This window comes from Rhodoblastus sp. (genome assembly GCF_019449565.1).
Lineage (GTDB): Bacteria > Pseudomonadota > Alphaproteobacteria > Rhizobiales > Beijerinckiaceae > Rhodoblastus.
Map to the genome: position 1 here is coordinate 1 of NZ_JAGRPM010000013.1, position 54,180 is coordinate 54,180.

Below are 54,180 nucleotides of genomic sequence, written 5' to 3' on the forward strand. Positions count from 1 at the left end.
CCAAGGTGCAGCGGAAAACCGCCGCGTTGGCTTTGTCAATCACGGCATGGACGAACACGTCCTGCCCGAACCAGGGGTGAAGCGCGTACAAGACCTTCCGGCTAACGGTCCCGTGGGTCTTCTCAAATCGGGTTGTACAACCACCGGCGGCCGCATTCGGCCCTCGCCTATCTTACCCCGGCGGCCTATGCCGCCTCCCTTCCCGCAATCTGCGATCGGCTGCGCAACCCGAACCAGCTCCGCCAATCGCAGATTGCTCCACCCGCGCCACACGGCGTAAAACAGCCCGAGACTCTAATCATCGCTGGATGACATTTCAGTGGCACGTCAGAGTGTCGATAAGTCGTCCCCGCGTCAAAATGCGTCTGGCCTTGACCGGAGCTGCTTCGTAACATCCGATTATTTTTAGGGCTGCATTTCTGGATTTTGAGGCGACGAATTTGGATGATGATTTGAGGATGAACGGATTTTGGCGGTGTAACGCCGATTCAGGAAACCGGCGTAACTCAGACGCTTGCCGAAAACGGCGAGGTTGGGACGGTGCGGAATCGGAGATTTCGTATCATGTCACCGTAATTCCGCACCGTAATTCCAACTTCTCACCGTGGAGGCGTCGAGCTATCCACCGCGACCTTGAATGCGCGTGCGAAATCTTCCAGTTGCGGCTGGTCAGCGTCGCTGATCGCCCAGTAATTGAAGCCTTCGCCTCGCCACGCGACGATGTGATAGCCCGCTGGCGCAGCCGCCGGAGTCGCAGCGCTGGCGGCGGGCAGAGCTGTAACGCTGATATAATGTCCGTTGTAGCGGTAAACCAGCGTGGGCGCCGGCGCGCCCTGGATCACATCTATCCGGCCGCCGACCAAAGGAAAGCCTTGCGCAGCAAGATCGGGCGTTGGCGGCGAGACCGCGATGTGCGCGTCGAACCACGGTCGCACATTGTGGCGGTCGTTTGAGGCGATGTCGACGGGGTTTGCAGCAAGCAAAGCACGGCGATGACTGGCGACCAGCGCGTCACCCGGACCTGGCGCGCGCCGTTCGCCAAGTCCCAAAAACATCGCGCCGCCGCCAATGCCGACGCCTAAAACAAGTGAGGCGGCCATCGAGAAAGCATCGCGGCGGCTGAGCGCGCGGGCGGGCCGGGCTCTGGCTTCTATGCGGGCGCGTAACGCGGCAGGCGCGGCCTCGCCAGCGAACTTTTCGCGCAAGGCGCGACGCAAAGCTTGCTGACGTTGAAATTCCTTCGCCAGCGTGGGATCGTCAGCAAGCGCTCGCTCGAAGGCGATTTCACCGGCGGCGTCGAGTTCGCCATCCAGCGCCGCGTGCATCATCAAGCGCTGATCGTTCGACGTCTCGCTCATGACAATTCCTTTCCAATCCGTTCGATCAGCAAAGCGCGGGCGCGCGCCAGGCGAGACATGACCGTGCCAACGGGAGCGCCGGTCGCCTCGGCGATCTCCCGATAGCTCATGTCATTGAATTCGCGCATTACCAGAGCCTCGCGGAATGTCGCTGGCAACTCGGCGATAGCCTTCTGCAGCAATGCCGCATCCGCCTTGGCGATAAGCTCCGCCTCAGGACTCTCGGCTCGTGGCGCATCGGCGCAAGAGCGCTCGGCGGATTCAAGATCGTCGGTCAGAACCAAGGCCTTTGGCCGGTTGCGCGCCATCCAGGTGAAGGCCGTGTTGCGGACGATCGCAACCAGCCACGCCTTGGCGCTATGGCCGTTGAAATTAGTCAACCCTTTCATTGCGCGCAGGCAGGATTCCTGCACCACGTCTTCGGCGTCGGCAGCATTGCCCGTCAGCCAGCGAGCGAAACGATAGGCGTCATCGAGATGGGGCGTGACCACAGCGTTGAACATCCGCTCGTCAAATGGCCGGCCGGGTTCATCGTCATTTGCGTGCGGGCGTAGCGAAACGTCTCGGGTCAGCATCTACGACGCCTCCTCGTTTCATCGCGCTCGCGACTTCAGGAACTCGATAACGTCGCAGGCCGGCCTTTGCCGCGCTTGCTTGTCCCAAAAGTCGCTCCGGGGTCCGAAACCGCGTCTCTTTTAAAACTGGTTTGCAATGGACCGCCCTGGGGCGCCGGTATTCATCGCCGGCGCCCTAAAGCAGCCAGGGCGGCAGGAATATCAGCATTTATCATAGCGATGATACAACATGTCCGCCAGAATGTCTGGATATGCGCCATCGCCTTCGCTGGGTCTGACACAGGACCAGGCTGAAACCCCATGATCATTGCCGCCATTGTCTGACGGCGTGTAATGAGCGACCCAGCTGCTCCTGGGCGTCGACACTGCAGAATGTCGGTTGTGGTTCGAGGCGGCTGCGTCGGCAATATTCGCGACGAGGGCCGCCGCTGCGAGCATCGCGATGGCGACGGTACTTTTTGTTTTATGTTCCGAACGACGGAGTTGCAGCATAGGCCCATCCGTGATCGAGAGCAGTGCCGGGGTGGTTGCAGTCGCGATGCGTATCGACATGATTTTCTCCTGTACGCTAGGAGGCTGTTTCGCGCCTCCGTGGCGCGCCACATTGGCGCGATGAACAGGAGACCTTCGACAGCGAAAACTTATTCCCGACGGCAGAAACTATTTTTCGATGGATTAAAGCGAAGCGTGAATCGGCCAATGGTCCCGCTTCATTATGGTGACATGATACCAATTGCAAAATAACTCGCAATTACGGTGACCCAGCTCTGACGAACCGCGAAGAAAGCGCCTCGAACGCAGGATGGCGTTGATGCTTGACTGACGAAATCATTCTCTTTTGGGAATGGGTGGGCTGTGACAATTACGGTGACATGATACAAATAGCATAATAAAGCTACGTACACCTTCGGGATCGCAGGCCAGCCAAGGGCGCGTTCACGCCATACGATCCAGTCCCGCAATTCCCTCGCCTCGGCTTTACTTCCACCCTGCCTTGACCGCGACCGGCTCAAAAACGAGCGGTGACGCCCGTGTAGAGATTGAGATCCGGCGACGATTTGGTCAGGCCAAAATTGGCGCCCGCGTCGAGCTGCACATTCGGCAGAACCAGATAAGCCAGACCGACGTCGAAGGTATAGACAGCGGGCGTGTAGGAGTCGGTTCCGACGGAGGAAAAAAACTCGATCGAGGCGGTCAGGTCCTTGCTGATGAAGGGCACGGTATGGCTGAGATTGGCGATGTTGACGAAATTCGCGTAACGCCGGGTGTCGTTCGCGTCTTTCAGGGCGTCAACTTCGGTCTGCAAGCCGAGGGCGAAATCGCCCGGCAGACTGATCTGCACGGGCAAGGCGACGCCGCCTTCGACAACTCCATTGCCGAGTCCCGGAGCGGCCGATGGCAGCTTGACGCAAGGCACGATAGCCGCCGCGAAAGTTCCACCGTCATTGCCGACCAGATTGATCTTGGCTTTCAGAATGGTGTCGCCGAAGCCACGGGCGCTGGCGAAGATCTCGCCAGTCCGATTATTGCGCGTGGTCAAAGTCTGATAGGCGTTGAGGACAAGTTCGAAATCCATCCAGCTGGTGATGCCGAGCTTGATCGTCGGATCGGCTGTCTGGAAAGACTGCGTTTTCAGGCCCTCATCATTGGTCCGGACATAATTGAGAAGATCGCCCTCAACCTGGAAATGGCCGGCGTCGACGGTGAAGGGATTGAGGATCTTGGTGGGCCGCTCCGGCGCGAAGGCGCGCATCGCGTCGGGAGGGGTGGGATTCAGGAGGTTGTAACTGCTTTTGTCAACCGCGGGCGCCGCATCATCGGCCCGTCCCGGCTGGACCGACAGGCTCAACAGGAAAAAGCCGACCGATCCAAATGATGCAAGTCTCTTCGAATCCATTGTTACCGATCCTGTTCTTTCAACGCTCGACGGCCTCAAAACGCAATGGGACCGCCTCGGGACTTGCGGGCTCCATTGACAGCCTCTAGGAGCGCATTTCCGCAAAAATCGAAACCGCCTCCAACCGAAGCCTCGATGCCAGAGTACGCCTGCGGTTGGATATACTTGATTGCGACGGTTGATCGTCCAGCAAAGGTAGAGATTTTCAAGCAAAAAAACGTAGAAAATTTTTATTTTTTTCAACTATTTGAGAAAATATACGTCTTCATAACATTCGAGCCTGTTGGGGCGTTTTTTTAGCGTATTGCGGTGACATGATACCAATTGCAAAATAACTTGGCATTACGGTGACCCAGCTCTGTTGGACCGCGAAGAAAGCGCCTCGAACGCAGGATGCCGTTGATAACTGACGAAATCATTCCCTTTTGGGAATGGGTGGGCTGTGACGAACGCCTTGCGATCACCATTTTGGGTCGGGGCAGGCACGAATATCGGCAAATATGCTCCGCCAGGTGTCGAAACGGCAGCGATTGAGGCCGCCCGTCGCACAAAGCATGACCAAGGGAGGGAACGATGGCTAAGGGTCAAGTTAGAGGGAATAAAGAGGCCAAAAAGCCGAAGGCGGATCAAGCTCACGCGAAAAAAGGCTTACCGTCTGCCTATCAGAAATCACAGGGAAGAGAAGACCCTGTAGATAGTCTGTTCAAGAAGAAGGGATGAGTGACTAAAAACGACTCCCTGAACTCACGAGGCGTACATAAAAACTATTCATCTTCATTGAATAAAAAAGAGTGTCCGACAACGCTCGTTGCCGGACACGTTACCGCGCGGATTGCGGCGGCGATGCGATTTGCATAATTAGGCCCCGCCCAGACAAGAACAAATCGCGGGTCACCGCCCCGCCGGCCCGCGCAGCGCGCGCGCGCCCAGCCGCGCCAAAGCCCTGCGCAAATCTTCGTCCTCGACGCCTTTGGTCGCCTTTTCCGCCTCGGCCAGAGCTTGCGGATCGGGCGGGGCGACGCGCGCGGGCCTGTTGGTTTTGCTCAGCGGCCCCTGCCGGATCGCCAGCTTGCCCACGGCGCGCCAGCCGAGATGGGAATTGACGCGCTCGATCAGAATCGGCGCCATATGCTGGATTTCGAGCGCCATGGCGCCCGAGACGCGCAACACGAGGGTCGCTGGCTCGATGGCCGCATCGGGCGGGCGCTTGGCGGGGCGCGGCGGCCATTGCAGCTTGATCGGCTCGGAACAGGCGGCGACGCGCTCGCCGACAATGTCATCCCAGTGCAGAATGAGGCTGGATTCGCCGAATCCCTGTTTGGCCAAAGCCGGATCGACCGCCGCGCGAACGAAATCCGCGAGCGGAACGGGTTTGGAATATTTTTGACGCGGCGCCATCCGGTCATAGTGGGAGTCCCATGGGCAAAGGCAAGATCAATTCGGGCGTCGGCGTCGGGGAGAGGCTGCTGGCCTGGTATGACCGCAGCCGCCGCACCCTGCCATGGCGCGCGGCGCCGGGGCAAAAGCCCGACCCCTACGCCGTCTGGCTGTCGGAAGTGATGCTCCAGCAGACCACCGTCGCGGCGGTGGGCGCCTTTTACGCGAAATTCCTGGGGCTCTGGCCGCGCGTGGAAAATCTCGCGGCGGCGCCGGTCGAGGCGGTCATGCAGGCCTGGGCGGGCCTTGGCTATTACTCCCGCGCCCGCAACCTCCACGCCTGCGCGCAGAGCATCGTGCGCGATCATGGCGGGCGCTTTCCCAACAGCGAGGCGGATCTGCTCCGCCTGCCGGGGATCGGCCCTTATACGGCGGCGGCCATCGCGGCCATCGCCTTCGACCGTCCCGCCATTGTGGTGGATGGAAATGTCGAGCGCGTGATCGCCCGGTTGCGGGCGGTCGAGACGCCTATGCCGGCGGCGAAGAAGGAGATTTCGGCCCTTGTCGCGGAAATCGCGCCGCGCGTGCGGCCGGGGGATTTCGCGCAGGCGATGATGGACCTTGGCGCCACCATCTGCACGCCGCGCAACCCCGCCTGCGTGTTATGCCCGCTGCGCGGCGACTGCGCCGCCAGCGCGGCGGGGACGCAGGAGGATTATCCCCGCAAGGCTGCGAAGAAGCCGAGGCCGCTGCGGCGCGGCGCGGTGTTTTACCTGCGCCGATCCGATGGCGCCGTGCTCACCCGGACGCGGCCGCCGCGCGGTCTGCTCGGCGGCATGGAGGAGTTTTTCGGCACGGACTGGCGCAGCGAGCGGCCGGCGGACTGGGCGGCGCTGCCGCCAACTGGCGATGGCGCGGCGGCGCCGCACGCACACGCCGATTGGCGTCACGCGGGAGAAATCGAGCATGTTTTCACCCATTTCGCGCTGAAACTGGCAGTATTTGTCGCCGAAGCCCCGCACAGCGCCCCGGCGCCGGAAGGGGGGCGCTGGCAGGACGAACCACAAATGCGCGCCGCCGCCTTGCCGAGCGTGATGCGAAAGGCTGAGCGTGCGGCGCTTGGATTTCTCGCCGTTTCGGGCTTGTCTGGAGAGAAGATCGGTTCATGATGCGGCGGGAGCGGAGACAGGCATGAGCAGGAGGCGCGGCGACAAGCCGGAGGTGGAGCTGACCGAAGGCGCGATACGCGTGGTCTGGCGGGGGCGCACCCGCACCATCATGCCGGCCGCGGCGCCGCCCGGCGCCGAGGAGGCGGCGGATTTCATCGTCTTGCTCGACGACATCGTCTGCTGGGACCCGCCCAACGAGGAAACCGAAATCGAAATGAACGAATTGCAGACGATCCTCGAAGCCATCGACGAGGCCTTCGACAAGATCGGGCTCGAAGTGGCCTACGAATGAACAATTTTCCCAATCGGGCTTGGGGCTGCTAGAAGAGTCGCGCGCCTTCGCGGAGACGAATTGCGATGAAATGGGAAGATTACGGTCAGTCTGAAAATATCGAGGATCGCCGCGGCGACACCCAATATGCCGGCGGCGGGGGCGGATCGTCGGGCCATCTCGGCCTTGGCGCCATGATCGTGCTGGGACTGGTCGGCTATGCGCTTGGGATCGACCCGCGCCTGCTGATCGGCGGCGCGGAAATGGTCAGCCACATGGGCGGCGGCGGGCAGCAGCAGGTCGCGCGCAAGGGCGAGGTCGGCGTGCCCAAGGATCAGGTCGGGCGGTTCGTCGCCTCGATCCTCTCGCAGAACGAGCAGGTCTGGGGCGAGGTTCTGCCCGCGCAGACCGGCGTGAAATTCAAGCCGGCGCCCATCGTGCTGTTCAACGGCATGACGTCTTCCGGCTGCGGAACGGCGCAATCGGCGATGGGGCCGTTCTATTGCCCGATCGACGGCAAGATCTATCTCGACACCTCCTTCTTCCGCGACATGAAGACCAAATTGGGCGGCGGCGGCGACTTCGCCTATGCCTATGTGATTTCGCACGAGATGGGGCATCACATTCAGGATTTGCTGGGCGTATTGCCCAAGGCGCAGGCCGCGCAGAAGAACGCCTCCTCGGAGGCGCAGGCCAACGCCATTTCGGTGCGCATCGAATTGCAGGCGGATTGCCTTGCCGGCGTCTGGGCGGCCAACGCCAATGAGAAATGGCAGAATATCGACCCGGGGGACGTCGAAAAGGCGATCGCCACGGCGCAGGCCATTGGCGACGACCGCTTGCAGAAATCACAACGCGGCTTCGCCGTGCCCGATTCCTTCACCCACGGATCTTCGGCGCAGCGCGTCCAATGGCTGCAGCGCGGCTTGCAGTCCGGCAAGGTTTCGTCCTGCAACACTTTTGCGCAATCGCAATAAGGTTGCCGGCGCGGCGGCCAGCTTGCAAGCGTTTCTAGCCGCCCGGCGACCAGTCGGGCGGCGCCAGTTCGAATCCTGAAAATTTGAAGGCCGGGGCCACGACGCAGGAGACCAGCGTCCAGGCGCCGAGGCTTTTCGCGGCCTGCCAGGCGCCGGCCGGAACGATCGCCTGAAGCTTCTGCCCGGCGCCGAGATCAGGCCCGAGCGAGATGGTCTCGATCTGCGGCGGGTTCGCGCTCAATTCGAGCGTCAAAGGCGCGCCCGCTTGCCAGAGCCAGAGTTCGGCCGCGTCCACGCGATGCCAATGCGAGATTTCGCCCGCCGCCAGCAGGAAGAAAATGCTGGTCGCCGCGCCGCGTCCGCCACCGTCGGGCGTATCGCGCCAGATTTCCCGAAAAGCGCCGCCTTCAGGATGCGGCGCGAGGCCAAGCGCCTCGCGCACCGCTTGCGCGTTGAGCGAGGGGTCGCGAAGGTCGATCACGTCAGCCTATTCGGCGGCGTGCAAATGCGCATCCTTGCGGATGGTCTCGTCGCGCTTCTTGCGGGCCAGAGCCTTCTCGCCGCCAGAAGTGGCGTGATAGAGCTCCATGTCCTCGAATTCCTGCGCGTTCGGTTTGGCGACGGCTATGTCCGTGTAGGTCTCACGGTCCGGCGCCTCGACAACCTCCTGCTGGATCTTGCGGAACTTGCGGATGGTCAGCCAATAGCCGATGGCGTTGCGAAGGGTCTTGAAGCCATAGCGCGGATAGAAGATCAGCGGATTTTCAAGCTTCATGCCCGGGCGGCGGTCCCGACGGAATTTCATTCGCAGGGCGCCGCCTTCCAGCGGATGCACACCCTCATATTTGATCATGAGGTGGAACATCAGCAGCTTGGACGTCAACGACTTAATCGAGCGCAGCCCATGGACAGCAGACCGGCGCATCACCGTCTTGACATGGTCGTCGGTGTAATAAGCGGCCCAGGCGGCGTGATAGGCCTCCTCCCATTCCTTGTCCGACATTTTCGAATGATGCGTGACGCGATGGTTGAGGTCGTATTTGTTGAGATCGGGGTCCATCCAGACGCCCTGCGCGAGTGCGCGCTTATGGTCTTCCGAGCCCGGCAGCGGGGTGAGGAAGAAGAATTCGAGAATGTCGAGCGGCAGTTCCCGCTTGATGATCTCGATGTCGCGCAGGATGCTTTCCTTGGTATCGGCCGGAAAGCCCAGAATATAGCCAGCGGCGGTATGCGCGCCGTGCTCGCGCCATTTTTGCAGCATGGCGCGATATTCGGTGATCTTGTTCTGGCGCTTGTTGGCGCCGATCAGATTGTCCGGATTAATGTTCTCAAGCCCGATAAACACGCGGTTGGCGCCGGCGCGGGTCGCCTTCTCGATGAAATTCGGAATCTTGTGGCAGAGCGTGTCGACCTGGATGGTGAAGCCGAAGGTCATGCCCTCTTCTTCGCGCAGCTTGATGATGCGGTCGAACAGCTGCTCCCATTGCGAATTGCGGGCGAAATTATCGTCGGTGATGAAGAAGCGGTTCACGCCCTGGGCCTGGTTCTCGCGCAGGATGCGTTCGAGATCGTCGGCGTTGCGGTAGCGGCTCTTGCGGCCCTGCACATTGATGATCGTGCAGAATGAGCATTGATAGGGGCAGCCGCGCCCGAAATCGAGGCTCGACAGCTTGCCCATGGTTCGGCGTACGCGGGCGCGTGGCAGGATCGGGAGCGGCTCGCCTTCGAGCGAGGGCAGGTCGTCGAGATAATTATAGAGCGGCTTGAGCTGGCGGGCGAAGGCGTCCCTCAGGAAGCCGTCGAGCCGTCCGGCTTCCGACTCGCCCGCGAAAAGCGAGACGCCAAGCTCCTGCGCCTCCCGGATCTCCGGCGGAATTTCGGGCAGCATCGAAAAACAGCCCGAGACGTGGAAGCCGCCGATGGCGACCTGAATATTTTTGGCGCGGAAGACCCGGGCGAGATCGACGGCGCGCGGATATTGGTTGGATTGCACGCCGACGAGGCAGATCACGCCTTCGCCGCCCGTCTCGCGCAACATCGTCATGATTTCTTGCGGACGGATGCGGGTGTTGGTCTCGTCAATGGTGTGCAGGCGAATCTCGACGTCGTCGCCGAGGATGCGCCGCTGCGCCGCGTCCTGCGCGAGCCCGTACATGCAGGCCAGCGTATTCGATGGAATCGCGGAGCGGAACCATTGAATCGGATAGCCTTGATCGTCGTAATGGGTTGGTTTGATCAGAACGACATTGAAGATGCGGGCGGCGGTCTGGGAGATCGTCTCAGGCGTCATTCTCAACCCTTGGCTAAAGCTCGGCGCTATTGATTTTACTTCGAAATCTTCGCGCGACTTTAGTCGATCCGCCCGCCCGGGGAAAGCAGCAATGCGTCGAATGGGCGGGTTTTCGCCCTTTTGCGCGCCATTCAGACCACTTTTTGCGCGCGGATGTGAAGCGTCTGGCGAATTTTCGCGCGCCGGATCAATTCCTTGATGTCGCGCGGGGCGGCCGCGCGCAGGGCGGAGCAAAGGACGAAGGCGCCGACCGGCTCCGCCAGACCCGGCGCGATCCGGGTCAGCAGGTTGTTCGGTTCCCGTAATAGCCGCGCGCCGCGAAAATCGGCGGCGCCGAGCAAAAGATCGCTCGCCTCCTCGATGAAGCCGTTCTGCGGGATGAAGCCGCCCTTCAGGACGAAGGCGATCTCGCTGCGCGATTGCGCGACGGCCCGCGCGAGGCCCTCGGCCGCGGAGCGGGTTTCGATCATGGCGCACCCGGCCTCATTGGCGATTTCTCCGAGCTGGTCGTCGGCCTTGCCGATGATGATCGCGTCCCGCACCACGCCTTCCACCGCGGCGCGCACCAGCGCGCAAAGGCTGCGCGCGACAGCCTCCGCCGCCCGAGGCGCGGGAGCGGCGGCGAGGAGCGACGGGGACAGAACGACGGCCATGACCATGGGGCGATGCGTTTAGTTGAAATCACGCCTTTGGCAAGCGGCTTGACAAAGGGTTAATGTTCATTAAATGTTCTTTGTATCGTTTTTGTTCTCAAAAATCAGCTCAATCGCAAGAGGTGACGATGGCGTTATCGGCCCATAATCCGCCTTCAGGCGCTGAGGATGGCGCGCCTGTCGCGCCCGGGCGCAGGCGTGGCCGGGCGGCGGCGAGCAATGTTTCAGGCCGTTTCGAGAAATTCCAGCGCGCCGATTTCGACGACGGCTGGGGCACGCTCGACGATCTGGCGCCGTTCAAGACCGAGGTCACGCATGAGAAGCCAAAAACGGTCATCACGCGCAATGATTCGCCGGATATCGCCTTCGACCGCTCCATCAACCCTTATCGCGGCTGCGAGCATGGCTGCGTCTATTGCTTCGCCCGGCCGACCCACGCCTTTCTCGGCCTCTCGCCGGGGCTGGATTTCGAGAGCCGTCTCTTCGTCAAGGACAATGCCGCCGAGGTGCTGAAGCGGGAGCTGTCGGCCCCCGGCTACCAGCCCAGGACCTTGGCGATCGGGACCAATACCGACCCCTACCAGCCGATCGAACGCGAACACCGGGTCATGCGCTTCATTCTGGAGGTTCTGTCGGAAGCCAACCATCCGGTCGCCATTGTCACCAAATCCGCTTTGGTCCTGCGCGATCTCGACCTGCTCGCGCCGATGGCGGCCAAAGGACTGGTCAAGGTCGCGCTCTCGGTCACGACGCTCGACCGCGATCTCGCCCGTGCGATGGAGCCGCGCGCGACCACGCCGGCGCGGCGGCTCGAAGCGATCGAGAAGCTCTCGGCGGCGGGCGTTCCCACTGCGGTCATGGTCGCGCCAGTCGTCCCCGGGGTCACCGACCATGAAATTGAGACCATTCTGACCCGCGCTTTCGCCCATGGCGCGCGCGAGGCCGGCTATATCCTGCTGCGGCTGCCGCTCGAGACGCAGGATCTCTTCGCCGGCTGGCTGCTCGAGCATTTCCCCGACAAATATCGCAAGGTGCTCTCGCTGCTGCGCTCTGCCCGGGAAGGCAAGATCTATGATTCGGCCTGGGGCAAGCGCATGACCGGAACAGGTCCTTACGCTTGGATGCTCGGGCGGCGTTTCGAACTGGCCGGCGAGAAGATCGGCTTCGGCAAGACGCGAATCCGGCTGCGGACCGATCTCTTCAAAAGGCCGGACGGGGGCGCGCGGCAGTTGAGTCTGTTCTGAAAAGGCGCGGTCAGCCCTTGCGGGTCAGCTCTTGCGGGTCAGCCGATAGGGGAAGGGCGCGAAGCGCGCCGACGCCAGCGCCGGCGCCGATCCGTTGATCGGAGCGCCCCAACGCGTAACTTTCGCCGGCGGCGCGGCGGGGGCCAGAGGCCTGAAAGGGGGCAGCGGGGGATCGGCTGGCTGCGGGCTTGCATCGGGCGCATTGCCCGGCGGGAAAGCCGGCGGGCCGGATTCGGCCCGTGCGATTTGCATGGGCGGCGCGACGAGATCGCTCGGGCGCGGTCGCGGGATTGGAGCGGCGGCGGGAGGCGTCGGGACGACGGCGGATTCCGCGGTGGCTATTGCGGCGGGCTCGGCGGCGGCAGTCTGGGCGGCGGTTGCGTCGGAGCGTGGGGCGCCGGCTGCGGATGGCGCTGCCTCGGCGACCTGAAGCCCGGCGCTCTGGGGCTTCACGCGCTGTACCTGAACTGGCGCGTAATAGCCGCTATAGGCGGGAATCTGGGTTGAGCCGAACCCCGACATCAAGCCGCCGAAGGCGTTGGAGAGCGAGTTTTCCCCGCGAACGGGGCCAGGAGTGGCGCGCGCCATCAGGATTCGCGGCTGGGAGGGGGCGTTGCAGTCGCGCACGCCGAGGCGGATCAGTTCCGACCCGGTCAGGGATTTATATTGCCGCGTCAGGACGCCGAGCCGCTGGCGCACGGCGGGCGGATAGGCGGACAGCATCGCGTTCGAGACGTCTTCGTTGGTCGCCTTGGTGATTGGATTATAGGCCTTGTGAAATCGCAGCACGCTGTCAGGATAGACGCAGACATTCGGCGCCGCGAGGGCGAGCGTGCAGGCGGAGCGGCACTCATGCAGGCGCACCTCGCGGCCGCTCTGGATATAGGCGGTCGTCTGCGCGCTATAGGCGCGGACGTCGCCGCCCACGTCCTTCATCACGATCACCGGCGCGTCGCCGGGCGGCGGGTATAAATATCCCATGGGCTTTTCCGTCCCGAATTTGACGTCAGCTTTGGCCCAACATGGTAAAGGCATCATTAAGGCGTGCGTGCGGCTCGCGAACTGAAAAACAGGAATAGCGACGCCGGGAAGCTTGTTCCTGTCCTTGGAACAGGCTAGAAAAAGTCATATTCAGGATTATTGGCGATCAATTAGGGATCGACCCCGCCGCGCCATGAATTCACACCACGACAGGACATGCCATGCTTTTCGACGGCGGCTTTAATTTCTGGAACTTTCTGGCTGACGCCATCACTATTTTCCTTTTCATCATGTGGATCTGGATCCTGATCAATGTGATCGGCGATCTGTTCCGCCGCCATGACGTCTCGGGCTGGATCAAGGCGATCTGGATCGTCGCGCTGATCTTCGTGCCCTATCTCGGCGTGCTGATCTATTTGATCTTCCAGGGGCGCGGCATGGCGGAACGCCGGCTGGAGGACGTCAAGCATGCGCGCGAGGACATGCGGCGCATCGTTGGCTACAGCGTGGCGGATGAACTGCTCAAGCTCGACCAGCTGAAGCAATCCAAAACCATCACCGACGAGGAATACGCCCGGTTGCGCGCGCGCCTGGTCGACTGAGACTGAATTTCCTCATCGCATCCTGATTTTGGGCGCGTCGCTTCGGCGGCGCGCCTTTCGCTTTTTGTTTGCGCCAAATTCAAGATTGCCGACTGATCCTGTCCGCAGGATAGTTCATCGGAAGGGCCGCGCGATGGAAGCCAAAAGCGATGTTGCATGGGTCATCGGCGTCTGGATCCTGGGGCTAGTCGTCTCGGGCCTCTTCCCGAGCGATCGCCTGACCTGGGTCTTGGAGGTCTTTCCGGTCTTCATCGCCATCCCGGTTCTGCTCGCCACGCGAACAAGCTTTCCCCTGCCGCGCTATATTCTCGTTCTCATCTGCCTTCACGGCGTCGTGCTGATGATCGGCGGCCAATATACCTATGCCAAGGCGCCTCCCGGGGAATGGGTTCGGGACCTGTTCGGGCTCGCGCGCAATCCCTATGATCGTCTCGGACATCTTTTTCAGGGCTTCGTTCCATCCCTGATCGCGGCCGAAATCCTTCGGCGCAGGGTTGGCGTCACCAGCAAGGGCTGGGTTTGCTACCTCTCCATCACGACCTGCATGGCCATCAGCGTGACTTATGAATTCATCGAATGGTGGTCGGCCCTGCTGCTCGGACAGGACGCGGACGCCTTTCTCGGCGCGCAGGGCGACCCCTGGGACACGCAATCGGACATGTTCGCCGCCACAATCGGCGCTATCCTCGGGCAAATCTATTATTGGCGAAAGGCGTCACCCTCCGCCGCCGGGGCCTGAACGCGGGTCGCTTTGGGACGCCAATATGACGTTTCGTGGATTTCCACGCGCCGGGATTTACAGCGCGTGGGTCCGCGAAAATTCCTTCAACAACCCGTTCAATTCGTCAATCAGCGCCTTGATCCGTGCGACCGTCGCTTGCGTGGCGCTGCTTTCTTCAGCAGGAATTTGGCCTGATTCCAGCAATTTGACCTGGCGCTGGAGCGTCGCCCTTATCTCGATCCATTCCTCGATCAGATGTTTCACTTCAGCCATGAACTCGCCTCCCGAGTTTGTCGCTATTTCACCACTCCGGCCCCGCAGATCACCCCCCGTCTTGAACTTCATTCGCCGAAGGCCCAGCGTCTTGTTCACTTGAATGGCCGGATCTGTGGTGGACCTCCTTCAGGACTTCCGCCATCGCCCGGCGCAGCCCATGAAGCTGGTCCAGCAGGCTCAGGACCACGCCCACCCCTTCGGCGTTGACGCCCATGTCGTCGATGAGATCGTGAATCAGCTTCGCCCGCGCCAGATCCGCTTCGGAAAAGACGGGTTCCGGCGCCGAGCGGGTTGGAATGAGCCATTCCTCTTCGATCCAGACCTCCAGGGTCGGAGGATCGATGCGGGCGCGTTCGAGAAATTCCAGCTTGGTGATGATCATGGCTTGATGTCCCGGCGCGGGTCGTAATTGGCGGGCGCCCAGCTGGAGAGAAAAGCCTCGAGTTCGGCGTTCGGTTCCGTCGGCGCCACGATCCTGAGCTTGACCAGGAGGTCGCCGCGCCCATCGCGCCGGGGCGCGCCTTTCCCTTTCAGCCGTAGAACCGTGCCTGTGTTCGCCCCTTTTGGCGTCTTCAGCATGACCGGCCCCGTTGGCGTCGGCGTCTTGATCTCCGCGCCAAGTACGGCCTCGCCGAAAGTCACCGGCAGATCGAGATGGATGTTGTCGCCGTGGCGGGTGAAGAACGGGTGCGGGTTGATCGAAACTTCCACCAGCGCGTCGCCGGGTTCGCCTTCGCCGGGCGCCGCGCCGCCCTTGCCGCGCAAGCGCAAAATCTGCCCGTCCTGCAGGCCGGGCGGAATGGCGACGTCGAGCGAGCCGCCTTCCGGCAGGCTGATCCGCTTGGTCGCGCCATTGACGGCGTCGAGGAAATCGACCGCGAGCCGGTAATGAGCGTCCGCGCCGCGCATTCGCCGCGCCTGCCGCCGGAACATTTCGGCGAGGAAATCGTCATTATCCATGAAATCGGCGTAGCCGGACTGGTTCTCGTAACGATAACCGGGGCCGGCCTCGGCGGCGTAATCGCGGTAATATTTTTCAGGCGGTTTTTCCGCTCCTGACGCATCGATCTCGCCGCTGTCGAACCGCCGCCGCTTTTCCGGGTCCGACAAAAGGTCATAGGCGCTGGCGACCTCCTTGAAGCGGCTCTCCGCCTCCTTGTCGCCGGGATTGAGATCGGGGTGCAGCTTCTTCGCCAGCCGATGATAGGCCTTGCGGATGTCCGCCGGCTCAGCGTCGCGCGCGACGCTCAAAATCTCATATGGGTCTTTCATTCGCTTGCCGCCCTGGCCTTCAGGGGAAGGCGCTTTTCGTCAGGAGGCGCCAGTCACGCGCAGGATGACGCAGAAACCCCTGGAAAGGACAGCGATTTTTTGTGCCCGGCGCTGTTTGACGCCGGCATTGTCGCTGGCAGCGTCGGCATTGCCGGTTCTTGGTGGTCGTTCAGGCCGCCGTCTCACTCCACGGCCAATCTCTCGGCCAATTCCGTCACTTCGTCCCAGTTCAGATGGCGCTCTTCATCCGCCGTTTTGACATGAACGCCGTCTTGCGCGACTGCGGCCGAGAATTCCACATCGGCGCCGATCGGGCTCAGATAAATGGAATCGGTGCGCCGCCAGTCGAAGGCCACGGCGGTGAAAGCGCGCGACAATGTCCGACCCTCTTCCAGAGTCAGATCGAAATACACCTGTTCGCTCAGCATCATCCGCAGCATTTCGCCGAGCATCCGATGCGACACGCGTTTGACCAGGGGATAGCTCATGGGTTTTCACTCAAGATGTCTGTTCAGCCAAACGGGTTTTGGGCGCGGGTTTTTGCCGGACCTTCAGCCATGCGGCAATGGCGGGCGACGAAGCGCCTCCGTCGTCCGCCTGCGGTCGCCGGTGCGCAACTATACGGCGCGAACGTCTTCCGGCTTCGCGATGAATTCCAGCCGGTCCGCTTGATCGAAGTCATCGATCGGCACTTCGAACACGAAGCGGTTCGGATACCAGAAATTGGCATAGGGCAGGAACAGGCTGCTCGATGACAGGCTGGCCAAAGGCCGCTCGCCCGCGAACAAGGCCGCTTCGAAACCGACTCCATTTGCCGGCGCCGCCGTATTGTCGCCGAATACCTCGAATTGGACGAAGAATTTGGCGGAAAGGACTCCGGCCTCGACCGTCTTGATTCCGATGATGCGAATATCCTGGAACCGGCGTCCAATATTGCCATCCGTCAGATGTTGCAGATATTCATGGATGCGCCCTTTCTTGACGACGGCGGCGTCGTCTAGCGGCGCCCCTAGATCGGCTAATCCGGAAGACTTCGCGGGCGCCAATGTCACGACGGCGCGGGTTTCTTGCAATGAGGGCAAGATCGGCTCCTTATATTCCTCGATGTAGGAAACCCGACCAAAAGGCCGGGTATGAGCCGCATTACGCATATTGCGCGCCAGATCGGTCTCCCAGGCGCGCACCGGGCCGCCAGAGTGGATTTTCATTGCGCTTCCGCAACGCGGGCGCATCGTAAGCCTCTACCGTCGGCGGCCAGCACTGCATCAATTGCAAACGCCGCGAAATGGGGGGACGACAAGATGAAGCTTCGTACAAAAGGCGCCTCGCGCCTCATGGCCTATAGAGTTTTTGCGTCTACGGTTTTTGCGTCTACGGTTCTGGCGTCGCCCGCATGGTGCGCCAGCCGCGACGAAAACGCGGCCGACAAGATCATTGGCGAGGAGAAGGCCATTCTCACCGACGCGCCCAATGTGCCGCCGGCGATTATGCGCAAGAACGCGACCAAGGTCGTCGTTCATATCGAAGTCAAGGAAGTCGAAGGCCGGCTGGCCGATGGCGTCAGCTATACGTTCTGGACCTTTGGCGGCAAGGTCCCGGGCAAGTTCATCCGCGTGCGCGAGGGCGATCTGATCGAGATGCATCTCGACAACCATCCCGATAACAAGATGCCGCATAATATCGACCTGCACGCCGTCAATGGTCCCGGCGGCGGCGCGGCGGCCTCGCTGACCGCGCCCGGCCATTCCTCGGTCTTTTCCTTCAAGGCGACCAATCCGGGCCTCTATGTCTATCATTGCGCCACCGCGCCGGTCGCCATGCATGTGGCCAATGGCATGTACGGGCTGATTCTGGTCGAGCCGAAAGAGGGCCTGCCCAAGGTCGACCGCGAATATTACGTGATGCAGAGCGATTTCTACACCAAGGGCCCCAATGGCGAGCAGGGCCTGCAGCCCTTCAGCATGGTCAAGGCCATCGACGAGCGGCCCGATTACGTCGTGTTCAACGGCGCCGTCGGCTCGACCACCGGCGACAAGGCGCTGACCGGCAATGTCGGCGAGACGATGCGGCTTTACGTCGGCGACGGCGGCCCTAACCTCACGTCGTCCTTCCATGTCATCGGCCAGATTTTCGACACCGTCTGGGCCGAAGGCAACATGAGCACGCCGACGCATAATGTGCAGACCACGATGGTCCCCGCAGGCGGCTCGGCGATCGCCGATTTCAAGCTCACCGTTCCCGGCACCTTCATCCTGGTCGATCATTCGCTGACCCGCGCCTTCAATCGCGGAGCGCTGGCTCAGCTGAAAGTCGCCGGGGCGGAGGACAAGATGATCTATTCCGGCAAGACCGACGATCTGGTCTATTTGCCGGAAGGCGCCGGCGCGCGCGTCGCCGAACAGCCGGGCCGCGCGGCGCCCGCCGCCAAGGACAAGGCCGAACGGATCAAGGCGGGCGAAGGAATCTTCGCCAATAATTGCGCGGCCTGCCATCAGCCGGCCGGGCAGGGCGTCGCCGACGCCTTCCCGCCGCTCGCCAAGTCCGATTACCTCAAGGGCGGCAAGGCCCGCGTCATCAAGGCTGTCACCGGCGGACTGGAGGGCAAGGTCACGGTCAACGGCAAGAATTATGACGGGGTCATGCCGGCCTGGGATCTGCCCGACGAGGACATCGCCAATGTCCTGACCTATGTCTATAATTCCTGGGGCAATTCAGGCGAGACCGTGACTCCGGACGACATCAAGGCCGGCAGGGCGAAGGCGAACTGACATGCGTCGCGCCGGTTGGTCGATATTCTGGGGCGCGGCGATATTCGCCGCGTCTCAGGTCTTTGTCGCGGGCGCCTCCTGCGGCGAAATGGTCCGCGTGCCGGCTGGCGACTATCTGCCTTTTTTCAAGCTCAGCGCCGGCAAGGGCCAGACCAAGGCGGAAAACCGTCCCGTCACGGTTCGCGCTTTTGTGCTGGACGAGGCCCCTGTCACCAATACGCAATATCTCGATTTCGTCCGCGCCCATCCGGAATGGCGACGCTCGCAGGCCAAGGCTTTGTTTGTCGATCGCCATTATCTCGGCAAATGGCCCGGCGATCTCACCCCGCCCGAGGGCGAGGCGCAGTCGCCCGTGACCAATGTGTCATGGTTCGCTGCGCAAGCCTTCTGCGAAGCGCGCGGCCTGCGCCTGCCGACCACCGACGAATGGGAATACGCCCTTGCCGACGCTGGGCGGGGACAACAGGCGGTGACCCAGATTTCACTCGACTGGTTTTCCGCGCCCAATCCGCCGCGTCTTGCCGCCGTGCGGCGCGGTCTGCCCAATGGTTACGGGTTTTACGACATGGTCGGTCTGGTCTGGGAATGGACGCTGGATTTTTCCAGCGCCGCGACCGGGACGGAACAGCGCAACACGTCGAGCAAGGACGATGCGCAATTCTGCGGCGGCGGCGCCGCAGGCGTGCGCGATCCCTCCGATTATCCCGCCTTCATGCGCTACGCTTCACGCGCCAGCCTGAAGGCGGCCTACAGCCAGGACAATCTCGGCTTTCGCTGCGCAGGAGACACATGATGCGCGTTCAGTTTCTTTCTCTCGCCCTCGCGGGTCTCTGTTGGGCGTCCGTCGTACCGGCGCGCGCGCATGATCACGAACACATGATGCCGATGCAGGCGGGGCAGCCGCTCTCCGGCGCCTCGCTCTACAATCTCGACGCGCGATGGACCGATCAGGACGGCAAGGCGATCCAGCTAAAGGATTTGCGCGGAATGCCGGTGGTCGTCGCGATGGCCTATACCAGTTGCAAGGATATCTGCCCCCTCATCGTCGCTAATATGGTCGCCATCGAAAACGCCGCGAAGGCGAAAAAGGTGGCCGATATCCGCTTTGCGTTCTTCTCGCTGGATTCGGCGGTCGACACGCCCACGCGGCTCAAGGCCTATGCCGATGAGCGCGGACTCGACCCCGCGCAATGGTCGCTCTATCACGGCGACGACAAGGCGGTCCGAGATCTCGCGGCGGCGCTCGGGGTGCGCTATCGCCGCGACGACAAGGGCGGCTTCGACCATTCGGCTGCGATTACCCTTCTCGACGGCGAGGGCGAGATCGTCTTCCAGAAAGCCGACGCCAAACTCGACATCGACGAATTCGTGACGAAAATCGAAGGCCTCAAGAAGAAGTGAGCCGTCTTTGCGTTAGTCTTGCTTGCGCGCGAGGGCCTGAAGGCCCGCCATGTCGCGCACCACGACGCGCTGACGTCCGCGCTCGACCAGTCCCTGTTCCTCCCAGGCGCTGAGGGTGCGGCTGACCGTGAACAGGGTCGCCCCGGTCATTTCGGCGAGATCCTGCCGCGAGAGCGGGAAGTCGATGAGCGTACCGTCTTCGGTCTTCCTCCCCGCCTGCTGGGCGAGTTGCAGCACGGCGCCGGCGATGCGCTGCTCGACCTGCTGGGTCGAAAGATCGAGAATGCGCTCCTGCGAATCCTGCAATCGCGCCCCCAGCGCTTGCATCGTATTGACGGCGAGGCCGGGGTGGCGCGCGAGAAGATCTTTCCACGCCGCATTGGGCCAGCTCAGCGCCAGCGAATCGATCGCCGCCGTCGCCGTGCCCGGATAGGCGTCGAGTTTGATGGCCATGGCGACGCCGAACATGTCGCCCGGCGCGATGAATCGCACCACCATCTGCTGCCCCTGCGGGTTCAGGCGCGTCACCCGCAACCGGCCATGCAGCAGCAGGAAGAAGCGGTCGGCCTGCTCGCCCTGACGGAACGCGGCCTCGCCCTTCGGCAGGCGGAGCGGCGTCGCCTGGGCCAGAATATCGTCCAAAGCTTCGGGACTCATACCCGCGAGTGTCGGCGCGCTGGCGATCAGCGAACGGTCGAGCTGCGCCATGGGCGGCGTTCCTCCAGATGTTCCGCGCCCGGTCTGGCCGTTGGATGCGCCGCTTCCTTGTCTTCGCGCAAGGGCATGGCGTCGCGTCTGGTTTAGCAAGAATCCCGCGCTCCCCCAAGGCGCCATTGCGCCCGGGGCGCCGCGAACGGGAAATCACCCCACAAGATGCCGGTAGATCGCGGGCAGCGCGGAGGAGAGCTTTTCCGGCTTGGAGACGATGGCGAAGCCGGCCGGGCCGAACAAATGCGGCAGATAGGATTGCGCCTGCGCGTCAATGGCGACGCAGAACACCGCTTGGCCGCGCCGCCGCGCTTCCTGCGCCGCGCGCCTTGTGTCCTCGACGCCGAAGCGCCCTTCGTAATGATCGAGATCATTGGGCTTGCCGTCGGTGATCACCAGCAGCAGCTTGCGCGCATTGGGACGTTCGCAGAGCCGGAACGACGCATGGCGCATGGCGGCGCCGAGCCGCGTATAGAATCCGGGCTTGAGCGCGGCGATGCGCGCATCGACCTTTGCGCCGAGCGCCCCAGCCCCGGCGAGACAGGAGCGGGCGCGACCGCGCCGTCCTTCCTGCGCCGCCGCGTTGGCCAAGGCGGCGAATAATCCGCTGGTCAGGAGAATGGCTGTGTTGATCGCGCCCGCCAGCCGGTCGAGACTGTCCTGCGCGGCGGCGAATCCGGCCGGATCGCGCGCCCGGGCTCCGGCATATCCGAGCAGCGCCAGTCCGAATACCGCCAGTTCCGAAGCGATCAGCACCCACACCAGGGGATGCCCGGGCAGGGCCAACAGAGGCCCCCAGCCGAGATCATGTTCGTCTGTCGCAATTTCCAGCTGGCCCGCATCCACGATGTCGCTCATCTCCCGGCGCCCTTTCAAGACGCCAGCAATGGGATGTCAGGGGCGGGAAGACCTTGTCGCGGCGCAAGGAGCGCGGCGAATGTCGCGGTGGATGGAAGGGGCGGATCAGTTCCGCCGGACGGAGCGGCGCGAAAGGCTCAGACAGAGCAAGCCAGCGGCGAAAAAGGCCCACCAGCCTGCCAGCATATGAGACTTGATCGCTTCGGCGATCGGGCGGACGTGCTGACCGGGATTGATATTTGGCGGCAGCGTTGACCGAATCGTCGGATCGTCAAGGAGGGCTTTCAGCCTGACGACGGAGGGATAGGGAAGGTCATGGAGACCATTGCCGCCGAGCGCCGAACCGTCGCCGGTCGAGATATAGGAACGCAATTTGGCTTCCTGGATGCGGGCGCTGTCACGACGCTCCAGAATGGCGCCCCATCCGACCACCCGACCATGATTGATTGTCATGGCCAGAGCCAGAATCATTGCAGCCGCCAATGCCAGCAAGGCGACCTTGCCCAGCAAAGCGATATTGCGACGCCCGTCGAGCGCATTCAGCCAGGTCGCAAGCCACAATGCGCTGACCAGATTCACAAACACGCCGACAACGCAAAAATCTATATAGCGGAAGACAAGAATCTCGTTCCGGCCGAAGGCAAGCGCGGCTAATTGCGACAGCGTCCAGGCGAGGACGCCAAGGTTGAACCAGCGCGGATCGTGGCGTCGCGGAGCTTGCCGCACAACGGCAAAAGCAAAGGCCAGTCCCGGAACATAAAGCAGAGCGCCGATTCCGAAGGGAATTGGCCAGGCGAGCAGATGAATAAAGCCCGACAGGAAGGCCGCAATCGAACGCGCGCGAAAGACATCATTCTCGGGAACATGCGGCGTCAGCGCGATGAACAAGGCGGCCAAGGCGAGCAGGGCGCCCATGCCGAGCCATTCCCTGAGCCCGGACCGCGCCCCCCTCCAAATCTGAACCAGCGCCAGGCCAGCGGCTATCCCGGGCGCCAATGCTCCGCTCGCCATTGACAGAAAGGCGCCTGTCGCCAGCAACACGCCCAAACACCATCGCAATGTCCAGGCTTTGGCGGCTGCGAAAAACCATAATGCAGCGAGAGAAAACGCCATCAATGTATAAAAATGCGTGTTGAAGCCGAGGAGCGTGTTTTCGTGTCCGAACGGAAGAACGGCGACGGCGCAGCCAAGGAGCAGGGCGGCTGTCGCCTTCGCGCTGTCGAGCGCTCGCGTTAGTCCCGCCAACGAGAGCGCCAGTGTGGCGGAATGCAGGAAGGCGTTGAAGATCATGGCGAGGACGACGTCCCAATAGCCCGAAATTTTGAGGCCGAGGATCGTCACCAACCGGGTGAAGAAAATCAGATGCTCGTTGTCGTGGACGAATAGCTTTCCGACGCCGAACTGCCCTTCGATGAAGGGCTTTAGGACGCTCGCTGCTACCCCGTCCCATTCGTCGTAAAAAGGGACCGGACTGGACGCGAACTGAATCAACAGGAGTTTGCTGCAAAAAATCAGGAAAAAGACGCCGAGACAGGTCAGAATGGCGGCGCGATCCGGTCCGCGACGACGGTGGGCGTTTTTGACCGGATAGGCCGCTATCGCGATGGCTTCCGCCAAACTCGCAAATGAGTCGAATGGCCCCGAGGGGAAATCGCCGGGGCGCGCGCCATGGCCGTCGCGGGCGTCAGCCTTCGTTGTGGCGGGGTCTTCGCGATAGGCCATAACCTGAATGCCTCCGGCGCATTGATAGCAGCCCGCGATCGATCAGCCGTCCGCTTTTCGGCGGCGCGGATGTTGATGTAACAAATGGACTCCCGCCCCGTTGGCCCGAGCCGACGCGCAGGATCAAAAAAACGTGGGAAAAAGCCCCACTCAATTGTGGCGAGGTTAAGGCATGGCAAGCTCGCGCAAAGGCGCCGCGAGGACCAATTTGACCATCGCGAATAATCCAGATTTGCGCCATATAGGCTGGCGAGCCGCAACAGACTTTGAATGGCGGCAGACGAGACGTGACTGGATGCACCTCAGAAATGACGCAACGAGTTGAGTTAGGCGGAAATATCGGCGGCATGAGTCCCTGGCGCTTTTCCATCGCGCCCATGATGGAATGGACCGATACCCATTATCGCGTGCTGGCCCGGCAGCACACGCGCAAGGCGCGGCTCTATACGGAAATGGTCACCTCCGCCGCGATCATCCACGGCGATCGCGAGCGGCTGCTTGGCTATGACGCCAGCGAACATCCGATCGCCGTCCAGCTTGGCGGCTCGGACCCGCAAGATCTGGCGCGCGCGGCGAAGATCTGCGCCGAATTCGCCTATGACGAGATCAATCTCAATGTCGGCTGCCCGTCCGATCGCGTCCAGAACGGGGCCTTTGGCGCCTGCCTGATGCGCGAACCGGCTCTGGTCGCGCGCTGCGTCGCGGCGATGAAAGAAGCGTCGAACCTGCCGGTTACGGTCAAATGCCGCATCGGCGTCGATGATCAGGAGCCGCGCGAGGCCTTGTTCGCGATGGCGCAAGCCGTGCTCGGCGCGGGGGCCGACGCCTTGATCGTCCATGCGCGCAAGGCCTGGCTCAAGGGCCTGTCGCCCAAGGAGAACCGCGACATTCCGCCGCTCGATTACGGTCTGGTGCATGAGCTCAAACAGGCGTGGCCGGACGTTCCCATCGCCATCAATGGCGGGCTTGAAGCGCTCGACGCCATGAGGGCGCAGCTCGATTCCGTCGATGGCGTCATGATTGGCCGCGCCGCCTATCACAATATGTCGATGCTTCAGGAGGTCGATCCGCTGCTATACGGAGCGCCGGCGCCTCATGACAGTAGCCGCGCCGCAGTCGAGGCTTTCCTGCCCTATATTGAGCGCAAGCTTGGGCAGGGCGTGCGCTTGGCCGACATCACGCGGCACATGCTCGGGCTGTTCCAGGGCCGGCCCGGCGCGCGCGCCTTTCGCCGCCACCTGGCGACTTACGCCGTGAAGCGCGGGGCGGACGCGCGCGTTGTCGAGGACGCGCTCGCCATGGTCGATCATACTCAAGGCGCTCGCCTGAGCGCCTGAGGGACGCCCAAACTGGCTTGCGTCGCCATCAATCCTGATTCTATCAATCCTGTTTCGTGGACCCGCGCAGGTCGAAGCCGCGCCGGGCAGCTTCCACGGCGGCGAGGTTCTGCTCGGCCCAGATCCAAACGCCGCAGAAGGCGGCGCCGAGACTCTGTCCAAGTATGGTTAGGCGGTACTCGACCTTCGGCGGCACGACGGGATGGACCGTACGCACGACAAGGCCGTCCCGCTCCATCTGCCGTAGCGTCTGCGTGAGCATTTTCTGGCTAACGCCGGGCACGAGCCTGGACAGGCGCGTGAAACGGGTTTCGCCATGTTCGGCAAGGGCTTCCAGCACCAGCATGGTCCATTTGTCGGCGACCCGGGCGATCAGTTGATTGACCAGTTCCTCAACGCGCGGGTCGATCTCGTTTGGCGGAGCGCCAGCCAGGGAATGGGGGAGCTGGGGACGATCATCGCCGGGACGTTCGGGCGGGGGCATCTACGCTCTCTTTTTAGTAAGTATAAATCTTTTAGGTGCCTTCTTTCGTTTAGAGTGTAAGTAGCTAGGTTAACTGCGTCAATCGAACGATAGAGGACGCAGCATGCAGATCGGCGGCAACAACATACTCATCACCGGCGGCGGTTCGGGCATTGGCCGGGCGCTCGCTCATCGCTGGCGCGATCTCGGCAATCATGTGATTGTCGCCGGCCGGCGGCGCGAGGTCCTGGAAGAGACCATCCGGGGACGCGAGCGGATGAGCGCGGCCGAGGTCGACATCCAGGATCCGGCCTCGATTCAGGCTTTTGCCCGGCGCGTGATCGCGGAAAATCCTGAACTGAATATTCTGGTCAATAATGCGGGGGTGATGCGCTTCGAGGACCTGACCGGCCCGCGGGACCTTCACGACGCCGAGGAGACCATCGTCACAAATTTACTGGGTCCGATCCGCATGGCCGACGCCTTTGTCGATCATCTCAAGACCCGGCCGGGCGCCGCGATCATCAATGTGTCGTCGGGGCTGGCCTTTGTGCCGCTCAAACGCGCGCCGACCTATTCGGCGACAAAGGCGGCCATCCATTCCTATACGGTCGCCTTGCGCGAGCAGCTCAAGGGCCTTGTTGACGTGATCGAAATCGTTCCGCCCGCGGTGCAGACCGATCTGACCCCCGGCCAGGCGACTCGAGACGGCTATATGCCGCTCGAGGCTTTCGCCGATGAAGTCTTCAGTCTGCTTCAACGCCGGCCCACGCCGCCCGAAATTGGCGTGGAGCGCGTTCGGCCTCTTCGTTTCGCCGAGGCGGAGGGACGTTTCGAGGCGACCTTCGCAGCGCTGAGCGCGCACTGACAAAGCGCGGTTCGCGGCGTTACGACGCTTCCGCCGCCGCGAAAGCGAGCAGGACCGCGATTTCCGCGACCTGCTGCGCCGCGCCGGCGACATCGCCGGTCTGGCCGCCAATCTGGGCGCGGGCCAGAGCGCAAAGGCCAAGCACTGCGGTCGCGGCCAGCACGAGCGCCGCGAAGCAGGTCGAGACGCCATAGGCGCCCAGCGCGGGCAGGAAAGCCAGCGGCGGCGCGACCAGGAAGGCCGGGCGCAAGGCCGCGCCCGTATCGGCAGCCGCCCTTCCCGAACCGTCGGCGCGCGCTGGCGGCAGAAGGACCAGCGGGGCCAGACAGGCGCAACGCGAAACGGCGCCAGCGGCGATCAGGACCAGCAAGCCGCTATATGGCGACGGGGCCAGGGCCGCCAGCGCGCTGGCGCGCAGGCTGAAGCTCAGCACCAGCGCGCTCGCGCCAAAGGCGCCGATGCGGCTGTCTTTCATGATTTCGAGCTTTTGCTCGCGGGTGAAGCCGCCGCCAAAACCATCCGCGATATCGGCGAGGCCGTCCTCGTGCATGGCGCCCGTGACAAGCGCGCCAAAGCCAAGCGCGAGCAGGGCGGCGGCGGCCGCCGGCAGGCGCAGCCCCAGCGCGGCGACGAAAACCAGCCCGCCGACGAGGCCCAGCAAGACGCCCGCGAGCGGGGCCAGACGGAGGCTGCGGCGGAAGTCGCCCGATTCCATCGGGCCGGGGATCGGAACGCGGGAGAAAAAGCGCAAGGCGCCGACGAAATCGCTCAGCCAATCCATGTCCGGCCTCAACGATGCAGATTTTTCGCGGCCAACTCATCGAGATAGGCCTGCCATAATGTTTCGCGCCCTGCGCCGAGCGTGAACAAATATTCCCAGGTGAAGAAGCCGCTGTCGTGGCCGTCGTCGAAGATCAAGCGCGCGGCGTAGCGGCCCACCGGTTCGGCGCGCAGGATCCTGACGTTCTTCTTGCCGGAGACGGTAACCTTCTGGTCCGGTGAATGGCCCTGAACCTCGGCGCTCGGGCTGTTGACGCGCAGATATTCCGCTGGAAGCGCATAGGACTCGCCGCTTTCAAAGGCGACATGCAGCGTTTGGCCTTCGTCGGCGAGACGGATCGTCGTCGGCCAATGCGATTCGCTCGTCACCCAAGTTCTCCTTTCGCCGCGCTTGTTGCGCTATGCTCTGTATGCGCCGGAAAAAAAGCATATATAGAGGGAATGAGCCCGAACCTACTCGAAATCCCGTCTCATGCCGCTCGTGCCGCGCCCGCGTCGCGGGCGCTGGTCGATTCTTTCGCCCGGACGATTGATTATATACGGCTTTCCGTCACGGACCGCTGCGACTTTCGCTGCGTCTATTGCATGTCGGAGCATATGAATTTCCTGCCCAAGGCGGATCTTCTGACCCTTGAGGAGCTTGAGCGGCTTTCGGCGGCCTTTGTCGCGCGCGGCGTGCGGAAGATCAGGCTGACGGGCGGCGAGCCGCTGGTGCGGCGCAATGTCATGGAATTGTTTCGCGGCCTGTCGCGCCTGTTCGATCGCGGCCTGCAGGAACTGACGCTCACCACCAACGGCTCCCAGCTCGCGCGCTACGCCACGGAACTCGCGGATTGCGGCGTGCGCCGGGTCAATGTCTCGCTCGATACGCTCGACCCCGCGAAATTCCGCGCGCTCACCCGCTGGGGCGACATCGCGCAGGTTCTGAAGGGCGTCGACGCCGCGCAGCAGGCCGGTCTCAAGGTCAAGCTCAATTGCGTGGCGCTCAAGGGTGGCAATGAGGGCGAGTTTCTGCCTCTGGTCGAATGGGCGCATGGCCGGGGCATGGATGTTTCCTTCATCGAGGCCATGCCGCTCGGCGAAGACGCGGCCTATAATATCGAAAGTCTTTTGCCGCTCGACGCGGTGGCCGCAGCTTTGGCCGAGCGCCTCACGCTCACCCCCTCGACCCATGTCAGCGGCGGGCCGGCGCGCTATTTCGACGTCGCGGAAACGGGAGGCCGCGTCGGCTTCATCACGCCGCTGAGCCAGCATTTTTGCGACAGCTGCAACCGCATCCGCGTCACCTGCACCGGAACGCTCTATACCTGCCTCGGGCAGGAAGACCAGACCGACCTGCGCAGCCCGCTGCGGGCCTCGAAGGATGATTCCGCGCTGCACGCTGCACTCGACGACGCCATGCGCCGCAAGCCGCGCGGCCATGATTTCGTCGCGCAATGGGCTGGCGCGCTCGCTCCCTCTGCGCGACACATGAGCACGACCGGCGGCTGATTTTTTTTTCGCGCGACGTGTAACCATTCGCGGATCGATCCGTATGCCTTGTTGCAGGCCCCAGAGCGCCTGCGCGACGCGCTCCGTTCAGGGCGCGATTCCAGGGAGTTCGATCATGCAGATGAAAATCCTTTCCGGCGCCAGCCTTGCCGCAGCCGCCATCGCCCTCGCCGTTTCCGGCGCCGCCATGACGACGCAGGCGCAGGCCAAGAAGGCGCCGGTCCATTGCATGGGAATCAATTCCTGCAAGGGAACCAGCGCCTGCAAGACCGCCAGCAACGCCTGCAAGGGCCAGAATTCCTGCAAGGGCCAGGGCTTCCTGATCGAGAAATCCGCCGCCGCCTGCACGAAGCTCGGCGGCACGGTCGGCTGATTGCATTTTCGACCTCTCTCCGCGCCGCCCAGGCGCGGGGAGCAAAGGCTTTGCCGCGATGGAGAGCGCAATGACCGAGTGCGAAAAACTGGCTGACCGTGCACAGGGTTTCGGGCTTGGACTGCGGACCGTCTATTATCCCGACATTCTCGAAAGCCCGCAGCCGGTGGACTGGTTCGAGATCATTTCAGAAAATTTCATGGTTCCCGGCGGGCGCCCCCTCGCCATGCTCGACCGCATCCGCGCGGATTATCCGCTTCGCATGCATGGCGTGTCGCTGTCGCTCGCCTCGACCGATCCGCTCGATTTCGACTATCTGCGCGCGCTGAAAAAGCTGATTGCGCGGGTCGAGCCGGAGCTGGTGTCGGATCATCTCGCCTGGACCGGCGCCCATGGCCTGAACCTCCACGACCTTTTGCCGACGCCTTTGACGCAAGAGGCGCTCGATCATTGCGTCGAGCGCGCGGCGCGCGTGCAGGATTTTCTGGGCCGCCGCATCGCGCTGGAAAATCCCTCGACCTATGTTTCCTTCGCCGACGACGAGATGGGCGAGGCGGATTTTCTCGCTGAACTCGCGCGGCGCGCAGATTGCCTGCTGCTGCTCGACGTCAACAACGTCCATGTCTCGGCCTTCAACCACGGCTTCGACGCGAAAAACTATCTCGACCGCATCCCGAAGGAGCGAGTCGCGCAGATCCATGTTGCGGGCCATAGCGATTTGAAGACGCACAAGATCGACACCCATGATCATCCGGTTAGCGATGCGGTCTGGGAGCTTTTTTCCTATGTGCGCGAAAAATTTGGGCCGATTCCGGCGATGATCGAGCGCGACGACCGCTTCCCGCCCTTTTCCGAACTGCTCGACGAACTCGGGTTCATGCGGCGCCTGGCGGAAGCCGGGGAAAGGGTGGCGGCATGAAGCTCGCCGAACTGCAATCGCTGTTTCAGGCGAGCGTACTCGATGCCGAGCCGTCGCCGCACTTGTTGGCCCGGTTGAGGCCGCCGGGGCGCGCGGAGAGCGTCGCGGAGACTTTCGCGGTCTATCACGATGGCTTTCGACTGCGCATGACGGAATTTCTCGCCAATGATTATCCGGTGTTGCGTGCGGCGCTCGGCGAGTTGGCTTTCGGCGCGATGGCCGAAGCCTTTTGGCGCGCGCGGCCCTCGACCTTCCGCAACGCGCGCTGGTTCGGCGCGAGCTTGCCGGCGTTTCTGCGGACGGCGCCCCATTATTGCGCCGATTCCTTCATCTGCGGCGTGGCGGCGCTCGAGGCGGCGTTGGCGAAAAGCTTCGACGCCGAGGATGCTGAGGAGATTCCGATCTCGGCCCTGGCCGCGACCAGGGAAGAGGATTGGCCGCAGCTGCGCCTGGGTTTTCATCCCAGCGTCGTCGTGGTCGAAACCAGCCAGGCCGCGCTCGCCGCCTATGAGGCCGCTCAGACGGGCGAGGCCTCGCTTCAGTCCGGCGGCGCGGTTCGCCTGCTCGTCTGGCGGCGCGATCTGGATGTGAACTATCGCGTGCTGGAGGGCGGCGAAGATATGGCGCTCGTCGCAGCCTTTGACGGCGCGCCTTTTGGCGAAATCTGCTCGCTGCTGGCTTTCGCCAATCCGCAAAAGCCGGCGGAAGAACTCGCGATGGCGGCGGGAAATTATCTCGCCCGCTGGTTTGCCGACGGCATGATCGTGGCGGCCGCGACTGCGCCGGGGTGATTTCGGTTTGATTTGCCGCGATTGAAAAGCCCGCCGCGAGGTTTCGCGGCGGGCTTTGTTTTTAATGGCAGGGCGGTTCGCCAGGGCCGCCGCAATTGGGCCGGCCGGGATGAGGAGGCGCGGCGGGACGGGGCGCGGCAGCGGGAGGCGGAGGCGCGGGATGCGGCGCAGGCGGCGGTGGGGCCGCGCGCGGAGCCTGCGGCGGCGGGGCCGGAGGCGGCGGAGCAACGCGCGGGGGCGGTGGGGCCATGTGAGGCGGGGCCTGCGGAGGTGGCGGAGCCAAATGCGGCGCAGGCGGCGGTGGCGGCGCGACGCGCGGCTGGGGCGGCGGGGCCACGCGCGGGGCCTGCGGCGGCGCGATATGCGGCGCAGGCGCATGGGGCGCCGCTTGAGGCGGCGGTGGCGGGGCGGGCCGGGGGGCGGCCGGCGCGGCTGGACGAGGCGCGACTGGCGCGGGCGCGGCTTGCGGCGCGGGAGTCACATGCGGCGTCGGCGCGGCTGGAGCGGCTGGCGCGGCTGGAGCAGCCGGCGCGGCTGGACGAGGCGGGCGCGCGGCGCCGGGGGCGGCGGGAGCGACCGGAGCTGCGCCGGTCGGCGCGGCGGGGCCGCCGGGACGGGGCAGGGGCGCTCCACCCGGAGCGACGGGAGCGCCCGGGGCTGCGCCGGTTGGAGCGGCGGGGCCGCCGGGATGGGGCAAAGGCGCGCCACCGGGGGCTGCTGGAGCAACCGGGGCTGCGCCGGTTGGAGCGGCGGGACCGCCGGGATGGGGCAAAGGCGCGCCGCCCGGGGCGGCTGGAGCGCCCGGAGCTGCGCCGGTCGGAGCTGCGGGGCCGCCGGGACGGGGCAGGGGCGCTCCGCCCGGGGCGGCGGGAGCGACGGGGGCCGCGCCGGTCGGCGCTGCTGGCGCGGCGGGATGAGGTAAGGGCGCTCCGCCCGGGGCGGCGGGAGCGGTCGGGGCCGCGCCGATCGGCGCCGTTGGCGCGGCGGGACGAGGCAAGGGCGCGCCGCCGGGGGCTGCTGGAGCAACCGGGGCTGCGCCGGTTGGAGCGGCGGGGCCGCCGGGATGGGGCAAGGGCGCTCCGCCCGGGACTGCGGGAGCGCCCGGGGCTGCGCCGGTCGGCGCCACAGGCGCGCCAGGTTGGGGCAGGGGCGCTCCGCCGGGCGCCGCTGGTGCGCCGGGCGCGGCCGGAAGAGCGGGCCGCAGGCCGCCGGGTTGCGGAACCGGCGCTCCGGGCGCGCCAGGAACTGCGCCTCCCGGCGCGGGAGCGCCAGGAACAGGAACGCCCGGCGCCGGGGCCGATCCCGGCGCGACCTGCGCCCGGCGATTGAAATTATTGTAATAATCCTGCGCGGCGGGCACCTGCGTTTGGACGACCGTTGGCGCATGGAACAGGCCCATTTTCGCCGCCACGGCCGCGCCGACGAGCGGCGCGACGACCATCGGCAGCGGCAGCAATCCGGCATGGGGCGGCGGGGGCGGAGGCTCGTCCACGATCATGACCGGAGGCGGCAGATAGCCGATAGGGGGCGGGGGCGCCCAGTCCGGATCGTCAAATACGTAATAGGGGCGGCGGAAATAGACAGCCTCGTCGGGCAAGGGCGGCGGCACGTCGAATTCAACCACGTCGAATTGCTCCGGCGCGGCGAGCGGCGCGCGCAGATAGGCCAACCGCAGGCGCGCGTCCTCGGCGTGGGGACCGCGCGGATAGGCGCGCAGATAGCTCCAATAGGCGTTCGGCGAATTGGCGAGATAGGCCCGCCGCCAGGTGAGCGCCTCGCGGCGCAGCGCCAGCATGGCGCGCACGCGCGGCGCATAGCGCGAGTCCGGATAGGCCGCGAGGAAATCGCGATAGCCCTGGATCGTGTCGCGTTCGAGCGTGGCGGCGAAGGCGTCCTCGACCGGATATTCGCGGATGGGTCGCGCCTGCAACCGTGTATAGGCCTCGGCGGCGACCGGCGGCGGCGCGTCCGGCGCGCGGGCGATCAGAGCGGGAGCGGCGGCGAGCTTCGATTCGTCCCACGGAATGACCGCGCCCTTGGTGACCTCGGAAACGCGCATGCGGGTCTGGGCGAATGCCTCGTCGATCGGCAGGCCGGGCTGGCGCAAGGCTTCGGCCAGCGCCTGGGCGTAGATTCCATAGGCGCCGGTCTCGTTCGGCGCGACCGAGCCGGGCGCGGCGTTGAAGGCGTAAAGCCCGCCCGGGCCGGGTTCGACCAGAGCGAGGCCGCCCGCCAGAGGCTCTCCGGTCTGGGCGAAGGAATTGATCCGCGCGGCGTCGAGCACGACCACGCGCGCCTTGAGCGGCAATTGCGCGAGCGGCTGGAGGTAATCGCTCAGCCGCACCGCCTCAAGCGGAACGTTGGCCGCGCGCGGAATCGCCGCCTCGACGGGGGCGATATAATTCTCGCCGGCATATTGCAGGCCACGACCGGAAATATAAACGAAGGCGATGGCGTCCGGCCCTGCGGCGGCGGCCTTGTCGACGAATTCGCGCAGCGCTTTGCGCAGCCCGTCCTGATCGAGATCGGCGGCGCCGGCGACGTCGAAGCCCGCGCGTTGCAGCGTGTCGGCGATGAGGCCGGCGTCATTGGCGGCGGAAGACAGCGGGCCGGTCTTGTAAGCGGCCTCGCCGACGACCAGCGCGATGCGCGGCGAAACGCCGGGCGCCGGTTGCGCCGAGCCCAAAGGCGCTCGCACAAGGATCGCGCCGATGAAAAACACGCCGGCGGCGATCCGTAACGTCGATTTTTTGGGCCTGAGCCTCATCTTGCTTTTCCTCCGCCACCCGGTCGACCGGTTGCGCGAACAGAATGCGCGCCCGTGGCGAAGTTATGACGCGCCCATGCGGGTGAACGCCAACTGAATGCAACGAGACGGATTCAAAAACGCGAAATTGGTCTCATCGCTGGACGATCACCTTGGCGCCAATGTGGACGCGGTCATAGAGATCGACCACGTCGTTGTTAGTCATGCGGATGCAGCCCGAGGACACCGCCTGGCCGATGGTGTCGGGCTCGTTGGAGCCGTGAATGCGGTAAAGCGTGCCGCCGATATAAATGGCGCGCGCGCCGAGCGGATTTCCGATGCCGCCGGGCATGTGGCGCGGCAGGTCGGGACGGCGGCGGATCATTTGCGCGGGCGGCGTCCAGTCCGGCCACTCGCGCTTGTTGGTGACGTGGTGCACGCCGCCCCATTCGAAGCCGGGACGCCCGACGCCGACGCCATAGCGCAGGGCCCGGCCGTCGCCGAGGACGTAATAGAGCCGGCGCTCGCGCGTCGAGACGACGACGGTGCCGGGCCTCTCGGCGCCGCGATAGGCGACGACCTCGCGCCCGATGGGCGAGGCGAAGGGCCGCCCCTCGCCTTGGCCTGGCTCCCCCGAGAGAAAATCGAAAATAAAGGCGCGGGCCGGCGTCGCGGCTGTCAGCGATAGGCCGGCGAGGAGCAGAAATTTCGCCGCATTGGCGAGGAAAGACGGGCGGGACGGCATGCGCGCTCCTGATCTGCGAAGCTTGTGTGCCCTTTAACGCGGCGAGTCGCGGCAGGGATGCAGCGATTAAGCGCAAAAAGCGGAAAATCTTCAATCGGGAAATAGGTAGTTTCGTCGGGCTGCCGCCTTGACGCGGCGGCGCGGGTTTTCTAAACAGGGCCTCCGACGTCAAGACGTCCGGGCGATTAGCTCAGCGGGAGAGCACACCCTTCACACGGGTGGGGTCATAGGTTCGATCCCTATATCGCCCACCATCGCTTCCCAAGATGCTGATTTAACAACAGTTTCAGCCATAGACGCACAAGGCTTGCGACTCCGGCGGCCCTTTGCAAAACGGGCTTATCTTTAGGGGGTGAGGATAGCCTTCGAAAGGTATCGACTCCGCGTCGCGTGTAAATCGGCGTCGACCTTCATCGGTTCGCATCGGTCGCTCGACTACGCTCAATTGGATGGCTCGCCAGGCCCGCCAAAATGCTTCCGCAGAGGTTACGCCCATGTTTTAATATGGGGACGATATCTGCGATGAACGCGCAATGATCCTTTGCTCCTGCAATATGCTCACCGACCGGGACGTAATGGCGAGCGCCAAGCCCTGTGGGCGCCGCGCTGACCGGGCGCGCGACGTGTTCCACAGCAAGGGCTGCCAGCCCAAATGTGGCCGCTGCATCAAAAACATTCACGCCATGTGCAACCGCGAATGCGCCAAGCTCGCCGTCTCCCTCTCTCCCCCCTACGGGGGCGGGGACTCGCTATCGCCACCGAATGACGCGCGTGCCTTAGACCTTGCCTCGAGCGATCAATCCGCCCGCTCAACTGTTCAGGATTTCGTCCATCCGGACATCAAGGCTGGATTTTAATGCAAGCTGAGAATGTATGCGATAATGTCATCCCGCTGTTTGTCCGCGAGCATGAACATCGGCATCCCCGCATGCGGCGTCGTTAGAGCCACCAATAACGCGGTCCGCGTCATTCCGGGGGTGGCGGCAAGTTTGACGAATGTCGGCGCTTGCGCGTTGGGGGATCGATCCTGTCCGACGACCGTCGCGTGACATTCCGCGCAAACCTGTTGCGCTACGGCGAGGCCTTCCTTTGGCTCGCCTACAGCTTGGGCGTTGGCGCTGCTAACTGCGGCAGCGAGTGTCAGAGCGATTGCAAAACAAGATGTGAACTTCGTCACGGGTTAGCTCCCACCGTTTACGGCACAGAGGCATCGCCGCCAAGCAGCGGATACACTCGGGACACAATCGACCCCAAACAGACCAGTACCACCAGCAGTTTGAGAAGCTGCGCCAGCCGCGCTTCGGTGCAGAATTTATCGATGACCCAGAACAAGATCGCGCCAACGACGACGGTAATCAGGATGCCAATTACAAGCGTGATCACAATGATCTCCTCCTGTCACAGCGGCAATATTTTCAAGACTACCATTGCCCCGGTCTATTGACGAGCTAAGGATTGATCAGAAGCGAAATAGCGTCGAGGCGCGTGACCACGATTAAGGGTGGGTCATCTATCTATTTCGCGTGTGAAGCTGCGGCCAGCGGAATGTGTTGTCCTTGGTTGGACGCCGAAACGAGAATCGAACCGGATGCGCGGTTTCACGACGACATTTCGCGGTTCGTTGATGAAATTGGCGACCGTCTCGTAATTGCCACTTGATGTCTCGGACTGGGTCATAGGAGACGGCGCGCGCCGAAGCGTTTAAAGGAGGAGGGCATCAAGAGCTTTTTCGAAGGCGCAGCGGAGAACGGCGCGCTGCATTAGGGGCCAGCCTCGTCTCCGTGCTATCAAACCGCCGCCCAACTGCTGAGGATTTTGCCGATGCCAGAACCAAAGCTCATCGACTCCCCGCTTTCGCGCACCGTTGAAGAAGACGGTGAGAAGGTCGAAATTTTCATTTATCGTCTCGAAGATGCGGAATGGGCGCTTGAGATTGTCGCCAGCGACGGTTGCTCTACAGTTTGGGAAGAGCCGTTTGCGTCTGATGAAGAAGCCCTCGCCGAAGCATTGAGCGCCATCAAGGACGAAGGCATCAAAAGCTTTTCGGAAGGTGGGGTGGCGAAGAGCGCGATGCATTAGAACGCGACTGGTCGAGCGCCCGCCTTCCAGAATTCCTCGATCTCGGCATTCTCGGTCCAGAGTGGCGATGGCGGGAGATAGGAAGTCGGCAGTAATTTCACTTTCCGGCTGCGGCCCCCGCCGCCCCGACCCTCGCATTCCCTATTCAGCCAAGATCGCCTGGGTCCTGGCATGATCTCCTTGATCCGATAGACGGTCGGTGTGGACCACCCATCGTCTTCGAGATGACTGACGGGCCAGCGATGCGAATGATCCTTATATCGCCGACCATTTTCCCCGGCGACCCATTTCCCATCAGCGTTTTGATCCGGGACGCTCAAGCGCCCAGCGCTCGTCGCCCAAGCATCCCGCGCTCAATAAAACTCCGCCGCAGCCGCGGCCAGTTCGGAGAAATGCGATATGATCCGGTCGGGGCCATATTCGATCACCGGGCGGTCGGTATAGCCGAAATCCACCGCGATGGAGGGCACGCCCGCCGCGCGCGCGGTGGCGATGTCGGTTTTGGAATCGCCGATCATGATGGCGCGGCCGGGCGCGCCGCCGGCGGCCTCGATGGTGCGCAGCAGGGGCGTCGGGTCCGGCTTGGCGACGCCAAAAGTGTCCTGGCCGCAGATGAAAGCGAAGCGGTCGGCGATGCCGAGCTTTTCCAGCAACAGCTTGGCCGGACGCTCGATCTTGTTGGTGCAGACCGCGAAAAAGCCGCCGCGCGCGGCCAGCGCGTCGAGCGCCTCGACCACGCCCGGATAGAGCCGGCTGTCGTCGGCAATGCGCGTTTCATAATGCGCGAGAAACCGCTGAAACATGTCTTCCAGCCGTTGCGGCGACACGGTCTCGTCCTGCGCCGCAAGGGCGCGCACGATCAGGGCGCGCGCTCCGGCGCCGAGCAGAGAGCGGGCGTCGTCCAGCGGCGTGGCGGCGAAGCCCTCCTGAACCATGATGTAATCCAGCGTTCCCATGAGATCGCCGGCCGTATCGGCCAGGGTGCCGTCGAGATCGAACACGTGAAGCATGCTGTCGTACGTCGGGACCATGCAATTTCTCCTGTCGCAAGGCAGGGCTATAATGGCTCAGGCTCGCGATGTCATGGCCAAAGGCTCGCCGGGGGGCCAACATGATAGATTCCTGAGAGGGACAAGGTGATTCGCCCGTCGCGGCGAATGATGGGGAAGGGAAAGACGATGCTGCGTTGGATGCTTCCGCTCTTGCTCGCGACGACGGGCGCCGCGCAGGCCGCGAGTTACGATTTTCTCGCCGCGCCGCAGGTCGATCTCAACCGCGTCTATCGCATCGACAAGGCCACGGGCGAGGTCGGCGCCTGCCAATATGGCCTCAAGGACGGCGGCTCGGTCGGCGTTACGCTCTGCTACCCGCCCGGCGAAGGCGCGGGCGCGCAGCCGCCGAGCGAATATGGCCTGATCGCCTCGCGCCATGAAAAAGAGGGCGGCGTGTTCCGGGTCGACCAGCGCACCGGCGCCATGTCGATCTGTTACGTGCTCAATGAGACCGTAGTCTGCACGCCGCAGGCCAAATGATGGATGCGCTGACGCTTTTTGGCCTGTTCGCGGTCAGCGCCATGCTTATCTTCTATGCGCTGGAGCCGCGCGGGGCGATCTATATTCTGGGCTTCGCCGCTGCTTGCGCGCTCGGGTCGGCCTATGGCTTTCTGCAGGGCGCGTGGCCGTTCGGACTTGTCGAGGGGATCTGGTCCGTGGTGGCGCTGCGGCGTTACCTTCAGGCCCGGAAAGGAGCGGAAAATGCAGCTCAATGATCCGACCCTGCTGAAGACGCAAATGCTGCTCGGCGGCGTTTTTCGCGGCGCGGGCGAGATCGCGATCAGGAACCCCGCCACCGGCGTCTTGCTCGCGCAGGTTCCGAACGGCGGCGCGGCTGAGGCGACCGAGGCGGTCGAGATCGCGGCCCGCGCGCAAAAGATCTGGGCGGCGCTGACCGCCAAGCAGCGCGGCGCGGTGTTGCGAAAATGGTTCGACCTGATCCTCGCCGCGCGCGAGGATCTCGCGCTCATCATGACCAGCGAACAAGGCAAGCCGCTGGCCGAGGCGCGCGGCGAGATCGACTATGCCGCGAGCTTCATCGAATTCTACGCCGAAGAGGCCAAGCGCATCTATGGCGAGACCATTCCCTCGCCCTGGCCGGACGCGCGGATTCTCACCCTGCGCCAGCCGATCGGCGTGATGACGGCGATCACGCCGTGGAATTTCCCCGCTGCCATGATCACGCGCAAATGCGCCCCGGCTCTGGCGGCGGGTTGCGCCTGCGTGGTCAAGCCCGCGCTCGAGACGCCGCTGACGGCGCTGGCTTTGGGAGAACTGGCGGTCCGCGCGGGCCTGCCGCCGGGCGTGCTCAATATCGTCACCGGCGACGCTACGGCGATCGGCAAGGTGTTCTGCGAACATCCGGCGGTGCGCTTCGTCGGCTTCACCGGATCGACGCCGGTTGGCAAGCTGTTGATGCGGCAGGCGGCTTCGGGCGTTAAGAAGGTCGGGCTGGAGCTGGGCGGCAATGCGCCCTTCATCGTGTTCGAGGACGCCGATCTCGACGCGGCGGTCGCGGGCGCGATGGTGTCGAAATACCGCAATATGGGCCAGACTTGCGTCTGCGCCAATCGGATTTATGTGCAGGAAGGCGTCTACGACGCCTTCGCGGCGAAGCTGGCCGAGGCGGTGAGCAGGCTGAAGGTCGGCGACGGCGTGGCGGAGGGCGTGCAGCAGGGGCCGCTGATCACGCTCAAGGCGCTCGACAAGGTCGAAGCTCATATCGCCGATGCGCTGTCCAAGGGCGCGCGGGTCCTGATCGGCGGCCATCGGCATGAGCTTGGCGGCAATTTCTTCCAGCCGACGGTGCTGGCCGATGTGACCGCTGAAATGGCCGTCGCGCGGGAAGAAACCTTCGGGCCGGTCGCGCCTCTGTTCCGTTTCAAGGACGAGGCGGATGTGATCGCACAGGCCAACGCCACCCAATATGGCCTCGCCGCCTATTTCTATGCGCGCGATCTCGGCCGGGTCTTCCGCGTCGCGGAGGCGCTGGAATATGGCATGGTCGCGGTCAATTCCGGCATCCTCTCAACCGAAGTCGCGCCCTTCGGCGGCGTGAAGGAGTCGGGCGTCGGCCGCGAGGGTTCACGCCACGGGATCGAGGAATTCGTCGAGATCAAATATGTGCTGCTGGGGGGGCTGGGGGCATGAGCGCCGGATGGCATTATGCCGAGAACGGGAGCGTGATCGGTCCGGTGAGCGCCGCCGAAATCCGCAAGCGTATCCTTCTGACGACCGGCCTGCCGCATTTCGTCTGGAAGGCGGGAATGCCGGATTGGGTCGAGGCGCGGAACGTCGCGGAATTCGCGCATATCTTCGCGGTGGACGCGGTCTCGCCGCGCGATGGCGCCGCTGGCTGGAAACGAGTTGTGGTTTCGCCGGCCAAGCGCGCGGAGCTGGCGCGACGCGCGCGGCATGAGCTCTATGAATTCCTGGCGATTGCGGCCTATCTCTGGGTCTGTTTCGGCGCGCTTGTCCTCTATAAGGCGACTGTATTGCGCAGCGTTGGGGTCGAATTCGCGCCCATTGGCCTGGCGGTCGTCAAGGCGCTGATTTCGGCCAAGTTCATCATGCTGCTTGAGGCTCTCAAGCTTGGCGGGCGCGGGAAGCGCGAGGGCGTCCCCTTCGCGGCGATTTTGCGAAAATCATCCGTCTTCACCGTTTTCCTGATCGTTCTGACAGTGATCGAGGAATTGATAGTCGGCCATCTGCACGGCAAGGAGCGCGGCGAGATTCTGGCGGAAATGGCTGGCGGGACGTTGCCGCAGGCTCTGAGCGTCGGCCTGTTGATCTTCCTGATCATGATCCCTTATTTCGCCTATCGGGAATCGGGCGTCAGCCTCTGGAAGGCCTCCGAAAGCTGAGCCATGCCGGAACCGCGTCCGCTTAAACAATCGCGTCCGCTCACACGATCTTCGTGCGCACCTCGCCCACGTCCGCGATTTCGCCGACCAGGACATCGCCCCGCTCCAACGGACCGACGCCCGACGGCGTGCCCGTAAAAATCAGGTCGCCCGGCGCCAAAGCGACATAGGTCGAGAGCGCGGCGATGATTTCGGGCACGGACCAGATCAGGTCGGAAAGATCGCCGTCCTGGGTCACTTTTCCATTGACCTTGAGAACAATGCGTCCGGCCTTGGGGTGGCCGATCTGCGCCGCCGGCTGGATGAGGCCGAGCGGGGCGGAAAAGTCGAAGCCCTTGCTCATGTCCCAGGGCTTGCGGTTTTCGCGCGCCTGCGCCTGAAGATCGCGCCGCGTCAGGTCGAGTCCGGCGGCATAGCCGAAGATATGCGCGAGCGCCTCGTCGGCGGGAATTTGCGCGCCGCCGGTCCCGATCGCGACGACCAGCTCGATCTCGTGGTGGAGATTATGGGTCAGGCTGGGGTAGGGCGCATCGGCTCCGTCGATGACGAGCGAATCCGCGGGCTTGGTGAAGAAGAATGGCGGCTCGCGCGTCGGGTCTCCTCCCATTTCGCGGGCATGGGCGGCATAGTTCTGGCCGACGCAGAAAATGCGCCGCACCGGAAACAGTTTTTCGCCCGCGACTGGGGCCGCGGCCCGTGGCGGCGCGGCAAAGACATATTCGCTCATGTTTTCCTCCGAGGAATCATTCGGCCGGTTGCGGGACCGGCTCGGCCGGCGCCTCGACGATCGGCAGGTTGAGCAGGGCCGAGATCACCCCCAGCGCGATGGAGAGCAGCCAGACCGGCTGATAGGTCCCGAAACTTTCACGAAACCAGCCGCCGAGCAACACGCCAAGAAAGCCTCCGACCTGATGCGAGAAAAAGGCGAAACCGTAAAGCATCGACATGTTTCGCGCGCCGAACATCTGGCCGATCAGCGAGGAGGTCGGCGGCACGGTCGATAGCCAGAGCAGTCCAGTGACGGCGCCGAACAGCAGCGCGGACGTCGGGCTGGGAGGCAGGGCGATGAAGATGGCGGTGGCCACGGCGCGGGAGAGATAGATCGCCGAGAGGATGAATCGGCGCGGGATCCACATGCCGAGCCAGCCCGACAGCAGCGAGCCGAAAATATTGAAGGCGCCGACGAGCGCGATGGCCCAATAGCCGACCACCGGCGAGAGGCCGCTTTCCACGATATAGCGCTGGAAATGGACGGTGATGAAGGCGAGCTGAAAGCCGCAGGTGAAGAAGCCGAGCACCAGCAGCACATAGGAGTTATGCTTCAAGGCATGGCGGAAGGTCGCGCCCTGGCTTGCCTGCGGCGTGAAGGCGGCGGGCGGGCTGGCCAGGGCTAGCGACAGCGGCACGATCGGCAGGATCAGGGCCGCGAAAGCCAGGGACGCGCCTTCCCAGCCGAAACGCTCGATCAGCGCGCCGGCGAGCGGCGAAAACAGGAACTGGCCGAACGAGCCTGCGGCCGTCGCGGCGCCGAAGGCGTAGCTCAGCCGCTCGGGAGGCAGCAGCTTGGCGAAGGAGCCCAGCACCAGATTGAACGAGGCGCCGGAAAGGCCAAAGCCGATCAGTACGCCGGCGCCGAGTTCGAAGCCCAGCGACGAATTGGCCTGGGCCATCAGGGCGAGCCCGGCGGCATAGAGCAAGGCGCCCGCGATCAGCACATATTTCGAGCCATAGCGGTCGGCGAGCGCGCCGGCGAAGGGCTGGCCGACGCCCCACAGCAGGTTCTGAGCGGCGAGCGCGAAGGAGAAGGCCTCAGTTCCCCAGGGGCGCGAGGCGAATACCGGCAGCTGGAAGGCGCCCATCACCGAGCGCGGGCCAAAGGAGAGCATGGCGACGAGACAGCCCGCCAGCACGATGGCGACCGCCGACAGTCCGGATGATTTGCTTTGCGCCCCAGCCTGGCTCAACTTTAACGCTCCATCTTGGCGTCCTGCGCCGCGCTTCCTGTCGGAAAACTAGCATGACGCGCGCGAGCCGTCCTTGTGGCCATGCAAGTGGGTCTCGGCGGATTTGTCGAGCATTTGCCTCAGCCAAAAGGTCATAGAACAGTCGCGGCTCTGGAGTGATATGTCTTTCCCGCCCGAGGATTCTCATGCGCCTGCTCAGCCTGATTTTCGCCCCGCGCCATTTCGCTTTGCTTCTCAGCGCCCTGTTTTTCGTCTGGGCGCTCGCCGCCATGGCGCTTCACCCGGAGCGCGCCCATCTGCTGGCGATTCCGCTGGCGATCTTCGGCGGCCTGACCGTGGTCGGATTGGGCGATCTGTTCCAGAAGCGCCATTCGGTGCTGCGCAATTATCCGATCCTCGCCCATCTGCGCTTCATCCTCGAAGAGATCCGCCCCGAGATGCGGCAATATTTCTTCGAGAGCGAGACCGACGGCGCGCCCTTCAGTCGCGACCGCCGCGCGGTGGTCTATCAACGCGCCAAGATGCAGCTCGACAAGCGGCCGTTCGGCACGCAATTGTCGGTCTATTCCGACGGCTTCGAATGGATGCTGCATTCGCTCAGCCCCCGGCCGATGGCGACCGAGCCTTTCCGCATCACGATCGGCGGCCCGGGTTGCCGGCAGCCCTATTCGGCCTCGGTGCTCAACATTTCCGCGATGAGCTTCGGCGCCCTCAGCGCCAACGCCATCCGGGCGCTCAACGGCGGCGCCAAGAGGGGCGGCTTCGCCCATGACACCGGCGAGGGCGGCTTCTCGCCCTATCACGCCGAAAATGGCGGCGACGTGATCTGGGAGATCGGCTCCGGCTATTTCGGCTGCCGCACGCCGGCGGGCCGCTTCTCGCCGGAGAAATTCGCCGAGGCCGCGCGCAATCCGCAGATCAGGATGATCGAGATCAAGCTGAGCCAAGGCGCCAAGCCCGGCCATGGCGGCGTGCTGCCGGCGGCCAAGGTCACGCCGGAAATTTCGGCCATTCGCGGCGTGCCCATGGGTCAGGACTGCATTTCGCCGCCCGGCCACAGCGCCTTTTCGACGCCGCTGGAGCTGATGGCCTTCATCAGCCAGCTGCGGGAGCTTTCCGGCGGCAAGCCGGTGGGGATCAAATTCTGCCTTGGCCAGCCGGTGGAGTTCCTTGCGATCTGCAAGGCGATGCTGGAGAGCGGGACGGGGCCCGATTTCATCGTGGTGGACGGCAAGGAAGGCGGCACCGGCGCCGCCCCCATGGAATTCATGGATCATCTCGGCACGCCGATGCGCGAGGGGCTGACCTTCGTGCATGACGCGCTGGTCGGCGCCGGCCTGCGCGGCAAGGTCAAGATAGGCAGTTCCGGCAAGATCCTCACCGCCTTCGACATGGCGCGCGCCATGGCGCTCGGCGCCGATTGGTGCAACAGCGCGCGCGGCTTCATGTTCGCGCTTGGATGCATCCAGTCGCTGTCCTGCCACACGGACGCCTGCCCCACGGGCGTGGCGACGCAGGACGCCTGGCGTGGACGCGCCATCCATGTCCCGGACAAGACCGAGCGCGTCGCCAATTTCCATCGCGCGACCCTGCATTGCCTCGCGGAGCTGACGGCCGCGGCGGGTCTGGACCATCCGCGCCAGTTCGAGCTGGATCTATTCCGCCGACGCATTTCCGAAAGCACGGTGGTCAGCTTCGCCGATCTCTATCCGCCACTGGAAGAGGGCGAGCTGCTGCGCGGCGCGCGCGATCAACGTCTCGCGGCGCTCTGGGCCAGGGCCAGCGCGCATTATTTCTCGCCGCCGCGCACGGTTTCGTAAATCAGCGTTTTTCGCGCAGGGCCGAGGCGATCCGGGGATCGAGCGGCGGTTCTGTCGCCAGGGGTTTGGGCGGCGGCGCGCGATAGAGGCGATCGAGATTGCGCTGCAGGAACCCCATGGCGGCGTTCTTGAGCACTGCGGCCGCCACGAGCGTCAGGGCGGAGCCTGCGCCGGCGACGATCAGCATGAGATTGAAGCGCATCGGCCCTGTCGTGTCGTGAAACGCCGGAAGGCGCTCGCCGACGAAATGCAGCGCGAGGCAGATTCCGGCAATTCCGACCACGCCATTCAGCGCCTTGCCGAAGCCGCGCTCGCGCAGAACGAAGTCGGTCAGGGTGCCGAAAAAGAGAGCGTAGCCAATGAGGCTATAGGCGAACAGGTCGCGGCGGTCGCCGGTCACGTCGCGAAAGCCGATCCAGTCCACCAGATTGTCGACGATCGGCAGCGATGAGCCCTCGCCAAAACCGCGCGCCAGCGCCGGATCGCCGCTCAGGGCGGCCAGCGCCGCGCCCGCGAGCAAGGGCGCGAGGGGCAAGGACGCGAAGGGCAAGGACGCGAGGGGAAGGAGCGATCTTTTCTGCATGTCCGCGTCTCTTTTGCGCCGGCATTTGGCGCAGTGCGCGATTTTATCGGTCGCGCCTTGAGACTTCGTAAAAAGAAAGGGGAGGTTTTGGCCGGCTCCCCTTTTTTGCGTCACATATTGGGATAATTCGGTCCGCCGCCGCCTTCGGGGGTGGTCCATGTGATGTTCTGGGCGGGGTCCTTGATGTCGCAGGTTTTGCAATGGACGCAATTCTGCGCGTTGATGACGAAGCGCGGGTCCTTCTTCGCCGCCTCGTCGCCATAGAGCACTTCATAGACGCCCGCCGGGCAATAGAGCCGCGCCGGCTCGCCATAGACGGGAAGATTCACCGAGGTCGGGATTGACGGGTCCGCCAGCTTCAGGTGGACCGGCTGGTCTTCCTCGTGATTGGTGTTGGACATGAACACCGACGACAGCTTGTCGAAGGAGATGACGCCGTCAGGCTTGGGATAGACGATCGGCTTGACCGCGCTCAGCGGCTTGAGCGTGGCGTAATCCGGCTTGCCGTGCTTCAGCGTGCCGAACAAGGTCAGGCCAAGCGTGTTGTTGAGCCACATGTCGACGCCGCCGAGCGGAATGCCGAGGAAGGTGCCGAGCTTCGACCACAGGGGCTTGACGTTGCGCACGTTCTTGAGGTCGGCGCCGATCGGCCCGGAGCGCCAACCGGCCTCATAATCGGCCAGTTCGTCATGGCCGCGGCCCGCTGCGAGCGCCCTGGCCGCCGCTTCCGCCGCCTCCATTCCCGACAGCACCGCATTATGCGAGCCTTTTATGCGCGGGACATTCATAAATCCGGCCGAGCAGCCAATCAGCGCGCCGCCGGGGAAGGCAAGTTTCGGTACGGATTGCCAGCCGCCTTCAGTGAGCGCGCGGGCGCCATAGGCCAGCCGCTTGCCGCCCTCAAAGGTCTCGCGCACCATCGGATGGGTCTTGAAGCGCTGGAACTCGTCGAAGGGCGACAGCGTCGGGTTCTTGTAGTTCAGATGGATCACGAAGCCGACGACGACCTGGTTGTCCTCGATATGATAGAGGAAGGAGCCGCCGCCAGTGTCCGACGAAAGCGGCCAGCCGAAGGAATGCTGCACCAGGCCCGGCTGGTGTTTGGCCGGATCGATCCGCCACAGCTCCTTGATTCCGATGCCGTATTTTTGCGGCTCGCGGTCGGCGTCGAGACCGAATTTGGCGATGATCTCTTTGCTGAGCGACCCGCGCGCACCCTCGGCGAACAGCGTGTACTTGCCGCGCAATTCCATGCCGCGCGTAAAGGAGTCCTTGGGCTGGCCGTCGCGACCGACGCCCATGTCGCCGGTGGCGATGCCGAGCACTTCGCCCTTGTCGCTATAAAGCACTTCCGTCGCGGCGAAGCCGGGATAGATTTCGACGCCGAGTTCTTCGGCCTTGGCGCCGAGGAAGCGGCAGACATTGCCGAGCGAGCCGACGAAATTGCCGTGATTGTTCATCAGCGGCGGCATGACGAAATTGGGCAGGCGGATTCCGCCGGACGGGCCGAGGTAATAGAAGCGGTCTTCCGTCACCTGCACCTTCAGCGGACAGTCGGCGTCCTCGCGCCAGCCCGGCAGCAGCTTGTCGAGGCCGATGGGATCGATCACGGCGCCGGACAGGATATGGGCGCCGACTTCCGAGCCCTTTTCGACCACCACAACCGAAAGCTCCGGATTGACCTGCTTCAGGCGGATCGCAGCCGAAAGACCCGAGGGGCCCGCGCCAACGATCACAACGTCATAATCCATCGCCTCGCGGGGATCTAACTCGACTTCGCTCATCTGAGTCTCCAGAACGGCGCCGGATCCGCGCTCCGGCAAAACTGTGCTTGCATTCTTCTTAACGCGCCTGTCGGCGCTGTCCACAGGGCAAACGGCAAATATCGTCAAATAGTTTATATATGAACTATTGCGATGGCAAGCGCTGAAAGTTACAAGGGACGATGATCGACGCCAGCGCCATGGATCGGGGGACATTAGCCGCAGTTTTGCGCTGGTATGCCGATATGGGCGTGGACTGCGCCCTTGGCGAGGCGCCGGTCGATCGTTTCGCGCTCTCGCTCCGGCCGGCGCCGGAGCCGGTCGCGGCGATTGAAGCGGAAGCAGCTTTGCCGCCCGAGGCGAGCGATTTTGCGCCCTTCGAAGCCGCCCGGCGTCCCACGCCGGCGGCTCCGCCCTCGGCGCGCGCGCCTGTCGTTCCTCCTCCGCCGCGTCCTTCGTTTGCGCCTGCCGCCGCGCTGTCCCATGATTCCGCCGCCGCCAGCGCGCGGGAACAGGCGGAGAGCGCCCAAAGCCTCGAAGAATTGCGCGAGAGGCTCGCGGCCTTCGACGGTTGCGCTTTGAAGAACTCGGCGACGCAATTGGTCTTCGCCGATGGCGCGCCGGACGCCCGAATCATGATCGTGGGCGAGGGGCCGGGTGCGGACGAGGATCGCATCGGCCGTCCCTTCGTCGGACGCGCGGGGCAATTGCTGGACAAGATGCTGGCGGCCATCGGCCTTGACCGAACCAAGGTCTATATCGCCAATGTCGTGCCATGGCGGCCACCCGGCAACCGCGCGCCGACCCCGCAGGAACTGGCTTTGTGCCTGCCCTTCATTCGCCGCCAGATCGAGCTGGTCGCGCCGGATTTCCTTGTCCCGCTCGGCGCCTCGGCGGCCCAGACCCTGCTCGGCGAAAAAGAGGGGATCATGCGGCTGCGCGGTCATTGGCGCGACTATCCTTGTGGCGACAAGGTCATCCGCGCTCTGCCGATGCTGCACCCCGCCTATCTTTTGCGCGCGCCCATGAAAAAGGCGCAGGCCTGGCGCGATCTCCGCGCGCTGAAGCACGCGCTCGACAAGGCGGGCCTTAGCTGATGGCGGCCCATTTTGAACTGGAGGCCGAACTGATCCGGCAGGGGCTCTGGCCTGTGGCGGGAATTGACGAGGTCGGGCGCGGCCCGCTCGCCGGTCCGGTCTGCGTCTCGGCGGTCATTCTCGACGCCGACAATCCGATCGAGGGCCTCGATGATTCCAAGAAACTTTCGCAACAGCGGCGCGAGGCGCTTTACGAAGAGATTCTTTTGCGCGCGCTTGCGGTCTCGGTAACGTTGGCGCCGGCGGCGGAGATCGACGCGCTGAACATTCGGGGCGCGACCCTGGCCTGCATGAGCCGCGCCGCGCGCGGACTCGCGGTCGCGCCGCGTTTCGCGCTGGTCGATGGCCGCGACCTGCCGTCCTTGCCCTGTCCGGCGCGGGCCGTCATCAAAGGCGACGCGATCAGCATGTCGATCGCCGCCGCCTCGATCGTCGCCAAGGTCACGCGCGACCGCCTGATGGCGCGTCTCGACGCGCTGAATCCGGGCTATGGCTTCGCGAGTCACGCCGGCTATCCGACGCCAGCGCATTTTGAGGCGCTGACGACGCTCGGACCTTGCCCGGACCATCGGCGCTCCTATGCCCCGGTGCGGGCGGCGGCGAAAGATGAGAGCCGTTAATCCGGGCGCGACAGCCGCTTCAACCGGCGTCAGGCGGTTTTTGCTGCGCACAAAACCCGGGCTAGCGCCATCAGCGGGAAGTAATGGCAATAGAGGCCGTAGCGCAGCATGAAGGCGCGCGACAGCTCCGGCCCCTGCTGCAGTCGTTCCGAGAGTAGCGGATCGTTCAGCTTGATGGTCTGGCCGACGCCATAGCCGGGGAAGCCGGTTCCCGTGAACTCCGGCTCAGGCCAGGTTCCCTCGCTCTGGCGCTCGATCAGGAATTGGCAGCCGCGGGCGATCGCGTCCTGATCCTGCGGGCGATTGGCGGCGACAAGCCCCATCAAGGCCCAGGCGGTCTGCGAGGCGGTGGCGGTCCCGCGTCCGGCGCTCTCCGCCTGCATATAGGAGGCGCAGCTTTCGCCCCAGCCGCCGTGATTCTGCTGGCGGGATTTTAGCCAGTCGCAGGCGCGGCCGATCGCGGACTGACCCATGTCCTCGCCAGCGGCGGCGAGCGCCGGCAGCACTGCGCCGATCCCATAGATATAATTGACGCCCCAGCGCCCGAACCACGAACCGTCCGGCTCTTGCTGCGTCCACAGGAAGGCCAAGGCGCGGGCCATGGTGGGATGGTGGCGGGAAATGCCGAGCCGGGCGAAGGCTTCGACGACATGGGCGGTGACGTCCACCGAGGGTGGGTCGAGCGCCTCGCCGAAGTCGCAGAAGGGAATCTTGGTCAGCAGCTGATTGACGTTGTCCTTGTCGAAGGCGCCCCAGCCGCCGCTTTGACTCTGCATGGCGATGAGCCAGTCCACGCCGCGCTGCAGCGCCTCCTCGATTCCCTGCGCCCGCCATTTCGGGTCGTCGCGGAAGGGCGCGAGCGCGATCAGCGCGACGGCGGTGTCGTCGACATCGGGATAGGAATTATTGGCGTATTCAAAGGCCCAGCCGCCCGGCTTCACGCCCGGCAGCTTCACCGACCAGTCGCCCGGAACCAGAACCTGCCGCTTCAGGACCCAGTCGACCGCCTTTTCCACCGCCTCGGTGTGCGGGTCCGGCGTGCCCGCGTCGTCGAAGGCGAGCAGGACGAGGATGGTGTCCCAGACGGGGCTGTTGGTCGCCTGGATGAAGGTTGCGTCGCCTATATCGACGCGCCAGCCGGGATCGTTGAGGCAACCCAGCCCCTTGGCCATCACGGGATGGTCGAGCGCATAGCCCTCCACATGCAGGGCCATCAGGCTGTAGATCCAGGGCGGCTGGATGCCGCCCCAGCCGCCGTCGGAATCCTGATGGCGGATGATCCATTCCAGCACATGGCGGACCGCGGCGCCGCGCCACAGGCTCAGGCCATGCTTGTGGCCGAACTCCTGCAAGCCATGCAAGACCTTGTCGGTCTTGCGAAAGAACAGGTCCCAGCCCCCGGCGTTCTTCTTGGGCGGCAGGTCGAAGTCGAAATTCTCGCGTCCGCCGGGAAAGAGCGCGTCGAGACGGCGCTCCGGCGGCAGGGGACGGCTTGGCCGGCGCGCCGACAGCACGGCGATCGGCATCAACGTCGCCCGCGCCCATTGCGCGAAATGATAGATGTTGAACGGGAACCACAGCGGGAGCCAGATCACCTCGGGCGGCAGGTTGGGCGTCTTTCCCCACGGCCATTCGCCGATCAGGGCCAGCCAGTAGCGGGTGAAGACGCGCACATTGCGCAAGCCGCCCTTGGTCTCGATCCATTTTTGCGCCTTGACCAGAGCCGGATGGTCCTCCCGATAGCCGGAGACGCGCAGGGCCGCATAGGCCTCGACGGTGGTGTTGATGTCGCCGTTGGGCGCGGCGTGATAGATCTCCCAGGCGCCGTCCGCGCGCTGCGTGTCGAGCAGCGACTGCGCCAGTCGCGCGCAGAGCGGGTGGTCGTCCAGTCCCAGGAACCACAGGCAAAGGCGCCATTGCGCCTCCATGCAGCCGTTGGATTCCGCGCGGCCGACCCAATGGCCGTCGGGCTTCTGGCGCGCGATCAGCCAATCGATCGCGGCTTGCGCGCTTGAGCGCAGCGCGGCGCGGAAATTGTCCGACGCTCCGGCGCGCGAAGGCTGTTCGATATCATAAGTCGTCACGAAATATTTCCCGGCCTTGATGGCGCCAAGGGGCGTCCGCGGCGTTGAGCTTAAAAGTCATTCCCGGCGCCAATTCTTTAAAGACGGCGCGCGGCAAAGCCAAGCCGTTTGCGCGCGACAGCGCCGGCGCAAACGGGGTCATGCGCGCCAAAACATGGACGCGCGGGGCGCAAAGTTGTAGGAGAGGCGCCAAGCATCGACGCCAGAAGAGAAAAACATGCCTCCGTATCGCTCTCGCACTTCCACCCACGGCCGCAACATGGCCGGCGCGCGCGGCCTGTGGCGCGCCACCGGCATGAAGGACGGCGATTTCGGCAAGCCGATCATCGCGGTGGTCAATTCCTTCACGCAGTTCGTGCCCGGCCATGTCCACCTCAAGGACCTTGGCCAGCTGGTCGCGCGTGAGATCGAGGCGGCGGGCGGCGTCGCCAAGGAATTCAACACCATCGCGGTCGATGACGGCATCGCCATGGGCCATTCCGGCATGCTCTACAGCCTGCCGTCGCGCGAGATCATCGCCGACAGCGTGGAATATATGGCCAACGCCCATTGCGCCGACGCCCTCGTTTGCATCTCCAATTGCGACAAGATCACGCCCGGCATGCTGATGGCGGCGCTGCGGCTCAATATTCCGGCGGTGTTCGTCTCCGGCGGTCCGATGGAGGCCGGCAAGGTCGTGATCGGGGGCAAGACCAGGGCGGTGGACCTGATCGACGCCATGGTCGCCGCCGCCGACGCCAGCAATAGCGACGAGGACGTCGCCGCCATGGAGCGATCGGCCTGCCCGACCTGCGGCTCCTGCTCCGGCATGTTCACCGCCAATTCCATGAACTGCCTGACTGAGGCGCTCGGCCTGTCGCTGCCTGGCAATGGCACCATCGTCGCCACCCATTCGGACCGCAAGGAACTGTTTCTGCAGGCTGGACGCACGGCGGTCGAACTGTGCCGCCGCTATTACGAGCATGACGACGATTCCGTGCTGCCGCGCAACATCGCCACGGTCAAGGCGTTCGAGAACGCCATGACGCTCGATATCGCCATGGGCGGCTCGACCAATACCGTGCTGCATTTGCTGGCCGCCGCCTATGAGGGAGGCGTGGATTTCCAGATGGCCGATATCGACCGCCTGTCGCGGCGCGTCCCGGTGCTGTGCAAGGTGGCGCCCTCCGTGCCGGACGTCCATATCGAGGACGTGCATCGCGCGGGCGGCATTTTCGGCATTCTCGGCGAACTCGACCGCGCGGGCCTGCTCAACCGCGACGTCCGTTCCGTGCATAGCGCGAGCCTCGAATCCGCGCTGAAGAAGTGGGACATCAAGCGCAACGACTGCATCGGCCTCAACACCTTCTTCCGCGCCTCGCCCGGCGGCATTCCGACCCAGGTCGCCTTCAGCCAGTCGCGCCGCTATGACGCGCTCGATGACGATCGCGCCAAGGGCGTGATCCGCTCGGCCGAGCACGCCTTCTCCAAGGATGGCGGCCTCGCCGTCCTGTTCGGCAACCTGGCCGAGGAGGGCGCCATCGTGAAGACAGCGGGCGTCGACGACAGCAACCTGACCTTCACCGGCCCCGCGCTGGTGTTCGAGAGCCAGGACGACGCCGTGCAGGGCATCCTGACCGGCAAGGTCAAGGCAGGCGACGTGGTCGTGATCCGTTATGAAGGGCCGCGCGGCGGTCCGGGCATGCAGGAAATGCTCTATCCGACCTCCTATCTGAAGAGCATGGGCCTCGGCAAAGCTTGCGCCCTCATTACCGACGGACGATTCTCCGGCGGCACCTCGGGCCTTTCCATCGGGCATGTCTCGCCGGAAGCGGAGGAGGGCGGACTGATCGGCCTCGTCCAGACCGGCGACCGCATCGAGATCGACATCCCGAATCGCGTGCTGCGCCTCGACGTCGCCGACGAGGAGCTGGCGCGGCGCCGCGCGGCAATGGAGGCCAGGGGCAAGGACGCCTGGAAGCCGCTTGACCGCGACCGTCCCGTCAGCACCGCGCTGCGCGCCTATGCCGCACTGACCACGAGCGCCGCCAAAGGCGCCGTGCGCGTCGTGCCCTGAGACGCGTCTCGCCCTGAACGGACTGCGTTTTCCGCCTTCACGCCTTCCCGCGCCAATTTTCCCGCCGCGCCGCAGCTCAATCTGCGGCGCGGCGTTTCTTTTGCGGCGCAATTAATGGAAGATGTTCGACAAAGTGCTAACTCACTTTGGTGGAGTGGCTGGGTTAGACAAGTCGCAGTGAGCGTAATTCGGTCAAGGTCTCTTCTCGCGTCCAGTCGGGAACGCCGCGCAGGCGAAAAGAACCATCGAAAATACGCCTCTGGAACTCGGGAGGTGCCGTAATGGCCGCAACTGCATTAGAAATCGAACAAAATCCGAAATTTAAGGAGCTCGTCGCCACGCGCAAGAAGTTGGGCTGGACGCTCAGCCTGGTCATGCTGGCGATCTATTTCGGATTCATCCTGCTCGTCGCCTTCAACAAGGCGTTTCTCGGCACGCCGATCTCGCCGAATGGCGTCACCACGATCGGCATTCCGATCGGTCTCGGCGTTATCGTTTCGGCTTTCGTCCTCACCGGTTTCTATGTCGTCCGGGCCAACGCCCGCTATGACGAGTTGAACCGCCAGATCGTCGAGGAGAGCAAGTGATGTCGCGCTTCAAGTCTCTCATTTCGGCGGCGGCCCTCGCCGCCTTTTCGTCGTCGGCCTATGCCGACGCCATCGCGGGCAAGGTCGAAAAACAGGCGACCAACTGGACCGCGATCGCGATGTTCGCGATCTTCGTCATGTTCACGCTGGGCATTACCTATTGGGCGGCCAAGCGCACCAAATCCGCCGCGCAATTCTACACTGCGGGCGGCGGCATCACCGGCTTCCAAAATGGCCTCGCCATCGCTGGCGATTACATGTCGGCGGCGTCCTTCCTCGGCATTTCCGGCCTGGTCTATCTGAACGGCTATGACGGCCTGATCTATTCGGTGGGCTGGCTGGTCGGCTGGCCGATCGTGACCTTCCTGATCGCGGAGCCTCTGCGCAATCTCGGCAAGTTCACCTTCGCCGACGTGGCCTCGTTCCGCTTCTCGCAGACGCCGATCCGCATTCTGGCCGCCTGCGGCACGCTGGTCACTGTCGCCTTCTATCTGATCGCGCAGATGGTCGGCGCCGGCGCCCTGATCCAGTTGCTGTTCGGCCTGCCCTATATGTACGCCGTGATCGGCGTCGGCGCGCTGATGATCGTCTATGTGACGTTCGGCGGCATGGTTGCGACGACCTGGGTGCAGATCATCAAGGCCTGCCTGCTGCTCGCCGGCGCGTCCTTCATGGCCTTCATGGTTCTGTCGGCCTATGGCTTCAGCCCTGCGGCGCTGTTCGCCAAGGCGGTCGAAGTGCATCCCAAGCATCTTGCGATCATGGAACCGGGCACGTTGATCAGCGACCCGATCTCGGCCATTTCGCTGGGTCTGGCCCTGATGTTCGGCACCGCCGGACTGCCGCACATCCTGATGCGCTTCTTCACCGTGGCCGACGCCAAGGCGGCGCGCAAGTCGGTGTTCTACGCGACGGGCTTCATCGGCTATTTCTACATCCTGACCTTCATCATCGGCTTCGGCGCGATCGTGATGGTTTCGACCAATCCGATGTTCCTCTCTGATGCCGCCAAAGGTCTGGCGGGCATCCGGGGCGGCTCGAACATGGCCGCGATTCATCTCGCGGACGCGGTCGGCGGCGACGTCTTCCTGGGCTTCATCTCGGCGGTGGCTTTCGCCACGATCCTCGCGGTCGTGTCGGGCCTGACGCTGGCGGGCGCCTCGGCGATCAGCCACGACCTCTACGCCACCGTCGTCAAAGGCGGCAAGGCCAACGAGCAGGACGAAATCCGCGTCTCGAAGATCGCCACCATCGTTCTCGGCGTCATCGCCGTGATCCTCGGCATCGTCTTCGAAAAGCAGAACGTCGCCTTCATGGTCGGCCTCGCCTTCTCGATTGCGGCCTCTTGCAACTTCCCGGTGCTACTGATGTCCATGATGTGGCGCGGCATGACCACCCGCGGCGCGGTGATCGGCGGCTTCCTCGGCCTCATCTCGGCGCTCGTCGGCGTGATCTTCTCGCCGGCGGTATGGGAAGCCACGCTCGGCTATCCGAAGGGCTCGGCGATGTTCCAGATCAGCAATCCTGCGCTGTTCTCGATGGCCATCGCCTTCGCCGGCATCTGGCTGTTCTCGAAGCTGGACACCAGCGCGCGCGGCGCCGAGGACCGGGCGGGCTTCGACGCCCAATATGTCCGCTCGCAGACGGGCATCGGGGCCGCCGGCGCGTCGGCCCACTAAGCAAGATCGGGGCGCGGCTGGATCAGCCGCGCCCTTTTTCGTCTTCCCCGAATTTTCACCAATGCGCCGTCGATTTACGGCGATGTGACCATGTCCGTCATACTCGACAATGCGACGGCCCCATTCGACCGCCTGACTCCCGAAGAAGCCGAATCCCTGCGCGGAGCGATGGATATCGCCTATTTCCGCCCCAATGAGACGATCGTGGCCGAGGGCGCTGCGCCTGAAGGCCTCTATATTGTCATCAAGGGCTGCATCGAGGAGCGCGAGCAGGGGGAACTGGTCGGCCTGCTTGGTCC

At 63.9% G+C, this 54,180-nt stretch carries 57 protein-coding genes, 1 tRNA gene and 1 pseudogene (1 of these 59 only partly in view); 29 read left to right on the plus strand and 30 right to left on the minus strand.

Annotation, left to right across the window (positions count from 1 at the left end; genetic code table 11):
* Window positions 1-599: 599 nt before the first annotated feature.
* From QZ409_RS02680 to QZ409_RS02695, 4 genes are all read right to left on the minus strand, one after another.
* A complete protein-coding gene (locus QZ409_RS02680) occupies window positions 600-1,358 on the minus strand; it encodes an anti-sigma factor (RefSeq protein WP_296706843.1) in 759 nt (252 codons plus the stop codon).
* Complete coding sequence (locus QZ409_RS02685; RefSeq protein WP_296706845.1) at window positions 1,355-1,933, minus strand: sigma-70 family RNA polymerase sigma factor; 579 nt, start codon at window positions 1,931-1,933, stop codon at window positions 1,355-1,357. The genes QZ409_RS02680 and QZ409_RS02685 overlap by 4 nt, the downstream gene beginning before the upstream one ends.
* A 201-nt stretch (window positions 1,934-2,134) precedes the next feature.
* The gene (locus QZ409_RS02690) at window positions 2,135-2,485 is read right to left on the minus strand and encodes a hypothetical protein (protein ID WP_296706846.1); all 351 of its coding nucleotides are present in this window, start codon (window positions 2,483-2,485) and stop codon (window positions 2,135-2,137) included.
* A gap of 457 nt (window positions 2,486-2,942) precedes the next feature.
* Window positions 2,943-3,830 (minus strand): transporter, encoded by an 888-nt coding sequence (locus QZ409_RS02695; protein WP_296706847.1) that lies wholly within the window; start codon window positions 3,828-3,830, stop codon window positions 2,943-2,945.
* A 573-nt stretch (window positions 3,831-4,403) separates the two neighbouring features.
* Between QZ409_RS02695 and QZ409_RS02700 the strand changes: the two genes are divergently transcribed.
* Window positions 4,404-4,550: a hypothetical protein gene (locus QZ409_RS02700; protein WP_296706849.1), complete on the plus strand. Its 147-nt coding sequence runs from the start codon at window positions 4,404-4,406 to the stop codon at window positions 4,548-4,550.
* Between the two features lie 171 nt (window positions 4,551-4,721).
* Here QZ409_RS02700 and QZ409_RS02705 read toward each other — a convergent pair whose 3' ends face one another.
* Window positions 4,722-5,228, minus strand: a complete 507-nt coding sequence (locus QZ409_RS02705) for a DciA family protein (protein ID WP_296706851.1) — start codon at window positions 5,226-5,228, stop codon at window positions 4,722-4,724.
* 20 nt (window positions 5,229-5,248) lie between these two features.
* Here QZ409_RS02705 and mutY point away from each other — a divergent pair, with 20 nt between their 5' ends.
* From mutY to QZ409_RS02720, 3 genes are all read left to right on the plus strand, one after another.
* Entirely contained in the window at window positions 5,249-6,376 is a 1,128-nt protein-coding gene (gene mutY, locus QZ409_RS02710; protein ID WP_296706852.1) for an A/G-specific adenine glycosylase, read from the plus strand.
* 22 nt (window positions 6,377-6,398) lie between these two features.
* Window positions 6,399-6,668 carry an Imm74 family immunity protein gene (locus QZ409_RS02715; RefSeq protein WP_296706854.1) on the plus strand — a complete coding sequence of 90 codons (270 nt, stop codon included), beginning with the start codon at window positions 6,399-6,401 and terminating at the stop codon, window positions 6,666-6,668.
* 65 nt (window positions 6,669-6,733) lie between these two features.
* Complete coding sequence (locus tag QZ409_RS02720; RefSeq protein ID WP_296706857.1) at window positions 6,734-7,624, plus strand: neutral zinc metallopeptidase; 891 nt, start codon at window positions 6,734-6,736, stop codon at window positions 7,622-7,624.
* A 34-nt stretch (window positions 7,625-7,658) separates the two neighbouring features.
* On the opposite strand, the gene QZ409_RS02725 is transcribed toward QZ409_RS02720, so the two are convergent.
* The 3 genes from QZ409_RS02725 to QZ409_RS02735 all read right to left on the minus strand — a co-directional run bounded on the left by QZ409_RS02725 (window position 7,659) and on the right by QZ409_RS02735 (window position 10,573).
* Window positions 7,659-8,105: a cupin domain-containing protein gene (locus QZ409_RS02725; RefSeq protein ID WP_296706859.1), complete on the minus strand. Its 447-nt coding sequence runs from the start codon at window positions 8,103-8,105 to the stop codon at window positions 7,659-7,661.
* Between the two features lie 6 nt (window positions 8,106-8,111).
* Window positions 8,112-9,914, minus strand: coding sequence for a radical SAM protein (locus tag QZ409_RS02730; RefSeq protein WP_296706861.1), 1,803 nt, complete (start codon window positions 9,912-9,914; stop codon window positions 8,112-8,114).
* Between the two features lie 131 nt (window positions 9,915-10,045).
* Window positions 10,046-10,573, minus strand: coding sequence for a transposase (locus QZ409_RS02735; protein WP_296706862.1), 528 nt, complete (start codon window positions 10,571-10,573; stop codon window positions 10,046-10,048).
* 122 nt (window positions 10,574-10,695) lie between these two features.
* Here QZ409_RS02735 and QZ409_RS02740 point away from each other — a divergent pair, with 122 nt between their 5' ends.
* Window positions 10,696-11,811 carry a PA0069 family radical SAM protein gene (locus tag QZ409_RS02740; RefSeq protein ID WP_296706864.1) on the plus strand — a complete coding sequence of 372 codons (1,116 nt, stop codon included), beginning with the start codon at window positions 10,696-10,698 and terminating at the stop codon, window positions 11,809-11,811.
* A gap of 24 nt (window positions 11,812-11,835) precedes the next feature.
* Here QZ409_RS02740 and QZ409_RS02745 read toward each other — a convergent pair whose 3' ends face one another.
* On the minus strand, window positions 11,836-12,792 hold the full coding sequence (locus QZ409_RS02745) for a hypothetical protein (protein ID WP_296706866.1): 957 nt from the start codon (window positions 12,790-12,792) through the stop codon (window positions 11,836-11,838).
* A gap of 221 nt (window positions 12,793-13,013) precedes the next feature.
* On the opposite strand from QZ409_RS02745, the gene QZ409_RS02750 reads away from it, so the two are divergent.
* The gene (locus QZ409_RS02750) at window positions 13,014-13,394 is read left to right on the plus strand and encodes a PLDc N-terminal domain-containing protein (RefSeq protein ID WP_296706868.1); all 381 of its coding nucleotides are present in this window, start codon (window positions 13,014-13,016) and stop codon (window positions 13,392-13,394) included.
* Between the two features lie 133 nt (window positions 13,395-13,527).
* Window positions 13,528-14,133: a DUF2238 domain-containing protein gene (locus QZ409_RS02755; protein WP_296706870.1), complete on the plus strand. Its 606-nt coding sequence runs from the start codon at window positions 13,528-13,530 to the stop codon at window positions 14,131-14,133.
* Between the two features lie 57 nt (window positions 14,134-14,190).
* Here QZ409_RS02755 and QZ409_RS02760 read toward each other — a convergent pair whose 3' ends face one another.
* The 5 genes from QZ409_RS02760 to QZ409_RS02780 form a co-directional block, all read right to left on the minus strand.
* Window positions 14,191-14,388 carry a hypothetical protein gene (locus tag QZ409_RS02760; protein ID WP_296706872.1) on the minus strand — a complete coding sequence of 66 codons (198 nt, stop codon included), beginning with the start codon at window positions 14,386-14,388 and terminating at the stop codon, window positions 14,191-14,193.
* A 49-nt stretch (window positions 14,389-14,437) separates the two neighbouring features.
* A complete protein-coding gene (locus QZ409_RS02765) occupies window positions 14,438-14,773 on the minus strand; it encodes a chaperone modulator CbpM (protein WP_296706874.1) in 336 nt (111 codons plus the stop codon).
* Entirely contained in the window at window positions 14,770-15,663 is an 894-nt protein-coding gene (locus QZ409_RS02770) for a J domain-containing protein (protein ID WP_296706876.1), read from the minus strand. The genes QZ409_RS02765 and QZ409_RS02770 overlap by 4 nt, the downstream gene beginning before the upstream one ends.
* Before the next feature lie 182 nt (window positions 15,664-15,845).
* A complete protein-coding gene (locus QZ409_RS02775) occupies window positions 15,846-16,151 on the minus strand; it encodes a hypothetical protein (protein ID WP_296706878.1) in 306 nt (101 codons plus the stop codon).
* Between the two features lie 129 nt (window positions 16,152-16,280).
* Window positions 16,281-16,871 (minus strand): hypothetical protein, encoded by a 591-nt coding sequence (locus tag QZ409_RS02780; protein ID WP_296706880.1) that lies wholly within the window; start codon window positions 16,869-16,871, stop codon window positions 16,281-16,283.
* 93 nt (window positions 16,872-16,964) lie between these two features.
* Here QZ409_RS02780 and nirK point away from each other — a divergent pair, with 93 nt between their 5' ends.
* The 3 genes from nirK to QZ409_RS02795 are packed head-to-tail and all read left to right on the plus strand — an operon-like array spanning window position 16,965 to window position 19,832.
* Window positions 16,965-18,431, plus strand: a complete 1,467-nt coding sequence (nirK, locus tag QZ409_RS02785) for a copper-containing nitrite reductase (protein WP_296706883.1) — start codon at window positions 16,965-16,967, stop codon at window positions 18,429-18,431.
* 1 nt (window position 18,432) lies between these two features.
* Window positions 18,433-19,224 (plus strand): formylglycine-generating enzyme family protein, encoded by a 792-nt coding sequence (locus tag QZ409_RS02790; RefSeq protein ID WP_296706885.1) that lies wholly within the window; start codon window positions 18,433-18,435, stop codon window positions 19,222-19,224.
* Window positions 19,224-19,832, plus strand: coding sequence for an SCO family protein (locus QZ409_RS02795; RefSeq protein WP_296706887.1), 609 nt, complete (start codon window positions 19,224-19,226; stop codon window positions 19,830-19,832). Before QZ409_RS02790 ends, QZ409_RS02795 begins: the two co-directional genes overlap by 1 nt.
* Before the next feature lie 12 nt (window positions 19,833-19,844).
* On the opposite strand, the gene QZ409_RS02800 is transcribed toward QZ409_RS02795, so the two are convergent.
* From QZ409_RS02800 to QZ409_RS02810, 3 genes and pseudogenes are all read right to left on the minus strand, one after another.
* Window positions 19,845-20,540 (minus strand): Crp/Fnr family transcriptional regulator, encoded by a 696-nt coding sequence (locus QZ409_RS02800; RefSeq protein WP_296706890.1) that lies wholly within the window; start codon window positions 20,538-20,540, stop codon window positions 19,845-19,847.
* A 153-nt stretch (window positions 20,541-20,693) separates the two neighbouring features.
* Window positions 20,694-21,050 (minus strand): annotated as a pseudogene (locus QZ409_RS02805) (VWA domain-containing protein); the annotation flags it as partial.
* Between the two features lie 453 nt (window positions 21,051-21,503).
* Window positions 21,504-23,120, minus strand: a complete 1,617-nt coding sequence (locus QZ409_RS02810) for a hypothetical protein (protein ID WP_296706893.1) — start codon at window positions 23,118-23,120, stop codon at window positions 21,504-21,506.
* Window positions 23,121-23,467: 347 nt separating this feature from the next.
* Between QZ409_RS02810 and dusA the strand changes: the two genes are divergently transcribed.
* Window positions 23,468-24,457, plus strand: a complete 990-nt coding sequence (gene dusA, locus QZ409_RS02815) for a tRNA dihydrouridine(20/20a) synthase DusA (RefSeq protein WP_296706895.1) — start codon at window positions 23,468-23,470, stop codon at window positions 24,455-24,457.
* A gap of 43 nt (window positions 24,458-24,500) precedes the next feature.
* On the opposite strand, the gene QZ409_RS02820 is transcribed toward dusA, so the two are convergent.
* Complete coding sequence (locus QZ409_RS02820; protein ID WP_296706898.1) at window positions 24,501-24,941, minus strand: helix-turn-helix domain-containing protein; 441 nt, start codon at window positions 24,939-24,941, stop codon at window positions 24,501-24,503.
* A gap of 103 nt (window positions 24,942-25,044) precedes the next feature.
* Between QZ409_RS02820 and QZ409_RS02825 the strand changes: the two genes are divergently transcribed.
* Window positions 25,045-25,788 carry an SDR family oxidoreductase gene (locus QZ409_RS02825; protein WP_296706900.1) on the plus strand — a complete coding sequence of 248 codons (744 nt, stop codon included), beginning with the start codon at window positions 25,045-25,047 and terminating at the stop codon, window positions 25,786-25,788.
* Window positions 25,789-25,807: 19 nt separating this feature from the next.
* Here QZ409_RS02825 and cobS read toward each other — a convergent pair whose 3' ends face one another.
* Window positions 25,808-26,569 (minus strand): adenosylcobinamide-GDP ribazoletransferase, encoded by a 762-nt coding sequence (gene cobS / locus QZ409_RS02830; RefSeq protein ID WP_296706902.1) that lies wholly within the window; start codon window positions 26,567-26,569, stop codon window positions 25,808-25,810.
* Window positions 26,570-26,577: 8 nt separating this feature from the next.
* Entirely contained in the window at window positions 26,578-26,937 is a 360-nt protein-coding gene (locus tag QZ409_RS02835; protein WP_296706904.1) for a DUF971 domain-containing protein, read from the minus strand.
* A gap of 72 nt (window positions 26,938-27,009) precedes the next feature.
* On the opposite strand from QZ409_RS02835, the gene moaA reads away from it, so the two are divergent.
* The 4 genes from moaA (at window position 27,010) to QZ409_RS02855 (ending at window position 30,142) form a co-directional block, all read left to right on the plus strand.
* The gene (gene moaA / locus QZ409_RS02840) at window positions 27,010-28,059 is read left to right on the plus strand and encodes a GTP 3',8-cyclase MoaA (RefSeq protein ID WP_296706906.1); all 1,050 of its coding nucleotides are present in this window, start codon (window positions 27,010-27,012) and stop codon (window positions 28,057-28,059) included.
* A gap of 115 nt (window positions 28,060-28,174) precedes the next feature.
* Entirely contained in the window at window positions 28,175-28,432 is a 258-nt protein-coding gene (locus tag QZ409_RS02845) for a hypothetical protein (RefSeq protein ID WP_296706908.1), read from the plus strand.
* Between the two features lie 70 nt (window positions 28,433-28,502).
* A complete protein-coding gene (locus QZ409_RS02850) occupies window positions 28,503-29,351 on the plus strand; it encodes a DUF692 domain-containing protein (RefSeq protein WP_296706910.1) in 849 nt (282 codons plus the stop codon).
* The gene (locus QZ409_RS02855) at window positions 29,348-30,142 is read left to right on the plus strand and encodes a DNA-binding domain-containing protein (RefSeq protein WP_296706911.1); all 795 of its coding nucleotides are present in this window, start codon (window positions 29,348-29,350) and stop codon (window positions 30,140-30,142) included. The genes QZ409_RS02850 and QZ409_RS02855 overlap by 4 nt, the downstream gene beginning before the upstream one ends.
* A gap of 61 nt (window positions 30,143-30,203) precedes the next feature.
* Here the strand turns inward: QZ409_RS02855 and QZ409_RS02860 are convergent, their stop codons facing one another.
* Both QZ409_RS02860 and QZ409_RS02865 read right to left on the minus strand, forming a co-directional pair.
* The gene (locus QZ409_RS02860; RefSeq protein WP_296706912.1) at window positions 30,204-32,909 is read right to left on the minus strand and encodes a caspase family protein; all 2,706 of its coding nucleotides are present in this window, start codon (window positions 32,907-32,909) and stop codon (window positions 30,204-30,206) included.
* Window positions 32,910-33,042: 133 nt separating this feature from the next.
* A complete protein-coding gene (locus QZ409_RS02865) occupies window positions 33,043-33,633 on the minus strand; it encodes a L,D-transpeptidase (RefSeq protein ID WP_296706914.1) in 591 nt (196 codons plus the stop codon).
* Window positions 33,634-33,812: 179 nt separating this feature from the next.
* On the opposite strand from QZ409_RS02865, the gene QZ409_RS02870 reads away from it, so the two are divergent.
* A tRNA-Val gene (locus QZ409_RS02870) sits at window positions 33,813-33,887 on the plus strand.
* Between the two features lie 599 nt (window positions 33,888-34,486).
* Here QZ409_RS02870 and QZ409_RS02875 read toward each other — a convergent pair.
* Complete coding sequence (locus tag QZ409_RS02875; protein ID WP_296706916.1) at window positions 34,487-34,810, minus strand: cytochrome c; 324 nt, start codon at window positions 34,808-34,810, stop codon at window positions 34,487-34,489.
* A gap of 17 nt (window positions 34,811-34,827) precedes the next feature.
* Complete coding sequence (locus tag QZ409_RS02880; RefSeq protein WP_296706918.1) at window positions 34,828-35,016, minus strand: hypothetical protein; 189 nt, start codon at window positions 35,014-35,016, stop codon at window positions 34,828-34,830.
* 438 nt (window positions 35,017-35,454) lie between these two features.
* On the opposite strand from QZ409_RS02880, the gene QZ409_RS02885 reads away from it, so the two are divergent.
* On the plus strand, window positions 35,455-35,712 hold the full coding sequence (locus QZ409_RS02885) for a hypothetical protein (RefSeq protein WP_296706920.1): 258 nt from the start codon (window positions 35,455-35,457) through the stop codon (window positions 35,710-35,712).
* A 353-nt stretch (window positions 35,713-36,065) separates the two neighbouring features.
* On the opposite strand, the gene QZ409_RS02890 is transcribed toward QZ409_RS02885, so the two are convergent.
* Window positions 36,066-36,743, minus strand: a complete 678-nt coding sequence (locus QZ409_RS02890) for an HAD family hydrolase (protein WP_296706921.1) — start codon at window positions 36,741-36,743, stop codon at window positions 36,066-36,068.
* 147 nt (window positions 36,744-36,890) lie between these two features.
* Here QZ409_RS02890 and QZ409_RS02895 point away from each other — a divergent pair, with 147 nt between their 5' ends.
* From QZ409_RS02895 to QZ409_RS02910, 4 genes are read left to right on the plus strand one after another with little or no spacing between them, the layout of a single operon-like run.
* Window positions 36,891-37,244 (plus strand): hypothetical protein, encoded by a 354-nt coding sequence (locus tag QZ409_RS02895; protein ID WP_296706923.1) that lies wholly within the window; start codon window positions 36,891-36,893, stop codon window positions 37,242-37,244.
* Window positions 37,244-37,480 (plus strand): hypothetical protein, encoded by a 237-nt coding sequence (locus QZ409_RS02900; RefSeq protein WP_296707134.1) that lies wholly within the window; start codon window positions 37,244-37,246, stop codon window positions 37,478-37,480. The genes QZ409_RS02895 and QZ409_RS02900 overlap by 1 nt, the downstream gene beginning before the upstream one ends.
* Window positions 37,467-38,915 carry an NAD-dependent succinate-semialdehyde dehydrogenase gene (locus tag QZ409_RS02905; RefSeq protein WP_296706925.1) on the plus strand — a complete coding sequence of 483 codons (1,449 nt, stop codon included), beginning with the start codon at window positions 37,467-37,469 and terminating at the stop codon, window positions 38,913-38,915. The genes QZ409_RS02900 and QZ409_RS02905 overlap by 14 nt, the downstream gene beginning before the upstream one ends.
* Entirely contained in the window at window positions 38,912-39,628 is a 717-nt protein-coding gene (locus QZ409_RS02910) for a DUF4339 domain-containing protein (protein ID WP_296706927.1), read from the plus strand. Before QZ409_RS02905 ends, QZ409_RS02910 begins: the two co-directional genes overlap by 4 nt.
* 40 nt (window positions 39,629-39,668) lie before the next feature.
* On the opposite strand, the gene QZ409_RS02915 is transcribed toward QZ409_RS02910, so the two are convergent.
* The gene (locus QZ409_RS02915) at window positions 39,669-40,355 is read right to left on the minus strand and encodes a fumarylacetoacetate hydrolase family protein (RefSeq protein WP_296706929.1); all 687 of its coding nucleotides are present in this window, start codon (window positions 40,353-40,355) and stop codon (window positions 39,669-39,671) included.
* Window positions 40,356-40,371: 16 nt separating this feature from the next.
* Window positions 40,372-41,592, minus strand: a complete 1,221-nt coding sequence (locus tag QZ409_RS02920) for an MFS transporter (protein ID WP_296706931.1) — start codon at window positions 41,590-41,592, stop codon at window positions 40,372-40,374.
* A gap of 185 nt (window positions 41,593-41,777) precedes the next feature.
* On the opposite strand from QZ409_RS02920, the gene QZ409_RS02925 reads away from it, so the two are divergent.
* A complete protein-coding gene (locus tag QZ409_RS02925) occupies window positions 41,778-43,412 on the plus strand; it encodes an FMN-binding glutamate synthase family protein (protein WP_296706932.1) in 1,635 nt (544 codons plus the stop codon).
* Between the two features lies 1 nt (window position 43,413).
* Here the strand turns inward: QZ409_RS02925 and QZ409_RS02930 are convergent, their stop codons facing one another.
* Window positions 43,414-43,995 carry a hypothetical protein gene (locus tag QZ409_RS02930; RefSeq protein ID WP_296706934.1) on the minus strand — a complete coding sequence of 194 codons (582 nt, stop codon included), beginning with the start codon at window positions 43,993-43,995 and terminating at the stop codon, window positions 43,414-43,416.
* Between the two features lie 110 nt (window positions 43,996-44,105).
* Window positions 44,106-45,779: an electron transfer flavoprotein-ubiquinone oxidoreductase gene (locus QZ409_RS02935; RefSeq protein ID WP_296706935.1), complete on the minus strand. Its 1,674-nt coding sequence runs from the start codon at window positions 45,777-45,779 to the stop codon at window positions 44,106-44,108.
* Between the two features lie 161 nt (window positions 45,780-45,940).
* On the opposite strand from QZ409_RS02935, the gene QZ409_RS02940 reads away from it, so the two are divergent.
* Window positions 45,941-46,855, plus strand: a complete 915-nt coding sequence (locus QZ409_RS02940) for a uracil-DNA glycosylase (RefSeq protein ID WP_296706937.1) — start codon at window positions 45,941-45,943, stop codon at window positions 46,853-46,855.
* Complete coding sequence (locus QZ409_RS02945) at window positions 46,855-47,475, plus strand: ribonuclease HII (RefSeq protein ID WP_296706939.1); 621 nt, start codon at window positions 46,855-46,857, stop codon at window positions 47,473-47,475. The genes QZ409_RS02940 and QZ409_RS02945 overlap by 1 nt, the downstream gene beginning before the upstream one ends.
* 29 nt (window positions 47,476-47,504) lie before the next feature.
* Here the strand turns inward: QZ409_RS02945 and shc are convergent, their stop codons facing one another.
* On the minus strand, window positions 47,505-49,559 hold the full coding sequence (gene shc, locus QZ409_RS02950) for a squalene--hopene cyclase (protein WP_296706941.1): 2,055 nt from the start codon (window positions 49,557-49,559) through the stop codon (window positions 47,505-47,507).
* Window positions 49,560-49,776: 217 nt separating this feature from the next.
* On the opposite strand from shc, the gene ilvD reads away from it, so the two are divergent.
* The 4 genes from ilvD to QZ409_RS02970 all read left to right on the plus strand — a co-directional run.
* A complete protein-coding gene (gene ilvD, locus QZ409_RS02955) occupies window positions 49,777-51,615 on the plus strand; it encodes a dihydroxy-acid dehydratase (protein WP_296706943.1) in 1,839 nt (612 codons plus the stop codon).
* Between the two features lie 281 nt (window positions 51,616-51,896).
* On the plus strand, window positions 51,897-52,202 hold the full coding sequence (locus QZ409_RS02960; RefSeq protein WP_296706945.1) for a DUF485 domain-containing protein: 306 nt from the start codon (window positions 51,897-51,899) through the stop codon (window positions 52,200-52,202).
* The gene (locus QZ409_RS02965) at window positions 52,202-53,881 is read left to right on the plus strand and encodes a cation acetate symporter (protein ID WP_296706947.1); all 1,680 of its coding nucleotides are present in this window, start codon (window positions 52,202-52,204) and stop codon (window positions 53,879-53,881) included. The genes QZ409_RS02960 and QZ409_RS02965 overlap by 1 nt, the downstream gene beginning before the upstream one ends.
* A 90-nt stretch (window positions 53,882-53,971) precedes the next feature.
* Window positions 53,972-54,180, plus strand: partial view of a putative nucleotidyltransferase substrate binding domain-containing protein gene (locus QZ409_RS02970; RefSeq protein ID WP_296706949.1) — the start only. Its footprint extends 1,588 nt past the window's final position; only the first 209 of its 1,797 coding nucleotides appear in the window; the start codon lies at window positions 53,972-53,974; its stop codon lies off the right edge, out of view.

What these genes read in the sequence shown, in the direction of transcription:
- QZ409_RS02680 (WP_296706843.1), bottom strand. Translation starts at nt 1,358, where the DNA reads ATGAGCGAGACGTCGAACGATCAGCGCTTGATGATGCACGCGGCGCTG.
- QZ409_RS02685 (WP_296706845.1), bottom strand. Translation starts at nt 1,933, where the DNA reads ATGCTGACCCGAGACGTTTCGCTACGCCCGCACGCAAATGACGATGAA.
- QZ409_RS02690 (WP_296706846.1), bottom strand. Translation starts at nt 2,485, where the DNA reads ATGTCGATACGCATCGCGACTGCAACCACCCCGGCACTGCTCTCGATC.
- QZ409_RS02695 (WP_296706847.1), bottom strand. Translation starts at nt 3,830, where the DNA reads ATGGATTCGAAGAGACTTGCATCATTTGGATCGGTCGGCTTTTTCCTG.
- QZ409_RS02700 (WP_296706849.1), top strand. Translation starts at nt 4,404, where the DNA reads ATGGCTAAGGGTCAAGTTAGAGGGAATAAAGAGGCCAAAAAGCCGAAG.
- QZ409_RS02705 (WP_296706851.1), bottom strand. Translation starts at nt 5,228, where the DNA reads ATGGCGCCGCGTCAAAAATATTCCAAACCCGTTCCGCTCGCGGATTTC.
- mutY (WP_296706852.1), top strand. Translation starts at nt 5,249, where the DNA reads ATGGGCAAAGGCAAGATCAATTCGGGCGTCGGCGTCGGGGAGAGGCTG.
- QZ409_RS02715 (WP_296706854.1), top strand. Translation starts at nt 6,399, where the DNA reads ATGAGCAGGAGGCGCGGCGACAAGCCGGAGGTGGAGCTGACCGAAGGC.
- QZ409_RS02720 (WP_296706857.1), top strand. Translation starts at nt 6,734, where the DNA reads ATGAAATGGGAAGATTACGGTCAGTCTGAAAATATCGAGGATCGCCGC.
- QZ409_RS02730 (WP_296706861.1), bottom strand. Translation starts at nt 9,914, where the DNA reads ATGACGCCTGAGACGATCTCCCAGACCGCCGCCCGCATCTTCAATGTC.
- QZ409_RS02735 (WP_296706862.1), bottom strand. Translation starts at nt 10,573, where the DNA reads ATGGTCATGGCCGTCGTTCTGTCCCCGTCGCTCCTCGCCGCCGCTCCC.
- QZ409_RS02740 (WP_296706864.1), top strand. Translation starts at nt 10,696, where the DNA reads ATGGCGTTATCGGCCCATAATCCGCCTTCAGGCGCTGAGGATGGCGCG.
- QZ409_RS02745 (WP_296706866.1), bottom strand. Translation starts at nt 12,792, where the DNA reads ATGGGATATTTATACCCGCCGCCCGGCGACGCGCCGGTGATCGTGATG.
- QZ409_RS02750 (WP_296706868.1), top strand. Translation starts at nt 13,014, where the DNA reads ATGCTTTTCGACGGCGGCTTTAATTTCTGGAACTTTCTGGCTGACGCC.
- QZ409_RS02755 (WP_296706870.1), top strand. Translation starts at nt 13,528, where the DNA reads ATGGAAGCCAAAAGCGATGTTGCATGGGTCATCGGCGTCTGGATCCTG.
- QZ409_RS02760 (WP_296706872.1), bottom strand. Translation starts at nt 14,388, where the DNA reads ATGGCTGAAGTGAAACATCTGATCGAGGAATGGATCGAGATAAGGGCG.
- QZ409_RS02765 (WP_296706874.1), bottom strand. Translation starts at nt 14,773, where the DNA reads ATGATCATCACCAAGCTGGAATTTCTCGAACGCGCCCGCATCGATCCT.
- QZ409_RS02770 (WP_296706876.1), bottom strand. Translation starts at nt 15,663, where the DNA reads ATGAAAGACCCATATGAGATTTTGAGCGTCGCGCGCGACGCTGAGCCG.
- QZ409_RS02775 (WP_296706878.1), bottom strand. Translation starts at nt 16,151, where the DNA reads ATGAGCTATCCCCTGGTCAAACGCGTGTCGCATCGGATGCTCGGCGAA.
- QZ409_RS02780 (WP_296706880.1), bottom strand. Translation starts at nt 16,871, where the DNA reads ATGAAAATCCACTCTGGCGGCCCGGTGCGCGCCTGGGAGACCGATCTG.
- nirK (WP_296706883.1), top strand. Translation starts at nt 16,965, where the DNA reads ATGAAGCTTCGTACAAAAGGCGCCTCGCGCCTCATGGCCTATAGAGTT.
- QZ409_RS02790 (WP_296706885.1), top strand. Translation starts at nt 18,433, where the DNA reads ATGCGTCGCGCCGGTTGGTCGATATTCTGGGGCGCGGCGATATTCGCC.
- QZ409_RS02795 (WP_296706887.1), top strand. Translation starts at nt 19,224, where the DNA reads ATGCGCGTTCAGTTTCTTTCTCTCGCCCTCGCGGGTCTCTGTTGGGCG.
- QZ409_RS02800 (WP_296706890.1), bottom strand. Translation starts at nt 20,540, where the DNA reads ATGGCGCAGCTCGACCGTTCGCTGATCGCCAGCGCGCCGACACTCGCG.
- QZ409_RS02810 (WP_296706893.1), bottom strand. Translation starts at nt 23,120, where the DNA reads ATGGCCTATCGCGAAGACCCCGCCACAACGAAGGCTGACGCCCGCGAC.
- dusA (WP_296706895.1), top strand. Translation starts at nt 23,468, where the DNA reads ATGAGTCCCTGGCGCTTTTCCATCGCGCCCATGATGGAATGGACCGAT.
- QZ409_RS02820 (WP_296706898.1), bottom strand. Translation starts at nt 24,941, where the DNA reads ATGCCCCCGCCCGAACGTCCCGGCGATGATCGTCCCCAGCTCCCCCAT.
- QZ409_RS02825 (WP_296706900.1), top strand. Translation starts at nt 25,045, where the DNA reads ATGCAGATCGGCGGCAACAACATACTCATCACCGGCGGCGGTTCGGGC.
- cobS (WP_296706902.1), bottom strand. Translation starts at nt 26,569, where the DNA reads ATGGATTGGCTGAGCGATTTCGTCGGCGCCTTGCGCTTTTTCTCCCGC.
- moaA (WP_296706906.1), top strand. Translation starts at nt 27,010, where the DNA reads ATGAGCCCGAACCTACTCGAAATCCCGTCTCATGCCGCTCGTGCCGCG.
- QZ409_RS02845 (WP_296706908.1), top strand. Translation starts at nt 28,175, where the DNA reads ATGCAGATGAAAATCCTTTCCGGCGCCAGCCTTGCCGCAGCCGCCATC.
- QZ409_RS02850 (WP_296706910.1), top strand. Translation starts at nt 28,503, where the DNA reads ATGACCGAGTGCGAAAAACTGGCTGACCGTGCACAGGGTTTCGGGCTT.
- QZ409_RS02855 (WP_296706911.1), top strand. Translation starts at nt 29,348, where the DNA reads ATGAAGCTCGCCGAACTGCAATCGCTGTTTCAGGCGAGCGTACTCGAT.
- QZ409_RS02860 (WP_296706912.1), bottom strand. Translation starts at nt 32,909, where the DNA reads ATGAGGCTCAGGCCCAAAAAATCGACGTTACGGATCGCCGCCGGCGTG.
- QZ409_RS02865 (WP_296706914.1), bottom strand. Translation starts at nt 33,633, where the DNA reads ATGCCGTCCCGCCCGTCTTTCCTCGCCAATGCGGCGAAATTTCTGCTC.
- QZ409_RS02885 (WP_296706920.1), top strand. Translation starts at nt 35,455, where the DNA reads ATGCCAGAACCAAAGCTCATCGACTCCCCGCTTTCGCGCACCGTTGAA.
- QZ409_RS02890 (WP_296706921.1), bottom strand. Translation starts at nt 36,743, where the DNA reads ATGGTCCCGACGTACGACAGCATGCTTCACGTGTTCGATCTCGACGGC.
- QZ409_RS02895 (WP_296706923.1), top strand. Translation starts at nt 36,891, where the DNA reads ATGCTGCGTTGGATGCTTCCGCTCTTGCTCGCGACGACGGGCGCCGCG.
- QZ409_RS02900 (WP_296707134.1), top strand. Translation starts at nt 37,244, where the DNA reads ATGGATGCGCTGACGCTTTTTGGCCTGTTCGCGGTCAGCGCCATGCTT.
- QZ409_RS02905 (WP_296706925.1), top strand. Translation starts at nt 37,467, where the DNA reads ATGCAGCTCAATGATCCGACCCTGCTGAAGACGCAAATGCTGCTCGGC.
- QZ409_RS02910 (WP_296706927.1), top strand. Translation starts at nt 38,912, where the DNA reads ATGAGCGCCGGATGGCATTATGCCGAGAACGGGAGCGTGATCGGTCCG.
- QZ409_RS02915 (WP_296706929.1), bottom strand. Translation starts at nt 40,355, where the DNA reads ATGAGCGAATATGTCTTTGCCGCGCCGCCACGGGCCGCGGCCCCAGTC.
- QZ409_RS02925 (WP_296706932.1), top strand. Translation starts at nt 41,778, where the DNA reads ATGCGCCTGCTCAGCCTGATTTTCGCCCCGCGCCATTTCGCTTTGCTT.
- QZ409_RS02930 (WP_296706934.1), bottom strand. Translation starts at nt 43,995, where the DNA reads ATGCAGAAAAGATCGCTCCTTCCCCTCGCGTCCTTGCCCTTCGCGTCC.
- QZ409_RS02935 (WP_296706935.1), bottom strand. Translation starts at nt 45,779, where the DNA reads ATGAGCGAAGTCGAGTTAGATCCCCGCGAGGCGATGGATTATGACGTT.
- QZ409_RS02940 (WP_296706937.1), top strand. Translation starts at nt 45,941, where the DNA reads ATGATCGACGCCAGCGCCATGGATCGGGGGACATTAGCCGCAGTTTTG.
- QZ409_RS02945 (WP_296706939.1), top strand. Translation starts at nt 46,855, where the DNA reads ATGGCGGCCCATTTTGAACTGGAGGCCGAACTGATCCGGCAGGGGCTC.
- ilvD (WP_296706943.1), top strand. Translation starts at nt 49,777, where the DNA reads ATGCCTCCGTATCGCTCTCGCACTTCCACCCACGGCCGCAACATGGCC.
- QZ409_RS02960 (WP_296706945.1), top strand. Translation starts at nt 51,897, where the DNA reads ATGGCCGCAACTGCATTAGAAATCGAACAAAATCCGAAATTTAAGGAG.
- QZ409_RS02965 (WP_296706947.1), top strand. Translation starts at nt 52,202, where the DNA reads ATGTCGCGCTTCAAGTCTCTCATTTCGGCGGCGGCCCTCGCCGCCTTT.